At 34.3% G+C, this 57,671-nt stretch carries 59 protein-coding genes and 1 pseudogene (1 of these 60 running past the window's edge); 58 read left to right on the top strand and 2 right to left on the bottom strand.

Annotated features, from left to right (window positions below; translation table 11 throughout):
* The 26 genes from rplP to ctlX all read left to right on the top strand — a co-directional run.
* Window positions 1-35: the final stretch of a 50S ribosomal protein L16 gene (rplP, locus tag BUC11_RS02155; RefSeq protein ID WP_007803637.1), read on the top strand. The gene continues 391 nt to the left of window position 1, outside the view; only the last 35 of its 426 coding nucleotides appear in the window; its start codon lies off the left edge, out of view; its stop codon occupies window positions 33-35.
* Window positions 36-48: 13 nt separating this feature from the next.
* Window positions 49-240: a 50S ribosomal protein L29 gene (gene rpmC, locus BUC11_RS02150; RefSeq protein WP_066081030.1), complete on the top strand. Its 192-nt coding sequence runs from the start codon at window positions 49-51 to the stop codon at window positions 238-240.
* Window positions 241-257: 17 nt separating this feature from the next.
* Window positions 258-518, top strand: a complete 261-nt coding sequence (rpsQ, locus tag BUC11_RS02145; protein ID WP_066081027.1) for a 30S ribosomal protein S17 — start codon at window positions 258-260, stop codon at window positions 516-518.
* Between the two features lie 2 nt (window positions 519-520).
* Window positions 521-889, top strand: a complete 369-nt coding sequence (rplN, locus tag BUC11_RS02140) for a 50S ribosomal protein L14 (protein WP_026717863.1) — start codon at window positions 521-523, stop codon at window positions 887-889.
* An 11-nt stretch (window positions 890-900) separates the two neighbouring features.
* On the top strand, window positions 901-1,215 hold the full coding sequence (gene rplX, locus BUC11_RS02135; RefSeq protein ID WP_066081024.1) for a 50S ribosomal protein L24: 315 nt from the start codon (window positions 901-903) through the stop codon (window positions 1,213-1,215).
* A gap of 2 nt (window positions 1,216-1,217) precedes the next feature.
* Complete coding sequence (gene rplE, locus BUC11_RS02130; RefSeq protein WP_073351438.1) at window positions 1,218-1,769, top strand: 50S ribosomal protein L5; 552 nt, start codon at window positions 1,218-1,220, stop codon at window positions 1,767-1,769.
* Window positions 1,770-1,772: 3 nt separating this feature from the next.
* Entirely contained in the window at window positions 1,773-2,042 is a 270-nt protein-coding gene (gene rpsN, locus BUC11_RS02125; RefSeq protein WP_007136553.1) for a 30S ribosomal protein S14, read from the top strand.
* Between the two features lie 123 nt (window positions 2,043-2,165).
* On the top strand, window positions 2,166-2,564 hold the full coding sequence (rpsH, locus tag BUC11_RS02120) for a 30S ribosomal protein S8 (protein ID WP_026707006.1): 399 nt from the start codon (window positions 2,166-2,168) through the stop codon (window positions 2,562-2,564).
* Between the two features lie 18 nt (window positions 2,565-2,582).
* On the top strand, window positions 2,583-3,125 hold the full coding sequence (gene rplF, locus BUC11_RS02115; RefSeq protein ID WP_073351436.1) for a 50S ribosomal protein L6: 543 nt from the start codon (window positions 2,583-2,585) through the stop codon (window positions 3,123-3,125).
* Between the two features lie 11 nt (window positions 3,126-3,136).
* Window positions 3,137-3,487, top strand: a complete 351-nt coding sequence (gene rplR, locus BUC11_RS02110; RefSeq protein WP_066081012.1) for a 50S ribosomal protein L18 — start codon at window positions 3,137-3,139, stop codon at window positions 3,485-3,487.
* A gap of 6 nt (window positions 3,488-3,493) precedes the next feature.
* Window positions 3,494-4,021, top strand: a complete 528-nt coding sequence (gene rpsE / locus BUC11_RS02105; protein ID WP_035668102.1) for a 30S ribosomal protein S5 — start codon at window positions 3,494-3,496, stop codon at window positions 4,019-4,021.
* Window positions 4,022-4,033: 12 nt separating this feature from the next.
* A complete protein-coding gene (gene rpmD, locus BUC11_RS02100) occupies window positions 4,034-4,216 on the top strand; it encodes a 50S ribosomal protein L30 (protein ID WP_027310825.1) in 183 nt (60 codons plus the stop codon).
* Between the two features lie 11 nt (window positions 4,217-4,227).
* The gene (gene rplO / locus BUC11_RS02095) at window positions 4,228-4,680 is read left to right on the top strand and encodes a 50S ribosomal protein L15 (protein ID WP_066081007.1); all 453 of its coding nucleotides are present in this window, start codon (window positions 4,228-4,230) and stop codon (window positions 4,678-4,680) included.
* A gap of 13 nt (window positions 4,681-4,693) precedes the next feature.
* Complete coding sequence (gene secY, locus BUC11_RS02090) at window positions 4,694-6,040, top strand: preprotein translocase subunit SecY (RefSeq protein WP_066081004.1); 1,347 nt, start codon at window positions 4,694-4,696, stop codon at window positions 6,038-6,040.
* Between the two features lie 4 nt (window positions 6,041-6,044).
* Window positions 6,045-6,260, top strand: a complete 216-nt coding sequence (infA, locus tag BUC11_RS02085; protein WP_007136545.1) for a translation initiation factor IF-1 — start codon at window positions 6,045-6,047, stop codon at window positions 6,258-6,260.
* Window positions 6,261-6,272: 12 nt separating this feature from the next.
* Window positions 6,273-6,389 (top strand): type B 50S ribosomal protein L36, encoded by a 117-nt coding sequence (ykgO, locus tag BUC11_RS02080; protein ID WP_008992256.1) that lies wholly within the window; start codon window positions 6,273-6,275, stop codon window positions 6,387-6,389.
* Between the two features lie 2 nt (window positions 6,390-6,391).
* Window positions 6,392-6,766, top strand: a complete 375-nt coding sequence (rpsM, locus tag BUC11_RS02075; protein ID WP_066081001.1) for a 30S ribosomal protein S13 — start codon at window positions 6,392-6,394, stop codon at window positions 6,764-6,766.
* An 8-nt stretch (window positions 6,767-6,774) separates the two neighbouring features.
* Entirely contained in the window at window positions 6,775-7,158 is a 384-nt protein-coding gene (rpsK, locus tag BUC11_RS02070) for a 30S ribosomal protein S11 (protein WP_024981527.1), read from the top strand.
* A gap of 90 nt (window positions 7,159-7,248) precedes the next feature.
* Window positions 7,249-7,854 (top strand): 30S ribosomal protein S4, encoded by a 606-nt coding sequence (gene rpsD, locus BUC11_RS02065; protein WP_073351434.1) that lies wholly within the window; start codon window positions 7,249-7,251, stop codon window positions 7,852-7,854.
* A 21-nt stretch (window positions 7,855-7,875) separates the two neighbouring features.
* A complete protein-coding gene (locus tag BUC11_RS02060; RefSeq protein WP_066080995.1) occupies window positions 7,876-8,868 on the top strand; it encodes a DNA-directed RNA polymerase subunit alpha in 993 nt (330 codons plus the stop codon).
* A 63-nt stretch (window positions 8,869-8,931) separates the two neighbouring features.
* Window positions 8,932-9,447 (top strand): 50S ribosomal protein L17, encoded by a 516-nt coding sequence (rplQ, locus tag BUC11_RS02055; RefSeq protein ID WP_073351430.1) that lies wholly within the window; start codon window positions 8,932-8,934, stop codon window positions 9,445-9,447.
* Window positions 9,448-9,852: 405 nt separating this feature from the next.
* A complete protein-coding gene (carA, locus tag BUC11_RS02050) occupies window positions 9,853-10,953 on the top strand; it encodes a glutamine-hydrolyzing carbamoyl-phosphate synthase small subunit (protein WP_073351428.1) in 1,101 nt (366 codons plus the stop codon).
* Window positions 10,954-11,609: 656 nt separating this feature from the next.
* Window positions 11,610-12,902, top strand: a complete 1,293-nt coding sequence (gene eno, locus BUC11_RS02045) for a phosphopyruvate hydratase (RefSeq protein WP_073351426.1) — start codon at window positions 11,610-11,612, stop codon at window positions 12,900-12,902.
* 155 nt (window positions 12,903-13,057) lie between these two features.
* On the top strand, window positions 13,058-14,341 hold the full coding sequence (locus BUC11_RS02040; protein WP_073351424.1) for a citrate synthase: 1,284 nt from the start codon (window positions 13,058-13,060) through the stop codon (window positions 14,339-14,341).
* Between the two features lie 65 nt (window positions 14,342-14,406).
* Window positions 14,407-15,321 (top strand): dimethylarginine dimethylaminohydrolase family protein, encoded by a 915-nt coding sequence (locus BUC11_RS02035; protein WP_073351422.1) that lies wholly within the window; start codon window positions 14,407-14,409, stop codon window positions 15,319-15,321.
* 70 nt (window positions 15,322-15,391) lie between these two features.
* A complete protein-coding gene (gene ctlX / locus BUC11_RS02030; protein WP_073351420.1) occupies window positions 15,392-16,327 on the top strand; it encodes a citrulline utilization hydrolase CtlX in 936 nt (311 codons plus the stop codon).
* A gap of 45 nt (window positions 16,328-16,372) precedes the next feature.
* On the opposite strand, the gene BUC11_RS02025 is transcribed toward ctlX, so the two are convergent.
* The gene (locus BUC11_RS02025; protein WP_073351418.1) at window positions 16,373-17,002 is read right to left on the bottom strand and encodes a MarC family NAAT transporter; all 630 of its coding nucleotides are present in this window, start codon (window positions 17,000-17,002) and stop codon (window positions 16,373-16,375) included.
* A 146-nt stretch (window positions 17,003-17,148) separates the two neighbouring features.
* Here BUC11_RS02025 and BUC11_RS02020 point away from each other — a divergent pair, with 146 nt between their 5' ends.
* Window positions 17,149-17,514 (top strand): CoA-binding protein, encoded by a 366-nt coding sequence (locus tag BUC11_RS02020; protein ID WP_073351586.1) that lies wholly within the window; start codon window positions 17,149-17,151, stop codon window positions 17,512-17,514.
* Between the two features lie 369 nt (window positions 17,515-17,883).
* Here the strand turns inward: BUC11_RS02020 and BUC11_RS02015 are convergent, their stop codons facing one another.
* On the bottom strand, window positions 17,884-19,392 hold the full coding sequence (locus tag BUC11_RS02015) for a sodium:solute symporter (protein WP_073351584.1): 1,509 nt from the start codon (window positions 19,390-19,392) through the stop codon (window positions 17,884-17,886).
* Between the two features lie 282 nt (window positions 19,393-19,674).
* Between BUC11_RS02015 and recR the strand changes: the two genes are divergently transcribed.
* The 31 genes and pseudogenes from recR to BUC11_RS01845 all read left to right on the top strand — a co-directional run bounded on the left by recR (window position 19,675) and on the right by BUC11_RS01845 (window position 57,079).
* Window positions 19,675-20,295 (top strand): recombination mediator RecR, encoded by a 621-nt coding sequence (gene recR / locus BUC11_RS02010; RefSeq protein WP_073351416.1) that lies wholly within the window; start codon window positions 19,675-19,677, stop codon window positions 20,293-20,295.
* Window positions 20,296-20,368: 73 nt separating this feature from the next.
* A complete protein-coding gene (locus tag BUC11_RS02005; protein WP_073351414.1) occupies window positions 20,369-21,160 on the top strand; it encodes a polysaccharide biosynthesis/export family protein in 792 nt (263 codons plus the stop codon).
* 16 nt (window positions 21,161-21,176) lie between these two features.
* Window positions 21,177-23,645 (top strand): polysaccharide biosynthesis tyrosine autokinase, encoded by a 2,469-nt coding sequence (locus BUC11_RS02000; protein ID WP_073351412.1) that lies wholly within the window; start codon window positions 21,177-21,179, stop codon window positions 23,643-23,645.
* 24 nt (window positions 23,646-23,669) lie between these two features.
* A complete protein-coding gene (locus BUC11_RS01995; RefSeq protein ID WP_073351410.1) occupies window positions 23,670-24,653 on the top strand; it encodes an SDR family oxidoreductase in 984 nt (327 codons plus the stop codon).
* 589 nt (window positions 24,654-25,242) lie between these two features.
* A complete protein-coding gene (locus tag BUC11_RS01985) occupies window positions 25,243-25,617 on the top strand; it encodes a four helix bundle protein (RefSeq protein WP_073351405.1) in 375 nt (124 codons plus the stop codon).
* An 874-nt stretch (window positions 25,618-26,491) separates the two neighbouring features.
* Window positions 26,492-27,883, top strand: a complete 1,392-nt coding sequence (locus tag BUC11_RS01975; RefSeq protein WP_073351403.1) for a UDP-glucose 6-dehydrogenase — start codon at window positions 26,492-26,494, stop codon at window positions 27,881-27,883.
* Window positions 27,884-28,006: 123 nt separating this feature from the next.
* Entirely contained in the window at window positions 28,007-28,471 is a 465-nt protein-coding gene (locus BUC11_RS01970) for a UpxY family transcription antiterminator (protein ID WP_073351401.1), read from the top strand.
* 360 nt (window positions 28,472-28,831) lie between these two features.
* A complete protein-coding gene (gene rfbB, locus BUC11_RS01965) occupies window positions 28,832-29,878 on the top strand; it encodes a dTDP-glucose 4,6-dehydratase (RefSeq protein WP_073351399.1) in 1,047 nt (348 codons plus the stop codon).
* 303 nt (window positions 29,879-30,181) lie between these two features.
* Window positions 30,182-31,465: a nucleotide sugar dehydrogenase gene (locus BUC11_RS01960; protein ID WP_073351397.1), complete on the top strand. Its 1,284-nt coding sequence runs from the start codon at window positions 30,182-30,184 to the stop codon at window positions 31,463-31,465.
* Window positions 31,466-31,510: 45 nt separating this feature from the next.
* A complete protein-coding gene (locus tag BUC11_RS01955; protein WP_073351395.1) occupies window positions 31,511-32,518 on the top strand; it encodes a mannose-1-phosphate guanylyltransferase in 1,008 nt (335 codons plus the stop codon).
* 7 nt (window positions 32,519-32,525) lie between these two features.
* Window positions 32,526-33,476, top strand: coding sequence for a GDP-L-fucose synthase family protein (locus tag BUC11_RS01950; RefSeq protein ID WP_073351392.1), 951 nt, complete (start codon window positions 32,526-32,528; stop codon window positions 33,474-33,476).
* A gap of 119 nt (window positions 33,477-33,595) precedes the next feature.
* A complete protein-coding gene (gene gmd, locus BUC11_RS01945; protein ID WP_073351390.1) occupies window positions 33,596-34,678 on the top strand; it encodes a GDP-mannose 4,6-dehydratase in 1,083 nt (360 codons plus the stop codon).
* A 911-nt stretch (window positions 34,679-35,589) separates the two neighbouring features.
* Complete coding sequence (locus BUC11_RS01940) at window positions 35,590-37,041, top strand: lipopolysaccharide biosynthesis protein (RefSeq protein ID WP_245793702.1); 1,452 nt, start codon at window positions 35,590-35,592, stop codon at window positions 37,039-37,041.
* A gap of 40 nt (window positions 37,042-37,081) precedes the next feature.
* Window positions 37,082-37,321 carry an acyltransferase gene (locus BUC11_RS01935; protein ID WP_073351386.1) on the top strand — a complete coding sequence of 80 codons (240 nt, stop codon included), beginning with the start codon at window positions 37,082-37,084 and terminating at the stop codon, window positions 37,319-37,321.
* A gap of 110 nt (window positions 37,322-37,431) precedes the next feature.
* Window positions 37,432-38,244 carry a polysaccharide pyruvyl transferase family protein gene (locus BUC11_RS01930; protein WP_073351384.1) on the top strand — a complete coding sequence of 271 codons (813 nt, stop codon included), beginning with the start codon at window positions 37,432-37,434 and terminating at the stop codon, window positions 38,242-38,244.
* Window positions 38,241-39,056 carry a glycosyltransferase family 25 protein gene (locus tag BUC11_RS01925; RefSeq protein WP_073351381.1) on the top strand — a complete coding sequence of 272 codons (816 nt, stop codon included), beginning with the start codon at window positions 38,241-38,243 and terminating at the stop codon, window positions 39,054-39,056. The genes BUC11_RS01930 and BUC11_RS01925 overlap by 4 nt, the downstream gene beginning before the upstream one ends.
* 129 nt (window positions 39,057-39,185) lie before the next feature.
* Window positions 39,186-40,283, top strand: a pseudogene (locus tag BUC11_RS01915) (acyltransferase family protein).
* A gap of 45 nt (window positions 40,284-40,328) precedes the next feature.
* Window positions 40,329-41,489 (top strand): glycosyltransferase, encoded by a 1,161-nt coding sequence (locus BUC11_RS01910; RefSeq protein ID WP_073351375.1) that lies wholly within the window; start codon window positions 40,329-40,331, stop codon window positions 41,487-41,489.
* A 48-nt stretch (window positions 41,490-41,537) separates the two neighbouring features.
* The gene (locus tag BUC11_RS01905; protein WP_073351373.1) at window positions 41,538-42,686 is read left to right on the top strand and encodes a glycosyltransferase family 4 protein; all 1,149 of its coding nucleotides are present in this window, start codon (window positions 41,538-41,540) and stop codon (window positions 42,684-42,686) included.
* Window positions 42,687-42,702: 16 nt separating this feature from the next.
* Window positions 42,703-43,842: an O-antigen ligase family protein gene (locus BUC11_RS01900; RefSeq protein WP_175547720.1), complete on the top strand. Its 1,140-nt coding sequence runs from the start codon at window positions 42,703-42,705 to the stop codon at window positions 43,840-43,842.
* Window positions 43,839-44,939, top strand: coding sequence for a glycosyltransferase family 4 protein (locus tag BUC11_RS01895; protein ID WP_073351369.1), 1,101 nt, complete (start codon window positions 43,839-43,841; stop codon window positions 44,937-44,939). Before BUC11_RS01900 ends, BUC11_RS01895 begins: the two co-directional genes overlap by 4 nt.
* Window positions 44,940-44,981: 42 nt before the next feature.
* Complete coding sequence (locus tag BUC11_RS01890) at window positions 44,982-46,109, top strand: glycosyltransferase family 4 protein (RefSeq protein ID WP_073351366.1); 1,128 nt, start codon at window positions 44,982-44,984, stop codon at window positions 46,107-46,109.
* A gap of 16 nt (window positions 46,110-46,125) precedes the next feature.
* Window positions 46,126-46,674 carry a WcaF family extracellular polysaccharide biosynthesis acetyltransferase gene (locus tag BUC11_RS01885; RefSeq protein WP_073351361.1) on the top strand — a complete coding sequence of 183 codons (549 nt, stop codon included), beginning with the start codon at window positions 46,126-46,128 and terminating at the stop codon, window positions 46,672-46,674.
* A 2-nt stretch (window positions 46,675-46,676) separates the two neighbouring features.
* A complete protein-coding gene (locus tag BUC11_RS01880) occupies window positions 46,677-47,420 on the top strand; it encodes a glycosyltransferase family 2 protein (RefSeq protein ID WP_073351359.1) in 744 nt (247 codons plus the stop codon).
* Window positions 47,390-48,337: an NAD-dependent epimerase/dehydratase family protein gene (locus BUC11_RS01875; RefSeq protein WP_245793700.1), complete on the top strand. Its 948-nt coding sequence runs from the start codon at window positions 47,390-47,392 to the stop codon at window positions 48,335-48,337. Before BUC11_RS01880 ends, BUC11_RS01875 begins: the two co-directional genes overlap by 31 nt.
* A gap of 2 nt (window positions 48,338-48,339) precedes the next feature.
* A complete protein-coding gene (locus BUC11_RS01870) occupies window positions 48,340-49,293 on the top strand; it encodes an MraY family glycosyltransferase (protein ID WP_073351357.1) in 954 nt (317 codons plus the stop codon).
* 2 nt (window positions 49,294-49,295) lie between these two features.
* The gene (locus BUC11_RS01865) at window positions 49,296-49,727 is read left to right on the top strand and encodes a WxcM-like domain-containing protein (protein WP_073351355.1); all 432 of its coding nucleotides are present in this window, start codon (window positions 49,296-49,298) and stop codon (window positions 49,725-49,727) included.
* Window positions 49,714-50,859 (top strand): DegT/DnrJ/EryC1/StrS family aminotransferase, encoded by a 1,146-nt coding sequence (locus tag BUC11_RS01860; RefSeq protein WP_073351353.1) that lies wholly within the window; start codon window positions 49,714-49,716, stop codon window positions 50,857-50,859. Before BUC11_RS01865 ends, BUC11_RS01860 begins: the two co-directional genes overlap by 14 nt.
* Before the next feature lie 862 nt (window positions 50,860-51,721).
* Entirely contained in the window at window positions 51,722-53,620 is a 1,899-nt protein-coding gene (locus BUC11_RS01855; RefSeq protein ID WP_084129477.1) for a polysaccharide biosynthesis protein, read from the top strand.
* Between the two features lie 315 nt (window positions 53,621-53,935).
* Complete coding sequence (locus BUC11_RS01850; RefSeq protein ID WP_073351351.1) at window positions 53,936-54,709, top strand: polysaccharide biosynthesis/export family protein; 774 nt, start codon at window positions 53,936-53,938, stop codon at window positions 54,707-54,709.
* 9 nt (window positions 54,710-54,718) lie between these two features.
* Window positions 54,719-57,079, top strand: coding sequence for a GumC family protein (locus tag BUC11_RS01845; RefSeq protein ID WP_073351349.1), 2,361 nt, complete (start codon window positions 54,719-54,721; stop codon window positions 57,077-57,079).
* The last annotated feature ends 592 nt before the right edge of the window (window positions 57,080-57,671 follow it).

Here is a 57,671-nt window from a genome sequence, read left to right as displayed (position 1 = left end):
CTAAGTTCGTTGTTGCTAGAGATTTCGAAGCATAATTAATAGTATATTATGAAACAATCAGAAATAAAAGATCTTTCTGCAGCAGAGTTGCAAGAAAAGCTTAGCCAGACTAAGAAAACATATGCTGATCTAAAAATGGCTCACGCTATTTCACCAATTGAGAATCCACTTCAAATTAGAAGTGTAAGAAGAGTGGTTGCTAGATTAGCTACAGAACTTACTAAAAGAGAGTTACAATAACTGTAGTCTGCTGAAAGATGGAAGAAAAAAGAAATTTAAGAAAAGAAAGAGTTGGTGTTGTTACTTCGGACAAAATGGATAAATCTATTGTTGTTGCGGAAGTACGTAAAGTAAAACACCCATTATACGGTAAGTTCGTGTTGAAGACTAAAAAGTATCACGCACACGACGAAATGAACGACTGTAACATTGGAGATACGGTAAGGATTAGCGAAACGCGTCCTTTAAGTAAAACTAAATGTTGGAGGTTAGTTGAAATCTTAGAAAGAGCTAAATAATTATGGTACAACAAGAATCAAGACTAAAAGTAGCAGATAACACTGGAGCAAAGGAAGTTTTAACTATCCGTGTTTTAGGAGGTACCAAAAGAAGGTATGCCTCTGTTGGTGACAAGATTGTAGTTTCTATCAAAGATACAGCCCCTAACGGAAGCGTTAAAAAAGGAGCTGTTTCAACTGCAGTTGTTGTACGTACCAAAAAAGAAGTGAGAAGAGCCGATGGTTCTTATATCCGTTTCGATGACAATGCATGTGTTCTTTTGAATGCTGCAGGTGAAATGAGAGGGACTCGTGTTTTTGGACCCGTAGCAAGAGAACTTCGTGAAAAACAATTCATGAAAATTGTATCATTAGCACCAGAAGTGCTTTAATTCGTTTTAAGATGATAAAGCTAAAAATAAAATCAGGTGACATCGTAAGAGTAATTGCTGGAGACCATAAAGGTGCTGAAGGTAAAGTGTTACGCGTGTACAAAGAGAAAAATAAAGCGATTGTTGAAGGTGTTAACATGGTTTCAAAACACACGAAACCTAGTGCAAAAAGCCCTCAAGGTGGTATCGTAAAGAAAGAAGCTTCTATACAAATATCTAACATCTCTTTAATTGATCCTAAAACTAAGGAAGCAACTAGAGTTGGTATTAGAGTAGAGGGAGATAAGAAAGTAAGATTTTCAAAAAAATCTAATCAAGTACTATAGTAATGGAGTATATACCTAGACTAAAAGAAGAATATAAGAGCAGAGTAATTGCTGCTCTTAAAGAGGAATTCGGATACGTAAACGTAATGCAGGTTCCTAAATTGGAAAAAATCGTTTTAAGTAAAGGAGTTGGTGCAGCTGTATCTGATAAAAAATTAATTGACTATGCAGTTGATGAGTTAACAAAGATCACTGGACAGAAAGCAATATCTACTATCTCAAAGAAAGACGTTGCGTCTTTTAAATTGAGAAAAGGGATGCCTATTGGAGCAAAAGTTACTTTACGTGGAGAAAGAATGTATGAGTTTTTAGATAGACTTATTACCTCAGCTTTGCCACGTGTAAGAGATTTTAGTGGTATTAAAGCTACTGGTTTTGACGGAAGAGGAAATTACAACCTTGGTGTTTTAGAGCAAATCATTTTCCCAGAAATTGATATTGACAAAGTAAATAAAATATCAGGAATGGATATCTCTTTTGTAACTACTGCAAAAACAGATAAAGAAGCAAAGTCTCTATTGACAGAATTAGGATTACCTTTTAAAAAGAATTAAGACATGGCTAAAGAATCAATGAAAGCCCGCGAGGTTAAGAGAGAAAAAACAGTAGCTAAGTATGCTGAGAAAAGAAAAGCTTTGTTAGAAGCTGGAGATTTCGTAGGTTTGCAAAAGTTACCAAAAAATGCTTCGCCAGTTCGTTTGCACAATCGTTGTAAATTAACAGGTAGACCAAGAGGGTATATGCGTCAATTCGGTCTTTCACGTGTTACATTTCGTGAAATGGCAAACAATGGATTGATACCTGGTGTTAAAAAAGCATCTTGGTAAGACGTAATTTATTACGTTCTGATACAGACTTAACTTACGTTTTGTCTGTATCATAAATATTTATAAATTGGTTTAAGGTTCGGCAAATCGTTTGTTGAAAACCAAGACCGCAAATTAATACGTATGTATACAGATCCTATTGCAGATTATTTGACAAGAGTTCGTAACGCTGTGGCTGCAAACCACAAGGTTGTTGAAATTCCTGCATCTAATCTAAAAAAAGAAATAACTAAGATCTTATTTGATCAAGGTTATATCTTGAGTTACAAATTTGAAGACAACGCTGTTCAGGGTTCAATCAAAATCGCCTTAAAGTATGATAAGGATACTAAGGAGTCAGTAATTAAAGATATCCAAAGAATTAGTAAACCAGGTTTACGTAAATATTCAAGTTCTTCAAGTATTCCTAGAATCCTTAACGGATTAGGAATTGCTATTGTTTCTACTTCTAAAGGTTTAATGACTGGAAAGAAAGCTAAACAATTGAATGTTGGTGGCGAAGTAATTTGTTACGTATACTAATTTTAAAGACTATATAAGATGTCAAGAATAGGTAAAAGCCCAGTAACAATTCCTGCAGGAGTAACTGTTTCAGTTGCTAAGGGTATTATTACGGTAAAAGGAAAAAATGGTCAACTAACTCAGGAGTTTTCGGACGTAACTGTAACAGTTGAAGGGGATCTAGTTCAAGTAGATAGATCTTCTGATCACAAAGACCAAAGAGCAAAACACGGTTTGTACAGATCTTTAATCAATAACATGATTATTGGTGTAACAGATGGTTTTACTAAGTCATTAGAATTGGTAGGAGTTGGTTATAGAGCTTCAAATCAAGGACAGAAATTAGATTTAGCACTTGGTTACTCTCACAATATAGTTTTAGAAATTGCTCCTGAAGTGACTTTAGAAACTATATCTGAAAAAGGTAAAAACCCAATTGTTAAATTAACATCATTTGACAAACAACTTTTAGGTCAGGTAGCTGCGAAAATCAGAGGTTTCCGTAAGCCTGAACCGTACAAAGGAAAAGGTGTTAAATTTGTGGGTGAAGTATTAAGAAGAAAAGCAGGTAAATCAGCTTAAAAAATAAGATTATGTCATTAACAAAACCTGAAAGAAGACAACGAATTAGATTCAGAATTAGAAAGTCAATTAGTGGTACAGCTACTAATCCAAGACTATCTGTATTTAGAAGTAACAAAGAAATTTACGCTCAACTTATTGATGACGTAAACGGAGTTACTTTGTTGGCGGCTTCTTCAAGAGAAAAAGAAATAGGTAACGGTACGAATATTGAAGTTGCTACAGCAGTTGGGAAATTAGTTGCTGAGAAAGCTTTAAAAGCTGGGATAAGCGTAATAACTTTCGATAGAGGGGGTTACTTATATCACGGTCGTATTAAATCATTAGCGGAAGGCGCAAGAGCGGCTGGACTTAAATTCTAATATAGTATGTCTAATAGTAAATACAAGAATGTAGAGTTAGTAAAACCAAGTGGTCTTGAATTAAAAGATCGTTTGGTAAGTGTAAATCGTGTTACTAAGGTTACAAAGGGTGGTAGAGCTTTTGGTTTTTCTGCTATTGTAGTTGTAGGTGATGAAAACGGAGTGGTTGGGCACGGATTAGGAAAATCTAAAGATGTTTCTGAAGCAATTGCGAAAGCAGTAGAAGATGCTAAGAAAAATTTAGTAAAAATTCCTTTGAATGGTCAGTCTGTTCCTCACGAACAAAAAGGTAAATTTGGTGGTGCACGTGTGTTTTTAATTCCTGCATCTCATGGTACAGGAGTTATTGCTGGTGGAGCTGTTCGTTCAGTTCTTGAATCAGTAGGAATTCATGATGTATTATCTAAATCACAAGGGTCTTCGAATCCTCACAACGTAGTTAAAGCAACTTTTGATGCTTTGTTACAAATGAGAAGTGCTTATACTGTTGCAAAACAAAGAGGCGTTTCTTTAGAAAAAGTTTTTAAAGGTTAATTCTAGGAAATTATGGCTAAATTATTAGTAAAACAAGTTAGAAGCAAAATCAACTGTCCTCTTACTCAAAAGAGAGGATTGGAAGCTTTAGGTCTACGTAAAATGGGTCAAGTTGTAGAGCATGATTCAAACCCTACAATCCTTGGGATGATAAATAAAGTTAAACACTTAGTTTCTGTCGAAGAAGCTAAATAACAAATACTGTTATGAATTTAAGTAACTTACAACCTGCTGAAGGTTCTACACACAATCAAAATAAGAGATTAGGTAGAGGAGAAGGTTCTGGAAAAGGTGGTACTTCTGCAAGAGGTCACAAAGGAGCAAAATCTCGTTCTGGTTATTCTAAGAAGATTGGTTTTGAAGGTGGGCAAATGCCACTTCAAAGACGTGTACCAAAGTTTGGTTTTACAAACATCAATCGTAAAGATTACGAAGGTGTAAATCTTGATACACTTCAACTATTAGTTGATAATGGTGTTATTAAAGATACTGTTGATATGACAGTTTATGTTGCTAATCGTTTAGCTACTAAAAATGAAATCGTTAAGATTTTAGGTAGAGGTGAATTGACAGCAAAATTAAAAGTAACCGCTCACAAATTTACTGCTACTGCTAAAGCTGCTATTGAAGCTGCTGGAGGAGAAGCTGTAACAATGTAATTTTTCTATTAATATGAAGAAATTTATTGAATCAATAAGTAATGTTTGGAAAATAGAAGAACTGAAAAATAGAATTCTAATCACCTTAGGACTACTTTTAGTTTATCGTTTCGGGGCTCAAGTTACCCTACCAGGCATTGATGCTACACAGTTAGGTAATTTAGCTGGGCAAACCAAAGAAGGAATTGGTTCAATTCTAGACATGTTTACCGGAGGTGCATTTTCTCAAGCTTCAGTTTTTGCTTTAGGAATTATGCCTTACATTTCTGCTTCCATTGTTGTTCAGTTGATGGGAATTGCGATTCCTTATCTACAAAAACTTCAAAGTGATGGAGAAAGTGGTAGAAAGAAGATTAATCAAATTACTCGTTGGTTGACAATTGGAATTACTTTAGTTCAAGGTCCAACTTATATCTATAATTTATATAGAACATTACCTAGTAATGCATTTTTATTGGGATTCAATTCATTTGAATTCTTGTTTTCATCAGTAGTTATTTTAGTTACAGGTACAATTTTTGCCATGTGGTTAGGAGAAAAGATTACGGATAAAGGAATTGGAAATGGTATATCTTTGTTGATTATGGTTGGGATATTGGCTAGATTGCCACAAGCATTCATCCAAGAGTTTACAACTAGGGTTACCAATAATAATGGTGGTCCAATGTTGCTGGTTATTGAAATTATCATCTGGTTACTGGTTATTATTTGTTGTGTACTATTAGTAATGGCGGTTAGGAGAATTCCGGTGCAATATGCTCGTCGTACAACTTCAGGTGATTTCGAACAAGATATGTTGAATGGAAATAGACAATGGATTCCTTTAAAGCTTAATGCTTCAGGGGTTATGCCAATTATATTTGCACAAGCGATCATGTTTATTCCAGCAGCATTAGCTGGTTTGTCTAAATCAGATGCGTCACAATCAATCGTTGGTGCTTTTAGTAATATGTTTGGTTTTTGGTATAATTTAGTATTTGCAACTTTAATCATTGTATTTACATTTTTTTACACCGCGATCACAGTTCCTACTAATAAGATGTCTGATGATTTAAAGCGAAGTGGAGGTTTTATTCCTGGTATTAGACCTGGAGTGGAAACATCTGATTATCTTGATAAAGTGATGTCTTTAATAACGTTCCCGGGATCATTATTTCTGGCTTTAATTGCTGTGTTCCCTGCAATAATTGTTAGTGTGATGGATGTTCAACAATCATGGGCAATGTTTTTTGGAGGTACTTCATTAATAATTATGGTTGGTGTTGCCATAGATACAATGCAGCAAATCAATTCATATTTGTTGAATAAACATTATGATGGTTTAATGAAAAGTGGTAAAAATAGAAAAGCAGTAGCTTAACTTTATGGCAAAACAATCAGCAATAGAACAAGACGGATCGATCATTGAAGCATTATCAAATGCTATGTTCCGTGTAGAGTTAGAGAATGGACATATTGTAATCGCACATATATCTGGAAAAATGCGTATGCATTACATCAAATTATTACCTGGTGATAAAGTGAAACTAGAAATGAGCCCTTACGATTTGTCAAAAGCAAGAATTACTTATAGATATTAAAGGATATTCAAAATGAAAGTTAGAGCTTCAGTAAAAAAGAGAAGTCCCGAGTGCAAAATTGTGCGAAGAAAAGGGAGATTGTACGTAATAAACAAAAAGAATCCTAGATTTAAACAAAGACAAGGATAATTATGGCAAGAATAGCAGGGGTAGATATCCCAAAAAATAAGAGAGGTGTTATAGCACTTACCTACATCTTTGGATTAGGAAAAAGTAGAGCTGTTGAGATTTTAGAAAAAGCTCAAGTTAGCCAAGATAAAAAGGTTCAAGACTGGAATGATGATGAGATCGGAGCAATCCGTGAAGCAGTGTCAACTTTCAAAATTGAAGGAGAATTGCGTTCAGAAGTTTCTTTAAACATCAAACGTTTAATGGATATTGGATGTTATAGAGGTATCCGTCATAGATCTGGTCTTCCATTAAGAGGACAAAGAACTAAAAACAACTCTAGAACAAGAAAAGGTAAAAGAAAAACTGTTGCTAACAAGAAAAAAGCAACTAAATAATAAGTAATATGGCTAAAGCAACTGCAAAAAAACGTAAAGTTATCGTTGAATCAACGGGAGAAGCTCATATTTCTGCTACTTTTAACAATATCATCATTTCTTTGACAAACAAAAAAGGTGAAGTTATTTCTTGGTCTTCAGCTGGAAAAATGGGTTTTAGAGGTTCTAAAAAGAATACTCCATACGCAGCCCAAATGGCAGCAGAAGATTGTAGTAAAGTAGCTCTTGAAGCTGGACTTAAAAAAGTGAAAGTGTATGTAAAAGGACCAGGAAACGGACGTGAGTCTGCTATCCGTTCTTTGCATAACGGTGGAATTGAAGTGACTGAGATTATCGATGTTACTCCAATGCCTCACAACGGATGTCGTCCTCCAAAGAGACGTAGAGTTTAATTATATATTTAAGTATAACTAGGTAGAATATACGATTATCGAAGGATATGACCTGAATTCATAATCTCTACCTTAATTTAATTTTTAGAAATGGCAAGATATACTGGTCCAAAAACTAGAATTGCTCGTAAATTTGGCGAAGCAATCTTCGGAGATGACAAATCTTTCGAGAAAAGAAATTATCCACCTGGACAACACGGGATGGCTAAAAAAAGAGGTAAAAAATCTGAATATGCAATCCAGTTAATGGAAAAGCAAAAAGCTAAATATTCTTATGGAATTTTAGAAAAACAATTCAGAGGTTTATTCAAAAAAGCATCAGCTACTAAAGGTGTTACTGGTGAGGTTCTTTTACAATTGTGTGAAGCAAGATTAGATAACGTTGTTTTTAGAATGGGCATCGCTCCTTCTAGACGAGGCGCTAGACAATTAGTTTCTCACAGACACATTACCGTTAACGGTGATGTTGTAAATATTGCTTCTTACCACCTTAAACCTGGTGACAAAGTTGCTGTTCGTGAAAAATCTAAATCTTTAGATGCTATCGAACGTTCTTTATCTAATTCAAGTCATGTTTATGAATGGATTACTTGGAATAATGACGTTAAAGAAGGTACTTTCGTTTCTGTACCTGCAAGACTTCAGATCCCAGAAAACATTAAAGAACAATTAATCGTAGAGTTGTACAACAAATAATAATTGACTTAGTCGAAATTTATGGCAATATTTAATTTTCAGAAGCCCGATAAAGTTATCATGATCGATTCCACCGATTTTGAAGGTAAGTTTGAATTTAGACCTTTAGAACCTGGTTACGGATTGACTGTTGGTAATGCACTTAGAAGAGTTTTGCTTTCAGCATTAGAAGGTTATGCAATTACATCTGTTCGCATTGAAGGTGTAGATCATGAGTTTTCTACTATTTCAGGAGTTGTTGAAGACGTTACCGAAATTATTCTTAATCTAAAACAAGTACGTTTTAAACGTCAAATTGAAGATATAGATAATGAAGCAGTTACTATTTCTGTTTCAGGTAAAGATCAATTAACAGCTGGTGATTTTCAAAAATTTATTTCAGGTTTCCAAGTTTTGAATCCAGAACTAGTTATCTGTAATTTAGATAGCAAAATCAAACTAAATTTCGATTTAACGATCGAAAAAGGTAGAGGCTATGTTCCTGCTGAAGAAAACAAAAAGCAGAATGCTGCAATTGGAACTATTTTTACTGATTCAATTTTTACTCCGGTAAAAAATGTAAAATATGCGATTGAAAACTTCCGTGTTGAGCAAAAAACAGATTATGAAAAATTAGTTTTTGAAATTAAAACTGATGGATCAATTAATCCTAAAGATGCTCTTACTGAAGCTGCAAAAGTTCTAATTCACCATTTCATGTTGTTTTCTGACGAAAGAATTACACTTGAGGCTGACGAAATTGCACAAACAGAATCATATGATGAAGAATCATTACACATGAGACAATTGCTTAAAACTAAGCTTGTTGATATGGATCTTTCTGTTAGAGCATTAAATTGCTTGAAAGCGGCTGAAGTTGATACACTTGGTGATTTAGTATCGTTCAATAAAAATGACCTAATGAAATTCCGTAATTTTGGTAAAAAATCTTTAACTGAACTTGATGAACTTGTTGCAGTTAAAAATTTGAACTTCGGTATGGATTTGGCAAAATACAAACTAGATAAAGAATAAATTACTTCATATTTTGATCTCCAAAATGGATCGTATCAAGATGAAAGTATAAAAAAACACGTCATGAGACACGGAAAAAAATTCAACCACTTAAGCAGACAGACTGCACATAGAAAATCTATGTTAGCTAATATGGCTTGTTCTCTTATTGAGCACAAACGTATTAACACTACTGTTGCTAAAGCAAAAGCGCTTAAACAATTTGTTGAGCCTTTAATAACAAAATCAAAACAAGATACGACTCACAATCGTCGTATCGTTTTTGCTTACTTACGTAGCAAATATGCTGTAACTGACTTGTTCAGAGACGTAGCTGCTAAAGTAGGAGACCGTCCAGGTGGATACACTCGTATCATTAAAGTTGGAAATCGTTTGGGAGATAATGCTGATATGGCAATGATCGAACTAGTAGATTTCAATGAACTTTACAATGGTGGTAAAAAAGAAGTTAAAAAAGCAAAAAGTCGTCGTGGTGGTAAAGCTAAAAAAGCTGATGAGGCTACGGAAGCTCCAGTTGCGGATTCAAGCGCAAGCGAAGGATCTAAAAAAACTGAACCAACTACTGATGCTGCTGAGTAATTATGAAAATAATCATTCAATAAAAATCAAGGATAAGCTATTTATAGTTTATCCTTTTTTTTTGATTTTTTTTTAAATGATTCAGGAATAGTTTTTTGTAATAGAATATCTAAGTCGCTTTTTAAGGAGGCTTTTTCTAATTCTTTTGTTATCTCCAATTTGAATTTGGAAATGAGCTAAACTAGGAGTTGATGTATTTTTTTACACTTTTTCTGATGATAGTATACTAAAAGCGAGATTTCTTAATACAAGTATATCAAGCTGCTTTATACTTTAAAAAAATATTAATTTTAAAATCATTGCAACCATTGCTTTAAACAATTAAATTTGCAAAATATTTAACTACGCATGAAACCAGTTTTTCTAGTTCCATGAAACTATTAAAAAAATAATAGAAATCAACGAATGAAATATACAACACGACAAGGCGCGATACTCTTACTAAGCGACGGAACTATTTTTCACGGTAAATCCATTGGAATCAGTGGAACTACTTTTGGAGAGGTTTGTTTTAATACCGGAATGACTGGATACCAAGAGATATTTACAGACCCCTCTTATTTTGGTCAAATAATGGTGGCGACCAATGCCCATATCGGAAATTATGGCGTAAATGAAAAGGAAATTGAATCTAGTAGTATTAAAATCTCAGGTTTAGTTTGTAAAAATTTTAGCTTTAATTATTCACGCGAAGACGCATCAGGAAGTTTAGAAAATTACTTTATAGAACAAAATCTTATTTGCATTTCTGATGTGGATACAAGAGCTTTGGTGAGTTATATTCGTGAAAATGGAGCGATGAATGCAGTCATTTGCACGGATGGTTCCTCTCTTGAAGATCTAAAGGTGGCATTAGCAAAAGTTCCTGATATGAATGGCTTAGAGTTGGCCTCCAAAGTATCTACAAAGGAACCCTATTTTTACGGGGATCAGAATGCGACCTACAAAATTTCGGCTCTAGATTTAGGAATTAAAATGAACATTCTACGTAATCTGGCTAACAGAGATTGCTATATAAAAGTTTTTCCTTTTGATGCATCCTATCAGGATATGGAGTCCTTCAATCCGGATGGTTATTTCTTATCTAATGGTCCTGGAGATCCAGAGCCACTTTCAAGTGCGATTGAAGTAGCCAAAGCAATTATTAAAAATAATAAGCCCTTATTTGGAATCTGTCTTGGTCATCAAGTAATTGGTTTAGCTAATGGAGTTTCGACATATAAAATGTTTAATGGACATAGAGGTATAAACCATCCTGTGAAAAATATTATTACTGGGAAAGGCGAAATAACTTCTCAAAACCATGGTTTTGCCGTAAATAAAGAAGAATTAGACAACCATCTAGAATTAGAAATCACACATGTGCATCTCAATGATGGAACTGTAGCGGGAATGCGTATGAAAAACAAAAACTGTTTCTCAGTTCAGTACCATCCGGAAGCTAGTCCTGGTCCTCATGATTCCTCTTATTTATTTGATCAATTTATCGAAAATATTAAAGGATAACTTTTTTGTAGCAATACAGCATTAAATACATCATATTAAAATACTTTGGGATTGTCTTTTGTCAAAAAGTCAGTCCCTTTTTATTTTTAAGTTCGTATTGAATTACGATTCAAGTCGTTTATTGCTGAAATTATGCGGTAAGATTTACATCGAGGGCCGACTTTAGAGACTGATTACTGTCGCTAATTTTGCTTTTTGTATTTAAAATATGGTTCGTTTTCCGTGTTAAAATATTGTATTTCCTTTTTTGATAGTATGGCATTTAAATGGTCTCTTTTTCTTAGTCAATTTGTAATTAAATGTTCTAGTTATGGATTAAACCTAAATCGTATAAACCTTTGTTTTAATGCTTAAAAAGAAGTTGTTTAGAAGCTCAAAAAGATCATCGTTTAAATTTGAGGTTTATCAATTTATCAAGGTGCTTGGAGTGCTATATTCTTTTTGAAACTTTCAGTTTTTGAGCTTTTATTGTCTTTTACTGTTTTCGCTCTAGCTAAATGCAATTATGTAATTTTCATCTTCTTTTATAAACGAAACTGTAGGTATTGGTTTTCCACAAATAATTACAACGTTTTCGTTAATAAGATTCATTGTTTTCATAAAATGAATCAAAAAGATAGAATATATTTGTGTTTTATAATTTAAAAATTGAGTATATGAGTATAATTATCAAAATTCACGCAAGACAAATTTTCGATTCTAGAGGAAATCCTACAATAGAAGTAGATGTAATTACAGATAATGGTGTTTTAGGAAGAGCTGCTGTACCATCTGGGGCATCAACTGGAGAGCATGAAGCAATGGAGTTGCGCGATGGAGGAAAAGCTTACCTTGGAAAAGGAGTTTTGAATGCAGTGAAAAATGTGAATACCCTTATTTCTGAGGAGCTTTTAGGAGTTTCAATTTTTGAACAAAATCTGATTGATCAAATGATGATTGATTTGGATGGTACTCCTAATAAATCAAACTTGGGTGCAAACGCAATTTTAGGAGTTTCTTTGGCTGTAGCCAAAGCCGCTGCAAATGAATTGGGTTTACCATTGTATAGATATGTAGGCGGTGTTTCTGCAAACACATTGCCAGTGCCGATGATGAATATTATTAATGGAGGATCACATTCAGATGCGCCGATAGCCTTTCAAGAATTTATGATTTTTCCTGTGAAAGCAACTTCTTTCTCCCATGCAATGCAAACGGGGACAGAAATTTTTCATAGTTTGAAAAAAGTATTGCACGATAGAGGACTTTCTACTGCTGTAGGTGATGAAGGTGGTTTTGCACCAAATCTTCCTGGTGGTACTGAAGATGCTTTAGATACCATTAAAAAAGCAGTTGAAAACGCAGGGTATAGTTTTGGTGATGAAATCATGATCGCTTTGGATTGCGCTGCAGCAGAGTTTTACGTAGATGGGAAATACGATTATTCTAAATTTGAAGGTGAAACAGGTAAGATTAGATCTTCTGCGGAGCAAGTGGATTATTTAGCGGAACTAGCCTCTAAATATCCAATTATTTCTATCGAAGACGGTATGGATGAAAATGACTGGGATGGTTGGAAGTTATTAACCGATAAAATTGGAGATAAAGTGCAATTAGTTGGAGATGATTTATTCGTTACCAACGTAGAACGTTTGTCAACAGGTATTGAAAAAGGAATCGCTAATTCTATTCTTATTAAGGTAAATCAAATAGGAACTTTAACTGAAACTATTGCGGCTGTAAATATGGCTAAAAATGCAGGATATACCTCTGTGATGTCTCATCGTTCAGGAGAAACAGAAGACAATACCATTGCAGATTTAGCAGTAGCTTTAAACTGTGGTCAAATAAAAACGGGTTCTGCTTCAAGATCGGATCGTATGGCTAAATACAATCAGTTGCTTAGGATTGAAGAAGAATTGGGCGATACTGCATATTTCCCCGGTAAAAATGCATTCAAAATAAAATAAATTCCTACGATATTTTTATTTAAAGCCATTCACGTGCTGTGAGTGGCTTTTTTTGGTAATATTTAACAATTTCGTTGTGGAATTCTCTTTTTAATTAGTGTTTAATTCCCTAGATTTGATAAATTATTATTTTAAAAGTTTATTTTCAATATATTATGTCAAAAATAGCAACATTAGAAATTGATGGAAAGAAAATTGAGCTTCCTGTAGTCGTAGGGAGTGAAAACGAAGTTGCCATCGATATTAACAAATTACGTGATTTAACCGGTATTATTACGCTTGATCCGGGCTATAAAAATTCAGGTTCCTGCAAAAGTGACATCACTTTTCTTGATGGAGAATTAGGAATACTTCGTTATAGAGGCTATTCAATAGAAGATTTAGCAGCAAAAGCTGATTTTCTAGAAGTGTCTTACCTTTTGATTTTTGGAGAATTGCCAAACATGAAGCAGTTAGTGCAATTTGAAACTGATATCAGAAAATACACGTTGGTCAATGAAGAGATGAAGAGCATCATTGATGGCTTTCCTAAAACAGCGCATCCAATGGGCGTTTTAGCAGCTTTGACGAGTGCATTGACTGCATTTAACCCTAAATCGGTTAATGTTGATAATGAAAAAGAAATGTATGAGGCAGTTTGTAAAACTATGGGTAAATTCATGGTAATAGCAACTTGGACCTATAGAAAAAGCATGGGTTATCCTTTGAATTATTATGATAATACTAAAGGATACGTTGAAAATTTTATGCGATTAATGTTTGAATTGCCTACTGAACCATATGCTGCAAATCCTATAGTTATTGATGCATTGGATAAATTATTCATACTTCACGGTGATCACGAACAGAACTGTTCTACCTCTACCGTTAGAATGGTAGGATCTTCTCACGCAGGATTATTTGCTTCAATATCAGCAGGAGTTTCTGCGCTTTGGGGACCATTACATGGTGGTGCAAATCAAGCGGTGCTGGAAATGTTAGAGGAAATCCATAGAAATGGTGGTGATGCAGATAAATACATGGCTAAAGCCAAAGATAAAAATGATCCTTTCCGTTTAATGGGTTTTGGTCACAGAGTTTATAAAAATTTCGATCCAAGAGCAAAAATTATTAAGAAAGCTGCCAATGAGGTTTTAGCCACATTGGGAGTTGAGGATCCAATCCTTGCCATAGCTAAAAAACTAGAAGAAGCTGCTCTGGAAGACGAATATTTTAAATCAAGAAATTTATATCCAAATGTTGATTTCTATTCTGGGATCATCTACAGAGCATTAGGGATTCCTACAGATATGTTTACGGTGATGTTTGCCATAGGTCGTTTACCAGGTTGGATCGCACAATGGAAAGAAATGCGTGAAAATAAAGAGCCAATAGGAAGACCAAGACAAATTTATACTGGACATCCTTTGAGGGATTTTGTCCCAACAGATAAAAGATAAAATCAGTTTAAAAAGCTTCACGAATTTGTGAAGCTTTTTTTATATTTGCCAAAAGCTAAAAAGATATGTTAGAATTAAAGGTAAATAATGAAACTTCGAGACTGAGGGCAGTAGTGCTTGGTTCGGCCGTTGATAATGGACCTACTCCAAAGGCTGAAGAGGCCTACGATCCGAAATCATTAGCGCATATCTTAGCGGGAACCTACCCAAAGGAGCTGGATATGGTAAATGAAATGGAGGCATTTAATACGGTGTTGAAAAAATATGATGTAACGGTTTTTCGTCCAGAGCAGATCGAAAATTACAATCAAATATTTACCAGAGATATTGGTTTTGTTATTGATGATGTTTTTGTAAAATCTAATATTTTACCGGATCGCGAACGAGAATTAGATGCGATTCAATACGTCATCGATCAAATTAATCCTAAAAAAGTTGTTCGTCCACCCGAGGAAGTTCACATCGAAGGAGGTGATGTTATGTTGTGGAATGAGTATATTTTTATTGGTACTTATAAAGGAAGTGATTACAAAGAGTACATTACTGCACGAACAAACATGCACGGAGTTCAATACATTAAAGAATTATTTCCTAATAAAATTGTCAAAGAATTTGATTTGGTTAAATCCAAAATTGATGCCCGCGATAATGCCTTGCATTTAGATTGTTGTTTTCAACCCGTAGGGAATGACAAAGGGATTATTTACAAAAATGGTTTCCGTGAGGAAGCAGACTATTTGTTTTTAGTTCATCTTTTTGGAAAAGACAATCTATTTCATATTACTAGAGACGAAATGTACCACATGAATTCGAATGTTTTTTCTATCGATACCAATGTAGTAGTTTCTGAAAGAAATTTTACGCGACTTAATAATTGGTTGCGTGCAAACGGTTTTGTCGTAGAAGAAATTCCATACGCAGAAATTGCAAAACAAGAAGGGTTATTGCGATGTTCGACCTTACCATTAATCAGGGATTAATTTCATATTGAGGCGCAAAAGAGTAGAGACGCATTGCAATGCGTTGCAACAAAAAATAAAATAAAAAATCATGAAACAAACCACAAATTCCATAGTAATGATTCGCCCAGTTGCGTTTCGAATGAACGAACAAACCGCAGTTAACAATTATTACCAAAAAGTACTGGACGGTTTGTTACCAGCAACCGTAAATGCAAAGGCGCAACAAGAATTCGATGTTTTTGTCGAGAAATTAAGAGCAGTTGGTGTTGATGTAACCGTTGTGGATGATACCTTGAGTCCAGATACGCCAGACAGCATTTTTCCAAACAATTGGATTTCATTTCACGAGAATGGTGATGTGGCATTATATCCAATGTTTGCCGAAAATCGTCGGGAAGAACGTCGGGAAGAAATTCTAGATATGCTGGAGGACAAAGGTTTTGTTATCTCTAACATTGTAGACTACACATCGGCAGAGGAAGATGGTTTTTTCTTAGAGGGAACAGGAAGTTTACTTTTAGACAGAGAAAATAGTAAAGCTTATTGCGCTTTGTCACCAAGAGCAGATGAAGAATTGTTTATCGAATTTTGCGAAGATTTTGATTATGCTCCCGTAATTTTTGAAGCTTTTCAAACCGTCGATGGAGAACGAAAACTAATTTATCACACCAATGTAATGATGTGCTTAGGCGAAACTTTTGCTGTAATTTGTTCGGATTGTATTGATGATAAAAAAGAACGCAAAATGGTTCTTGATAATCTTAAGGAAAATGGCAAAGAAATTATTGTAATTACTGAAGCCCAAATGAACAATTTTGCAGGGAATATGCTTGAAGTTCGTGGAAGTAATGATAAAAGATATTTAGTAATGAGTGCTGCAGCGCATCAAGCGTTAACGCCAAAGCAGATCGAACAATTAGAAAAACATGCTGAAATTTTGAGTTCGAGTTTAGATACAATTGAAGCGTGCGGTGGTGGAAGCGCCAGGTGTATGATGGCAGAGATTTTCCTACCAAGGAAATAAAAGAAAACCGGATAAAATTATTATCCGGTTTTTTTTAGCTTTAATTTAGGAGAGATTCCCTTTTATAATATTGATAATGGCACTTACAATATATTGTATTCCTATCGCAATTACAATGAATCCTACGATTCTCGATATGGCAACAATACCGGACACTCCCAGTATTTTTGCTAAATAATGCGCGCTTTTAAGGATTAAAAAGATGGTAACCGCAATAGCAAGAATAGCCATTGAAGAGATTAAAATCTCCATCGTTGAATTGTGTTCCTGATAAAATGCAATAAGTAATGATATGGAACCCGGTCCAGCAAGCATAGGAATGGCAAGCGGTGTTAAGGCAATGTCATTTCTTTTTTGAGCATCGGATTCTGCTTTTTTATTGATTCCCCTCTTTTTATTAAATTCTCCCGAAAGCAACGAAAATCCCGAATTTACAATAATGATTCCTCCAGCTATTCGTAAGGCATCGATACTGATGCCAAAGAAAATCAAAACATATTGGCCTATAAAAAAGGAGACAATTAGGATAATAAATACATTTATCGCCGTCCATAAAGAAATTCTAGAACGTTCTTTTTTGGTGTCATTTTGTGTAAGTCCCACAAAGATGGGAACCGTACCAATAGGGTTTAAAACCGAAAAAAGAGCGACAAATAGATAAATAAATAAATCCATATTTTGTTTTTAAGACTGTAAAAATACTCTTTTTTTGCTTTTTAAAGTTAAGCTACTGTTTTTTATTGCTTTGAGAACTAAACCGTAAAATTGTTAAACGAACAAACCTTTTTGATTACTTTTGCCATATACAATTAAAGAAAATGATAAAGAGTAAAAAAACCTTGGTTCTTGGAGCAACAACGAAACCAGATCGATATGCGTTCAAAGCCATATCAATGTTAGTAGATAAAGGGCATTCCGTACTTGCGCTGGGTCAAAATGCTGGTGAAGTTGCGGGTGTGAAAATCCAGACTAAAGCCATTCCATTAAAAAATATCGATACCGTTACCTTATATTTAAATCCAACGCGTCAGCGTGATTATTATAATTATATCGTAGAGGCAAAACCGAAACGAGTTATTTTTAATCCCGGTACAGAAAATCCAGAATTTTATCAGCTGTTAAAATTGAACGATATCAAGGCTGAAGTGGCTTGTACGTTGGTTTTATTATCCACCAATCAGTATTAGTTTTTTTTGAAGCTATTTCCTGCTATTCATTTCAATCTTTGGATTAAAAACAGTCTTTTTCTAAATATAAAAAGGAGCTTCCGTTGGTCGCTCTTTTTTTATGAGAAAAAAGTACTGTTTTTAATCCAAAGGATTTCCATTTTTATCAGGGCTAGGAATATCTTAATTAACCTGAATTGTTGGGATGTAAACGGTTTATTTTGCATCAGTACTGCATTTCAATAGTAAAAATCTCAAGGTGAATATTTGGAATTTAAAAAGAACAAGATTGAATATCCAAAAGTATCAAGGGGTTTTCTTCTCAAGATTATAAATTAAAAAGGTGTATCATAGAATTTAGTGTTGCTTTGGGAATCTTCGTGCAGTATTTTAAAAACGTCTTTCCGCTGCGATAGGTTTGCTTATCAATAGCAATCCAATAAAAGCTATAAGTCCATTTAGGATGATGAGTTCATTGTCAAATACGTATCCAAAAAATAAGGTCTTTGAATTTTCGCTTATAAAGTAGGTTAGCGCCGGAGCCAATAGACAGATCCATGGTGCAAATTTATCTTTGACTGTTTTTGATTTGGCAAACAACCCAAAGCAATACAGTCCTAATAGTGGGCCATACGTATACGATGCTACCCTAAAAATCATTCCAACCACAGAGCTGTCATTGATTGTGTTAAAAAATACAATCACCAGAAACATTAAAAATGAAAAGGCAATATGAACAAAATGTCTGTTGCGCACTACGTTGGGTTTGTTTCGGTTCTCTTCTTTGTCCATACCCAAAAAATCGACGCAAAACGAGGTCGTCAGAGCCGTTAATGCGGAGTCTGTAGTCGCAAAGGTAGCGGCGGTCAATCCCAATAAAAAAATGACGGATGGAATTAGTGTCAAATGATGAAAAGCAATTTCTGGAAAAAGTAAATCGGTTCTAGGTTTTCCAGTTATTAAATCGGTAGGGACTGCAATTCCATTCTTATTCGCATAAATGTAAAGCAGGGCGCCCACACTTAAAAAGAAAATGTTGATCAGTACAAATATTCCCGTAAAGGTAAACATGTTTTTTTGGGCTTCGCCAATGTTCTTGCAGCTCAGGTTCTTCTGCATTAAATCCTGATCTAAGCCGACCATAGCAATAGTGACAAAAATTCCTCCCAGAATTTGTTTGACAAAATGAAACTTATTGGATACAAAATCTTCAAAGAAAAAGACTTTCGAATAATTGCTGTTTTTTACTGCTTCAAAAGCGTCAAAAACACCTAAGTTTAAACTTTTACAAATAAAGTAAATGGTCAAAAAAACAGAAGTTACTAAGAAGAAAGTTTGTAATGTATCCGTGATGATGATGGTTTTCAATCCACCGCGGTAGGTATAAGCAAATATTAAAGCCAGCGAAATCAAAACGGTAATGGCAAATGGGATTCCATAAAAGTCAAAAACATAGCGCTGTAAAACAATCACCACAAGATACAGTCGAAACGAAGAGCCTATTGTTCGGCTGATCAAGAAAATGGTGGCGGCAGTTTTATAGGAATAAATGCCCAATCGCTGTTCGATATAGCCGTAAATCGAAGTTAGATTCAAGCGGTAATATAGCGGCAAGAGTATTTTTGCAATGATGATAAAGCCAATTGCATTTCCTAAAACAAATTGAAAATACTTGAATTGCTCCCCATTTGGCGACCCTACTTCCCCGGGAACCGAAATGAATGTAACTCCAGAAAGTGCCGTTCCAATCATTCCAAAGGCGACTAAATACCATTTTGAATTTTTGTTGGCTTTAAAAAAAGCATCATTTCCACTGTCTTTTTTACTGACAAAATGGGAAATCAAAAATAAAATGCCAAAATAGACGATAATAAGGAGTAGGATAGTGCTTGGGGCCATTTGCTGAGTTTGAAGTGACCAAAATACGATTTTTTGGTTAATCGATGAATCGGGAATTTGTTTATTTGAAAACGAGTACACATTCATCTTTACGCTCTGCGAAGGAAGAAGGTCACTTTGTTGAAAAAATGCTAACTAGATTGACCTCTGAAATGATAAAAGGTATTGTTTAGATGGTGGATCTCAAACTCCGATTATTGTCAAAGTAAATTCTTTGGTGGTTTTTGCTCATTATCTCATTTTCTAATTCTTCGAATTATCTAATTGACTACTTTTGCAGTTATGGAATTTTCTTCGAAATTAATAGAGAAAGCAGTGAACGAGATGTCTCAGTTACCAGGAATTGGTAAACGAACAGCACTGCGATTGGTGTTGCATTTGTTAAAACAACCCAAAGAGCAAACCGGTTTTTTGTCACAAGCTTTGGTTGCTATGCGGGAGGATATTAAGTACTGCGAGAGTTGCCACAACATTTCGGATAGTGTGTTGTGTGAAATTTGCGCCAATAAAAACCGTAATCACCAGATAATTTGTGTTGTGGAGGATATTCGCGATGTAATGGCAATAGAAAATACGGGTCAGTTTAGAGGGATTTATCACGTACTGGGCGGTAAAATTTCGCCGATAGATGGCGTTGGCCCCAGCCAATTAAACATCACCACTTTGGTTGAAAAAGTAAAGTCGGGCGTGGTGAATGAAATTATTTTTGCCTTGAGCTCCACGATGGAAGGGGATACTACTAATTTTTATATTTACCGGCAAATAACGGACTGTGAGATAATAATTTCAACAATAGCCAGAGGGATTTCAGTAGGGGACGAACTGGAATATGCGGATGAAGTTACGCTGGGAAGAAGTATTTTACATCGAATTCCATTTGAAAAGTCTTTTAAAAACAATTAATACACGTAAAGAATAGCGATGCTTTTTAAATCGTAAATGAAAAGCTATATTTGTCGCTTAAAAAATATTAAAAATGAGCAAATCCGTATTCTATTTGTTGCTAGTTACTAGTGTGTTGCTTACCTCTTGTATTCCAACTAAGGATTTAATTTATCTTCAGAAAAAGGATAATTCGCAACCAGAAGCTACCATCGCAGCAGTAGAGGCCAAGCCTTATCGATTGCAGATCAATGATGTGTTGAGTATTACTATAAAAGCCATCGATCCTAAATTAGTGGCTATCTTTAGCACTTCCAACGAAGGTAGTGCAGCAGGTAAGTCAGAATCGGGATTGTATTTTGATGGTTTTACAGTTGATGATCATGGTATGATTAGAGTCCCTGTTTTGGGAGATTTAAACGTAATTGGTTATACGCTAGATGAAGTAAGGATTCGGATTGAAAAGCAATTATTAGCGGAATATTTCAATAAAGAGGCAAATGTTTTTGTGACTGTAAAATTAGCGGGTTTTCGTTATACCATCAATGGAGAAATAGGTGGTCCTGGCACCAAGACCTTGTTTCAAGAGCATGTGAATATTATGGAAGCTATTGCAAATGCTGGAGATATAACCATTACTGGAGATAGAAAAGCAGTTACAATCATGCGAAAAACACCAACAGGAGTTGAAATGCATGATCTGGATCTAACGGACATAAATGTAATGCGTTCCCCTTATTTTTACTTGCAGCCTAATGATTATGTTTACATCAAGCCACTCAAACAAAAAACGTGGGGCACTGGAAAAACAGGAATCGAATCATTGGGGACGATTATCACACTGTTATCATTAGCCACAACTACTTTCTTGTTGTTAAAAAATTAAAAACCAAAATTAAAAAATGTTAGATATAAAAGATTTTTCGATTTTTGAAAATCAAGTCAGTTTTGACTTTAAAGGATTCTTAATAAAAATCGGGAGTTATTGGAAGTGGTTTTTGATCAGTTTATTAATCACTTTTACGATTGCTTATCAAGTCAATATACGCAAGGAGAAAATCTATGGTATGGAGACGCTTATTGCTGTAAAAGAAGAAAGTAATCCGCTTTTTACGTCAAATACGAGTTTGGTCTTCAATTGGGGTGGTACTTCTGATCAGGTTCAAACCATTTCAACCACCTTGCAATCTCGTTCTCATAACGAGTTAGTTGTAGATAAGCTGCAATATTATATTAATTACTTGGTTCAAGGGGATTATAATTTAGTCGATGCGTACGGTGCTGTTCCGTTTTTTGTAAATATTGATAAAACTAAGGGACAACTTACGGGAATGCTCATAGCGATTAAGTTTGTAAGTGAAAATGAATATGAAATCAGAATCCCATTTGAAAACCCTAGCGTTTCCATACTCACTTATTCAAATAACACGTACAGTAATACTGCAGTGGAACCGGGCGAATTTGTCAAAAGATATAAAGTCGGACAACAAGTGGCGCTGCCTTTTTTAAATTGGAAATTGCAAATAAACGATAATCCTGGTTTCTACAAAGGAAACGAATATTTCGTGCAATTTAACGATTTTGACGGAACAGTTTCCGGTTACAAAGGCATCAGTGTACAGTCAGATGACAAAGGAGGTTCCATCATTACTTTAGGAATGCAAGGAACAAACAAAGCTAGAATGGTAGAATATTTGAATTCCACTGTTAAAATGCTTATCAAAAGACAGTTGGATAGTAAGAATCAATTTGCGACAAATACCATTGCTTTTATAGATAGCACATTAGTTACAATGGAATCCCAATTAAAGGAAACGGGAAACGAACTGAAAACCTTCAGACAGGGAAAGAATATTTATGATATTGAGGAAGGCGGAGCTAAATTCTCAGAAAAGATTTTAGAGTTTGATGTCAAGAAAGACGAGGTTAATCGTAAAATGGCCTATTATAATTCCTTAAAAGCATACCTTAAAAATAGCGTGAATTATGCAAAACTACCAGCACCATCGGTAGCAGGAATCGAAGATCCAAATATTGTGGTTAATGTTTCCAAGTTAATCGCCTTATCCACTCAAAGATCAGAAATGGCCTACGCGGTAAAAAGCGACAAGATTTTCAAAGATTTTGACAATCAGATGGAAGCCGTTAAAAATGTATTGCTGGAGAACATCGCCACCGCTAAATCCTCATTACAGTATGATTTAGCCATGGTTAGCAGTAAAATCAATGAAACAGAGAGTACCATAAAACAACTTCCCGAGGACCAACAAGAGCTCATAAAAATCAAAAGGAAATACGATTTAAGCGATAATATCTATAGTACTTTTTTGCAAAAAAGAAGCGAAGCAGATATTGTTAAAGCAGCCAATCTTTCCGATGTTCATTTTATAGATCCTGCCAAAGATGTCGGTGGAGGCTTAATTGGACCCAAAACCTCTGTGAATTATGTACTGGCTTTATTTCTGGGAATTCTTTTTCCGTTGATTTTTGTGTTCGCTGTTTTTTTTATCAATAATTCGGTTCAAAATACCGAAGACATTAGTAAAATGACAAAAATTCCTTTAATAGGCGTGGTGGGCGTAAATAGAGAACACACTAATTTAGCTGTTTATGATCGGCCTAAATCTGCTTTATCGGAATCCTTTAGAGCCATCCGTTCATCGCTTCAATTTTTGTACAAACAACAAAATGTAGATGGAGCCAAAACCTTGATGATCACTTCTTCGGTCAGTGGCGAGGGAAAAACATTTTGCTCGATAAACATCGCTACCGTATTTGCCTTGAGCGAGAAAAAAACCGTAGTTATTGGTCTTGATTTAAGAAAACCTAAATTGGCATCCGAATTTAATTTGTCCAATGACGTGGGGATAGTTAATTATTTAATCAAACAAAAAACAGTTGATGAAATTATAAACCATACTCACATTCCATATTTGGACGTTATTTTATCAGGTCCTATTCCGCCCAATCCAGCGGAGATGATTATGAGTGAAGGAATGGGAGAGTTAATTGAAGAATTAAAGAAAAAATACGATTATATTATTCTAGATACGCCGCCAGTAGGGTTGGTTTCTGATGCATTAGAATTAGCGCAATATTGTGATGTAACGCTGTATATTGTAAGACAGAACTTTACTAAAAAAGACATGATTACTTTGTTAAACAATAGGGTCAAACGTGGAGAACTGAACAATACCAGCATTATTTTAAATGGTTTAGAAAATAAAGCAAAATACGGAACGGGTTATGGGTACGGCTACGGTTATGGCTACGGGTATGGAACGTATGCCAACGGTTATTATGAAGAAGAAAAGCCAAAGAGTATTTATCAAAAAGTAGCACAAAAAATATTAAAAAAACCGAGGCAGTAAGGGTTGGATTTAAAACAAAATAAAATGAAAGTGGACATGCAAAAAGTGATTTTAATTACCGGAGGGGCAGGTTTTATAGGGTCTAATCTTTGTGATTATTTTTTATCAAAAGGAGAAAAGGTTGTTTGTTTGGATAATTTTGCAACAGGACACAGACACAACTTAAAGAACTTTATAAATCATCCTAACTTTAGCTTGATAGAAGGTGATATTCGCAACGCTACAGATTGCGCAACTGCGGTAAAAGGCGTAGATTACGTTTTACATCAAGCAGCTTTAGGGTCTGTGCCAAGGTCTTTGAAGGATCCTGTGACCACTAATGATGTGAATGTGACCGGTTTCTTGAATATGCTAGTAGCAGCAAGAGATGAAAAAGTGAAACGTTTTATATATGCGGCAAGTTCCTCTACTTATGGTGACTCAGAATCTTTGCCAAAAGTTGAAGAAGTAATTGGTAAGCCACTTTCTCCTTATGCTATAACAAAGTATGTAAATGAGTTGTATGCCGAAATTTTTAGTAAAACCTATGGTTTAGAGACGATTGGTTTGCGTTATTTTAATGTTTTTGGTAGAAAGCAGGATCCTAATGGCGCTTATGCTGCGGTTATCCCAAAATTTGTAATGCAATTGATGCAATTAGAAAGTCCAAAAATAAATGGAGATGGGAACTATTCTAGAGATTTTACATATATTGACAATGTAATTCAAATGAATGAGCTGGCTATGTTAACAGCTAACCCAGAGGCTGTCAATACGATTTATAATACGGCTTATGGCGACCGAAATACATTGAATAATTTACTAGATTATTTGAAAGAATATTTATCAGAATACGATCCGCGTATTGGTACTGTTAGCGTGGAATACGGTCCCAATAGAGCAGGAGATATTCCTCACTCCTTAGCCAGTATTGATAAAGCAAAAAATCTGCTGGGATACAATCCAAAATATTCCATGCAAGAAGGGCTAAAAGAGGCGGTTGGCTGGTATTGGAATAATTTAAGATAGAAGATTTTTGTCGTCTGTTATCTGTTATGAGTTGTCTGTTATGAGTTATCTGTTATGAGTTATCTGTTATGAGTTGTCTGTTGTGGGTTATCTGTTTTCTGTTATGAGTTATCTGTTATCTGTTGTGGTTTATGTGTTATGGGTTATGAGTTATCTGTTATGAGTTGTCTGTTATCTGTTGTGGGTTATCTGTTATGAGTTATCTGTTTTATGTTTTGAGTTATCCGATATGAATTTTCTGTTATTACACGAATAGTTGCGGATTGAGAATAGCCAGCAAATAAAAACAAAAGATACTCGTTAATAAACCGAAAACAGACAACAGAAAACGGAGAACCGAAAACCGAGTACGGACAACCGAGAACAGAAAACCGAAAACCGACAACCGAAAACAGAAAACGGAAAACGGACAACAGAAAACCGAGAACAGAAAACCGAGAACCGAAAACCGAGAACCGAGAACGGAAAACCGAAAACGGACAACGAACAACCGAAAACGGAGAACCGACAACGGACAACGAACAACCGAAAACGGAGAACCGACAACCGAAAACCGACAACCGAAAACGAGCAACCGAAAACAGTAAATATGAAAAGCTACAAGGATTTAGATATATACACTTTGGCGTTAGCATTGTTTTATAGAACACATCGGCTTTCGTTACAATTACCAAAGTATGAATTATATGAATTAGGCAGCCAAATTAGAAGGTCCTCTGATTCTGTGGCAACTAATATTGTGGAGGGCTATGGTAGAAAAAGATATAAGATGGATTTTATAAAGTTCTTAACATATTCTCATGCAAGTAATTTGGAAACAATTTGTCATCTAGAGAAGTTAGCAGTTCTCTATCCAAATGTATCAACTGAAATGATTACTTTACAAAAAGAGTACGATGTATTAGGCGCAAAATTATTTTCATTTTTACGCTATGTTGAAAGCAATTGGAATAAATTTGAGTAAAGAATTGTTTGTTATGAGTTATCTGTTAGGGGTTGTCTGTTATGAGTTATCCGTTATGAGTTATCTGTTGTGAGTTGTCTGTTATAGGTTATCTGTTGTGAGTTATCTGTTGTGAGTTATGTGTTGTGAGTTGTCTGTTATCTGTTATGAGTTGTCTGTTATGGGTTATCTGTTAGGAGTTGTCTGTTGTGAGTTATCCGTTAGGGGTTGTCTGTTATGAGTTATCCGTTATGAGTTATCTGTTGTGAGTTATCTGTTGTCTGTAATGCGTTATCTGTAATGCGTTATTTATTGTGAGTTGTCTGTTATCTGTTATGAGTTGTCTGTTATGGGTTATCTGTTAGGGGTTGTCTGTTGTGAGTTATCTGTGATGAGTTATCTGTTGTCTGTAATGCGTTATCTGTAATGCGTTATTTATTGTGAGTTGTCTGTTATCTGTTATGAGTTATCTGTTATGGGTTATCTGTTATGGGTTATCTGTTATGAGTTATCTGATATCCGATATGAGTTTTCTGTTATTACACGAATAGTTGCGGATTGAGAATAGCTAGCAAATAAAAATAGAAGATACTCGTTAATAAACCGAAAACCGAAAACCGAGAACGGACAACCGAAAACAGAAAACAGAAAACAGAAAACAGAAAACGGACAACCGAAAACTGAAAACGGAGAACAAACAACCGAAAACGGAGAACAAACAACCGAAAACAGAAAACAGAAAACGGACAACCGAAAACTGAAAACGGAGAACAAACAACCGAAAACAGACAACCGAAAACCGAAAACCGAAAACCGAAAACAGACAACCGAAAACAGACAACCGAAAACCGAAAACAGATAACCAATAACCAACAAAGAATATAAAAAGAAAGAAATGAAAATCACAAAAATTTGTTGCATAGGAGCAGGGTACGTTGGTGGTCCCACTATGGCAGTTATAGCACAAAAATGTCCGCAAATACAAGTTACCGTTGTGGATTTGAATGCAGAACGTATTGCAGCTTGGAATGATGAGAATGTAAATAATATACCAATATATGAGCCTGGCTTGGACGCGATTGTTGGGGAAGCGAGAGGAAGAAATTTATTTTTTTCTACTGATGTCGATAAGGCCATAGCCGAATCTCAAATCATCTTTATCTCGGTTAATACACCCACAAAAACGTACGGAAAAGGAAAAGGTATGGCCGCAGATTTAAAATACATAGAATTGTGCGCCAGACAAATCGCCAGAGTAGCCAAAGACAATAAAATTGTAGTGGAGAAATCGACACTTCCAGTAAGAACTGCCGAAGCGATAAAAAGTATTTTGGATAATACCGGTAATGGAGTGCAGTTTCAAATATTGTCTAACCCAGAATTTTTAGCCGAAGGAACTGCCGTTCAAGACTTGTTAAATCCAGATCGGATATTGATAGGTGGTGATGCCACAGAGGAAGGTCGCAAAGCAATCCAAGCATTAGTGGATGTGTATGCCAATTGGGTTCCGGAGGATAAAATATTGACCACAAATGTTTGGTCTTCAGAATTGTCAAAACTTACTGCTAATGCTTTCTTGGCACAACGGATTTCCTCCATTAATGCCATGTCGGAGCTTTGTGAAAAAACAGGAGCCGATGTCAATGAAGTAGCTAAAGCTATCGGGATGGACAGCAGAATTGGATCAAAGTTTCTAAAAGCGTCAGTAGGGTTTGGAGGTTCTTGCTTTCAAAAAGACATTCTGAATTTAGTGTACATCGCAAAATCGTATGGATTAAATGAAGTAGCAGATTATTGGGAACAAGTAATCATAATGAATGACCATCAGAAAAAGCGGTTCTCCAACAACATCGTTCAAACGCTTTACAATACAGTTTCCGACAAAAAAATCGCGTTTTTGGGTTGGGCATTCAAAAAAGACACCAATGATACCAGAGAATCGGCTGCTATTTATGTTGCTGATGATTTAATTAACGAGCACGCAAAAATTGCCGTTTATGACCCAAAGGTTTCCAATAAAAAAATCTTGGATGATTTAAATTATTTAGAAACCCGAACTGCAGCAAATAATGCGAGTAGCATCAGCTCATTTACAGATCCGTATGAAGCCTGCCAAAATGCACATGCTATTGCTGTGCTGACAGAGTGGGATGAATTTATAACCTATGATTGGCAAAAAATTTATGATTCCATGCAGAAACCAGCTTTTGTTTTTGATGGTCGAAATTTATTGAATGGCCCTAACTTAGAGGCGATTGGGTTTGTATATCAAGCGGTAGGCTCTTAAAAAAAGGAAGTAGCGATTTTTGTTTGATCGGATGAAATGATTTTCATTCTAAAGAAGATTTAAAAGAGTAGAAAACAGAATCAATAAAAAGAAACGCATTTTTATTGCAATACAAAACATAAGATGAATTGGTATGTAGTGTATACAAAACCCAAATGGGAGAAAAAAGTAGCAGAACAATTAAAAAATAGTGGAATAGAGTGCTATTGTCCTTTGATTACTCAAATCCGACAATGGTCCGATCGAAAGAAAAAAGTAGAAGTACCTCTTTTTAACTCCTATGTTTTTGTTCAGTTAGCGGAATCAGAGCGGAACTCCGTATTTCAATCCGTTGGAGCAGTTCGGTATTTATTTTGGCTAGGGAAGCCGGCTGTTGTTCGCGATGAAGAAATCAGTATAATAAAGAAATGGCTCGACACTTCGGATTGTATTGATGTAACCGTGGGGGGGTATCAAATTGGAGACTCCATACAGTTGGAATCCGGCCCTTTTATGGCACAAAAGGCTACAATTCAAGAGATGACGAATACCCATTATGTGTTGGTTTTGGAATCTTTGGGGTGTGTTTTGAAAATGAAAATAAAATAGGGAAACAGACTAAAATAAGGTGGCTAGTTTTAAAATAAAAGAAGTGTAAGCTATTGATTTACTTATTTCTGCAAAATAAATAAATTGTGCTCCACTTTCCACATCATGGTTGCTTAAACAAATACGCTAGCAGTCGCTTTAACAATCAAGTTAAATAAGACGGAACTACAGTGTTCCTCTGCGGCTGTTTAACTGTAGTTGGTTTTTTAATAGCTCCTGCTGAAGATTAGCGGTAGCCAAGATGTTGATGTAGTGTAGAAAGATGTGTATTGTAAAGTAGAGGGAAAGTAGTTTTTCAACGCGATCGGAAGCATGATGTCAAAAAATTAATTGGATTTTAAATATTAAGTATAAAGTTAAATGAAAAAAATAGTAATAACGGGAGGTGCTGGATTTATTGGGTCTCATGTAGTTCGTTTGTTTGTTACCAAATATCCAGAATATCATATTTATAATTTGGATGCCCTTACTTATGCAGGTAATTTAGAAAATTTGGTCGATATTGAAAACGAACCCAATTATACTTTTGTAAAAGGCGATATTACGGATGAAGCTTTCATTGCTGATTTGTTTGACAAACATCAATTCGACGGGGTAATTCATTTGGCTGCAGAATCACATGTGGATCGATCCATTGAAGATCCACTAGCCTTTGTAAAAACCAATGTTTTTGGGACGGTACATTTGCTCAATGCAGCAAAAAAGCAATGGATGAATAAACTAGAAGGCAAACGTTTTTATCACATCAGTACCGATGAGGTTTATGGGTCTTTAGGCGCAGAGGGACTTTTTACAGAAACGACTGCTTATGATCCTAATTCTCCGTATTCCGCCTCTAAAGCGAGTTCAGATCATTTTGTAAGAGCGTACGGTGAAACGTATGATTTTCCTTTTGTGATAACCAACTGTTCTAATAACTATGGTCCTAATCATTTTCCTGAAAAGCTAATTCCTTTATTTATAAATAACATAATTAACAACAAACCATTGCCCGTATATGGTGATGGGAATTACACGCGAGACTGGCTTTTTGTAGTGGATCATGCGAGTGCAATTGATTTGGTTTTTCACCGTGGAAAAAATCACGAGACCTATAATATTGGTGGCTTCAATGAGTGGAAAAATATTGATTTAGTCCGTCTTTTGTGTTCTATTATGGATGGTAAACTGGGTCGTCCTGCTGGCAAATCAGCAGAATTAATTACGTACGTAAAAGACAGACCAGGACATGATTTGCGCTACGCTATTGATGCTTCTAAAATAAATAAGGAACTAGGGTGGAAACCATCGGTGACTTTTGAACAAGGATTAGAAATCACAGTAAGCTGGTATTTAGACAATTCGGACTGGTTGCAGCACGTTACTTCTGGTGCGTACGCTTCCTATTATGAAAAACAGTATTTGTAAGTGTAGCTTCGTACAGGATAGTAAAAGAATACTATAAAGAGACACTACAATTGTTCTGATTTTGGAAGAGCACGAATAGTATTTCATTTTCGGCTTTATTAGTTATTGATTTTCAAGTAATTAGTATTTTTAGATTCAGTCAAAATAATTTTTTAACATCGATTTGTTAGTCGGTAGCCATTTTAATGACCTTTTGTAAGTATATTTGCGCCCTGAAAATAATCCAGTTCTTATTCATTTATGTGAGTTTGAACTGCGTAGCGGTGGAGTAAAAGGAACACAAGTAATCAGAATTAGTAGGAAATGAGTTCAAATAAAAAAATAGCAGTAATTGGTTTGGGTTATGTAGGCTTGCCATTAGCAAGACTATTTGCCACAAAACATGCTGTAGTAGGATTTGATATCAATCAATCTCGTGTTGCTTCCTTACAATCGGGTACGGATACGACCTTTGAGGTTGAAGATGCCGTTTTACAAAAAGTACTTTTAGACCGGCCGAGTGATTGCAATGGTTTGTACTGTACCACTGATATAGCCCATCTGGCAACGTGTAATTATTACATTGTAACGGTTCCCACTCCAGTAGATAAAAACAATCGTCCTGACTTAAATCCGCTGTATAAATCCAGTGCAACAGTAGGAAAGGTCTTGAAAAAAGGGGATATCGTTATTTATGAATCTACCGTATATCCTGGCGCAACAGAGGAAGAGTGTGTACCCGTTTTAGAAAAATTTTCCGGATTGCAGTTTAATGTTGATTTTTTTGTAGGCTATTCGCCCGAACGCATTAACCCAGGAGACAAAGAACACACGGTAGAGAAAATTTTAAAAATCACTTCGGGATCTACGCCAGAAACGGGGGTAGAAGTCAATGAATTATACCAATCTGTTATTACGGCAGGAACTCATTTGGCACCGACCATAAAAGTAGCAGAAGCAGCCAAAGTCATTGAGAACTCCCAGCGGGATATCAATATTGCTTTTGTCAACGAATTAGCTAAGATCTTTAACTTGATGAATATTGATACCCATGCAGTATTAGCCGCAGCAGGAACGAAGTGGAATTTTCTTCCTTTCAAACCAGGTTTAGTGGGCGGACACTGCATCGGCGTTGATCCGTATTACTTAGCACAACGGGCACAGGAATTTGGTTATCATCCGGAAATTATCTTGGCAGGACGTCGCTTGAATGATAGTATGGGGGATTACGTTGCGTCGCAGATTGTGAAATTAATGATTAAAAAAGGGATTTCAGTGAATGGCGCTACGTTATTAATGCTGGGAATTACTTTTAAAGAGAACTGCCCTGATGTGCGCAATACAAAAATTGTTGATGTGATCACTGCCTTGGCAGATTATGGAATTACGATCACCATTTTTGATCCTATGGCAAATCCAGCCGAAGTGCAACATGAATATTCACTAGTAACGACTGCTGAATTGCCTACTCAAAAATTTGATGCCGTAGTTTTAGGCGTTGCACACCGAGAATTCCTAGCTATTGATTTTTCTAAATTGCAAAATACCAACAGTTTGTTGTATGATGTAAAAGGAATTCTAGGGAATGTGGCTGACGGAAGACTATAGATCAGACACTCCCAAAAAGAATTAAAATATAAAGACTAGAGAAATATGGAAAATAAGCATTCAATTACACATGTAATTCTTACCGGTGGTGTTGGTAGCCGTTTGTGGCCCTTATCCCGTAAAAGCCAGCCCAAGCAATATTTAGCATTGTTTGAAGGAAAGTCTTTGTTTGAAATGACTGTAGAGCGCAATCGCAATGTTGCTGATACCATTATGGTCGTCGGAAATAGCGATAATTGTCATCTAAGTAAAAAAGTATTGGAAAAATCAAACACTTCCTATATTGATATTGTAGAGTCCACTCCCAGAAATACAGCAGCAGCCATCGCTTTTGCCGCTTTTGCATCTGATCCAGAAGCCATATTGATTGTCACTCCCTCCGATCATATCATTGATAAGATGGAAGAGTACGAAGCCGCTATAAGTGATGCTATTGAAAAGGCTTCAAAAGGATATATAGTAACTTTTGGAATTATCCCTACTAAACCAGAAACAGGCTATGGTTACATCGAAAGAAAAGGGGATGATGTCCTTTCTTTTAGAGAAAAACCAAATCAGGTTACAGCAAGAGATTTTATTTCGCGCGGTAACTTTTTATGGAATAGTGGTATGTTTTGCTTTAAAGCAGGCGTATTTTTAGAAGAGTTAAAAACATTTACCCCCGAAGTTTATGAAAAATCCAAAATTGCATGGGAAGCCAATCAAAATGGAAAATTAGATTTAAACTTATCCCTTGATATACCATCCATCAGTATTGATTATGCTGTTATGGAGCGAAGTAAGAAAATTAAGGTGGTTTCTTCTACCTTTGTTTGGTCGGATCTAGGCTCTTTTGAATCGGTTTATGATTACTTGATTACGATAGGTCATCCGGTGGATGAAAATGGCAATATGGCTATAGGTACTACTAATTATACTGCTTTTATTGGGGTCAAGGACACTATTTTTGTTTATACCGATACTGCCAATTTAATATTGAAAAAAGAATTTTCTCAGGATGTCAAAAGCGTATATAGTAAATTGGAACGAGACAAATCAGATCTCTTGAATTGATATAACTATGAAAATAAATACTAAAATATACATAGCAGGGCATAATGGTATGGTTGGCAGCGCTATTTGGAGAATCCTTTCTGCAAAAGGATACACAAACTTAATTGGAGTTTCTAGTAAAGATTTGGATTTAAGAAATCAACAAGCAGTTCGCGATTTCATATCAAAAGAAAAACCAGAAGTAATTATTGATGCTGCGGCAAAAGTAGGCGGTATTTTGGCAAACAATAATTTTCCATATCAATTCCTTATGGAAAATATGCAAATTCAAAATAATCTAATTGATACGGCGGTGCAATCCGGTGTTGAGAAGTTTATTTTCTTGGGGAGTTCTTGTATTTATCCAAAACTTGCACCACAACCCCTGAAAGAAGAGTATTTGCTGACAAATTCTTTAGAGCCTACGAATGAATGGTATGCGATTGCAAAAATTACGGGGGTCAAAGCCTGTCAAGCAATCCGAAATCAATTTGATAAAGATTATGTAAGCTTGATGCCTACCAATTTATATGGTACTCATGATAATTTCGACCTAAATTCTTCACATGTCTTACCTGCCATGATGCGTAAGTTTCATGAGGCGAAAGAAAACAATAATGCTGCCGTTACCCTTTGGGGAAGTGGAACCCCGATGAGGGAGTTTCTTTTTGTAGATGATATGGCAGCTTCTGTTGTATTTGCCTTAGAAAATAAATTACCAGAATATTTATACAACGTAGGAACAGGCGAAGATTTAACGATAAAACAGTTAGCAGAAACCATCCAAAAAATCACCGGACATCAAGGTGCCATTATTTGGGATAAAACAAAACCAGATGGTACACCAAGGAAACTGATGGATGTTGCCAAGATGCACGCATTAGGGTGGAAACACAAGGTCCAATTACAAGAAGGGATCCAAAAAACTTATACATGGTTTTTGGAGAATATTGAAAATTATAAAGAAGTAAAATTGTAAATTGATTGCATTCTTCCTTCCATTGCAAAGCGTTTTTCGCTCAGCAATTAATGAATTTTGAATAAAGAATCTTAATCAATTAGCTTTTATCAACAAAAGACAAAAACAAATTAATAATCATGGCAGCACAGAAAATAGCCCTTGTAACAGGAATCACGGGACAAGACGGATCTTATTTAGCAGAATTATTATTAGAGAAAGGATATATCGTTCATGGGGTGAAACGCCGTGCATCGTCTTTTAATACACAACGCATCGACCATATCTATCAAGATCAACATGAAGCGCATGTGAATTTTAAATTGCATTATGGTGATTTAACGGATTCTACCAATATTATAAGAATCATTCAAGAAGTACAACCGGATGAAATTTACAATTTAGGAGCAATGTCACATGTGAAGGTATCTTTTGACTCTCCTGAATATGTTGCTAATGTCGATGGAATTGGGACTTTAAGAATTCTAGAGGCGGTAAGAATATTGGGTTTAGGAAAAAAAACTAGAATTTATCAAGCGTCGACTTCTGAATTGTATGGAGGTTTAGCTGAAAATAAAAATGAAAAAGGGTTTTATGATGAAAACTCTCCATTTTATCCTCGTTCTCCTTACGGTGTAGCTAAGATTTATGGTTTTTGGATCACTAAAAACTATCGTGAGGCGTATGATATGTATGCGTGTAACGGAATCCTTTTTAATCATGAGTCTCCTAGACGTGGGGAAACTTTTGTCACCCGTAAAATTACGATGGCAACTGCGGCAATTGCCAAAGGAAAACAAGATTGCCTTTATCTAGGGAATCTAAACTCACAAAGAGATTGGGGACATGCCAAGGATTATGTAGACGCCATGTGGAGAATTTTGCAACAAGAGGTCGCGGAAGATTATGTGATTGCAACAGGTGTTACCACGTATATAAGAGATTTCGTCATTATGGCTTTTGCTGAGGTAGGTATTGCATTAAATTTTGATGGTGAAAATGAAAATGAAATCGCCACAGTTGCCTCTTGCAATAATCCATTGTATCAAGTAGAGCAAGGTAAAGTGGTGTTGCGCGTAGATCCGGAGTACTATCGTCCTACCGAAGTAGATCTTTTGATTGGTGATCCTACAAAGTCTAAAACACAATTGGGATGGGAGCCTCAGTATGATTTAGCGGCCATGGTGAAAGAAATGGTGATTAGTGATTTGAAATTATATTAAATAGAGAGTGAAATTTATAAAACGGAATTATTAATTTCAAATTATTTTGAATGGCAAATGTTCTAATTGTTTTGCCCCAGATAGGTTGTATTGTTAAAGAGATAATTTTAAAAAGTTGTCTTTGCAATTAGTCGTTTATATTTTAAAGTGAGTAAACCTTTTAAGTAATTTGCTACCTCTTTACCATACATTATTCAATTTGATCTAATGATTAATTTTTTTTGTAATGTAGAATAAAAAATAGATTGTATTAGTTGAATTCTAGGTATTAATTAATTTGTAATTCATTTTTGTAGTGTAATCTAACGAATTTCCGGGGTTTAATCTAAAAAACAAAAAATTCTGGAAAGTATTCCAATTTAAAGATAGTATTTTGCCGTTCAAATTTATTGTTCGCTATTGATTGACCTTAATTCCATTTTCTGTGAAGCCATGGAAGAGTATAATTTTTTTACTTTTTACATATAAATTTACGCTAGATCAGTAAAAGAAATAGTATGGGCTAGGATGAAATAGATATAGAAAAACCACTAAACATCACATTGAATTATTTATATTAAAATATTTAAATTTTGAATATTTAATAATTGTAAGTTTTTAAACTATTTTAAAAAGTAAAATCGGTTAGCATAAATTACAAGGAAATAGTAAGATTAACCACTATAGCTCTTAAGGTCGATAGGAAGTCTTTTATATTTCAATTTTTAAAAAACAGGCAGCTTTTAGGTTGTTAAATTTAAGTGATAGCAATGTATATTATTACCATACACTCAACCATCTTTCATGAGCATTTGTAAATCTTAGTAGTAGGTTTTAAAAGTAAATAATCTAAAAATTTAATAACACACTTGTTAAGTTCAAAAACCATAGCCAAAAATTCTTTATTTCTATATTTTAGAATGTTTCTAAGTATGGGAGTAGGATTGTATACATCAAGAGTTGTTTTAAACACTTTAGGAATTGAAGATTTCGGAGTATACAATATCGTAGGAGGGATAGTTGTTCTCTTTGGTTTTTTTAATAGTGCTATGTCTTCAGCAACACAGCGGTTTTTGTCTTTTGATATTGGCAAAAACGATATAATTCAGTTGAATAAGACATTTAATGCTACTTTAAATATCCACTTTTTAATTGCTATAATTGTCCTTTTATTAGCTGAAACTGTAGGGCTTTGGTTTGTTAATTATAAATTAAATCTACCAGAAGATAGAATGATTGCAGTCAATTGGGTTTATCAATTTTCTGTTCTCACTTTTTTATTTGGGATTATTCAAGTGCCTTACAATGCACTGATTATTGCTAGAGAGCGTATGAATGTATACGCTTACATTAGTATTTTTGAAGTTGTCTTTAAATTACTGATAGTTTATATACTAGTTGTTGTAGATTACGACAAACTAAAGCTTTATGCCGTATTATTATTTTTAATAGCTTTCTGTATTCAATTAATTGAAAAGCAGTATTGTAAAAAACATTTTGAAGAGAGTAAGTACAGTTTTTATTATGATAAAGAGTACACAAAAATACTATTGTCTTTTTCGGGATGGAGCTTGTTCGGTAATATAGCATCTGTCGCTCGATCTCAAGGTAATAATATTCTGCTAAATTTATTTTTTGGAACGGTTTTAAACGCTTCATATGGTGTAGCAATGCAAGTACAAGGAGTTGTCACAACTTTTGTTTCTAACTTTCAGATGGCTGTAAATCCTCAAATTATAAAGCAGTATGCTGCAGGAAATAAGGAGCAATCTTTAAAATTGATTTATCAAAGTTCAAAACTATCTTTTTTCATTATGTTTCTAATTACTTGTCCCATTATTTTTAATGTGGATTATGTTTTAGAATTATGGTTAAAAAACCCTCCCAGTTACACGTCTATGTTTGTGATATTGAGTTTAATTAATATCTTAATTGATACAATTTCTGGACCTCTTATGATAGGAGCGCAAGCACACGGTAATATAAAATGGTATCAAGTTGTAATAGGGACATTAATTTTCTTGTGTTTACCTTTATCTTATCTCTTATTAAAATTATATAATGATCCTAAATTAGTGTTTTACGCCATTATTGGGGTGAATTTTATTTCTTTATTTTTAAGGATAGCTTTTCTTAAACATATGATAAAGCTTAATATTATTGATTTTATCAAGAATGTACTATTAAAAATTATATTTGTTGTTTCACTATTCTTAATGTTGTTTTATTTATTTATTAATAATATTGAATATGGCTCTGATTTTATGTTATTTGTTTTAAAATCAGTTGCTATAATTAGCTCTAATTTAATATTAATTTATTTTATTGGAATAAATCAAATGGAAAGAAGTTTTATTTTGTCATTTATAAAAAGAAAAATATGAATCTATTGAAAAAGAAAATAATGTTTGTATTGGGGGTAATATGTCTATTGCACTAGGATCTCATATTGGTGAGGGGAGTATCGTAGCAATGGGTTGTGTAGTCTCAGGTAAAATTCCAGCATTATCTATAATCGCAGGTAATCCTTGCAAAGTTATTTCACAAAGAGATAAAAACAATTATGAAGAAAACAAGAAAAAGGGAGCTATATACTTGAAAGCAAAAAAGCAAGGCTTAATTTCTCCTGAATATCACCACGGTTTTAGTGATAAAAATACTTAAAAAAATATTCTGCTTAACTTTTTGCATGCATTTAAATTCTTAATTTGAATGATCAAAAGATTTGAAACAGAAATACTAAATTTTCCAATTTTTTTTTAAATAATTCTATAATGCAAACAATTCTAAATTATCTCAAATGGTTTTTTTATTATGTAACTGGTAGCAAGCCAATTAAAGTATATTATTGGAAACAAGTTGTCAATTTTGGTGATCTCATAACTCGTGATTTATTAAGAAATTATGGATTTACTCCTGTGTGGTTTAATGAAAAAAGAGCTGATTTAATTTCTACAGGTAGTTTAATTGAACATCTTTCCCCCGCTTATGACGGCACTATTTTAGGAACAGGGGCAATCGATTCCAATACAAAAATACAATTCTTAAATGCCAAGATAATTGGTTTACGGGGCAAGTACACCAAAAGAAACTTGGGGATTGTTGATACAATTGTTTTGGGAGATCCAGGTCTATTAGCTGATAGATTGATTCAAAAAGATCGCTCTTTTAAAAAATTCGAATTGGGAATAATTCCTCACTATTCGGATGCAAATAATGCCGCAATCCAAAAATTAAAATTGAAATATGGCTCTGCTATTTCCATTATAAATGTGAGACAACAACCAATAACGGTGTTAAAAGAAATGGATGCCTGTAAGCACATCATTTCCTCCTCATTACATGGATTAATTTGTGCTGATTCACTAGGGATTCCTAATCGATGGATTAAACTTTCGGAATTACTTGGTAATGACTTTAAATTTAATGATTACTATTCTGTTTTTGATATAACACCAGAGTTTAAAGTATTGACAGGTTCCGAAAGTATAGAGGAGCTAATTCTAATGACTGAATCAATAGCAGAGGAAAAGGTAACAAAAATTAAAATTGATTTAGAAACCCAGTTTTTAAATTTAAAATTATGAAAATAAAAACTTTTGTAGTCAATCTAAAAGAGTCTGTCGATAGAAAATTATTTATGAATGCACAAATACAATTTTTCCCTGAATTGGATGTTGTTTTTCATGAAGCATTTGATGCCCGTAATATGCGTAAAGAGGATTTGATACATATATATGATGATGAAAAAGCGATTGCAACGGTAAATCGTTGTATGGTTCCTTCTGAAATTGGCGTTGCCAAAAGTCAATTAGGAGTAATGAAGCAAATTGCTAATGAATTTGATTTTGGACTTATTATGGAAGATGATCTTCTCATTAGTCCTTATTTTTCGGAATCTTTAGCAGAAGCAAGCACTTTTATTAATAATCCAAAGCCAAGAATTGTATTGTTTACACCTGTTCCTCATTACTCATTAATTGATTCGATGTGCATTAATAAAAGTCAAAACAGAGGATTATATAAAATTTGGGATGATGCAAGTTATGCAGCCTGCTATTTAATTAACAAAGCAGCTTGTGAAGTCATTCTTAATAAATACAAAACAATTTTTAATGTCATTGATAATTGGGGATATTTATTAAGGGAAACTGATATTGAAATTAGGGCAATTGTTCCTCACGTGGTTTCTTTTTCAAAATTTGGTTTGGCTGCGAGCACCATAAATTTTGACAATAAACGCGATTTAGAAATACAAAATAATGTAATCAAGACCTCACTAATTATTCGCTTGAATGACAAAATTACAAAGATATATCAGCATAATAAATATAAGGTAGTTAAAAACAAAAGAAATGTGTGGTATAATAAATTGGATATTATTCAATCAAGTTTTTAATAGTTGAATCCACCATTAAAAAAAAATACTTTATTATCAATATTATAAAATTTAAAAATCTCAAACAATATCTATTCATTTATAATTTGAAAATATTATTTCAGAAGAAGCAACAATATATTAGTGGCAATGGTAAAAAAGCATATTAAGGGATTAGATGGTCTGAGAGGATTAGCGGCAATTTTGGTAATATTGGGGCATGTTGAATTGATTAAGAAATCGTTAGGTTTAAAAAATTTAAATGATGGTGGAGGTCCGTTTATATTATATCTAGGAAATCATGCTGTAACATTCTTCTTTGTATTATCCGGATTTTTAATTACTTATTTGTTATTGAATGAAAAAGAATTTTATAGCAAAATCGAGATAAAAAATTTTTATTTGAGAAGATTACTAAGAATTTAGCCTCTTTATTATTTGTTGTTTATAGTTGGATATTTTATTTTACCATTAATAAGTAGTTGGCACGTAATAGTACCAAAATTAATTAGTGCGGAAAATTTTAATTCAAGTTTTATTTTGAATTTATTATTATTGCCAAATTTCGCATCAGAATTTAATCCTATTTGTTTCCAGAGTTGGTCTATAGGGGTGGAAGAGCAGTTTTACATTTTTTGGCCATTATTAGTTAATAGAATTTTTTCCGTGAAAAAGTTGACTGTTGTAATGGTCTTATTAGTAGTCTGTATTTACTTAATTAGGTCTTTGGTTATTATAAATCAATTTTCTGACTTTGAATTTTTTAATAGACTAAACTTGTTTTTTGGAGCATCACGTTTCGATAATATGGCAATAGGTGGCCTTCTAGCTATCTATTATAAAAAGAGCAATGAATTTAAGTTTAATTTTATCTCAAAAATTATTCTTTTAGTGAGTTTATTAATAATATTATTATCCATTTTTTCTATTGGATTTGGACTAGACAACATAATTGCCTCAATTGTATTTGCTTTTCTCATTCTTTATGTTATTGGACTTGATAACCAAATATTTCTTGAAAATAATACTCTTAAATATTTAGGAAAAGTTTCATATGGTATATATATGTATCATGTTTTAGGAATATATTTAGCAATAAATATACTTTTAAAAATTAACAAAAATTTTAATGGATTTGGAGTGTTAAATAATCTCTTTTTGTATTTTTTTTCAGTAGCCTTTACAATTATTATTTCACAAATAAGTTATAGATATTATGAATCTTATTTTTTAAAATTTAAAAAATAAATTCGTAATATTTAAAGAATTTTTAAGATTATAAACGAAAATAATATGAAAGAATTTAGGGCTAATATTGTAGTAGGTCATCCTTATTGGGGACGGGGAGGAGCTGAAATTGCTACAATGTACTTAATTTTAGCATTAAAAGATAAATATAATGTACATATTTTCACACGAGGTGGTTGGGATTTATCAGAATTAAATACTTGTGCGGGAACATCCATAAAAAAGTCTGAAATTGGGATTATTTATCCTCCGTTTTCAACCATATTGGGGCATACAACCGGTGGTGCCCTATGGGATGGGTTGTATCGGCGGTATTGCAGGATTATTGCTCCAAAATATGATTTATGTATTACCGCCTCGAGAGTTATTGATTGGGGAGTTCCTGCAATACATTTTCTTTCTGATGTAACCTGGAATAAAGAACTTAAAGAGAAGTTTAATTCAACTGAGTTAATTGTTAATAAGAGCTCGATTCGGTATGTTTTATTTCATTTTGGAAATTGGTTAGCAGGATCATCAAATCGCTCGACCACAATTCATGACACATTTGTAGCAAACTCAAAATGGACAGCATCTGTCTCTTCTAAATATTGCAAACGACCAATTAAAATTGTTTCACCGGTAATTCCTGGTGAATTTTTTATAAATGAATGGAAAAAGCGTGAAATTGCATTTGTACTTCTGGGCAGAATTTCACCCGAAAAAAAAATTGAAGAAGCTATAGCGATTTTGAAAAGTGTTAGAGAACGAGGGTATAATATATCATTGCATATTCTTGGCCAATTTGGTATAACTACATATGATAATTCGATTCAATTAATATGTAAGGAAGAAATGGAGTGGGTTAAATGTCTTGGTGCTGTATATGGTGAAAGTAAATCACGATTGTTAAGCACTTTTCGATTTGGAATCAGTTGCTGCGATTGTGAAGCGTTTGGAATTGCAACAGGAGAGATGGTTAAAGCCGGGGTACTGCCGTTCATTCCGTTCTATGGAGCCCAAAAAGAAATAGTCATGCGAGAAGAGCTAATTTATTATAATAAAGAAGAGGCGATAAATAAAATCACAAAGGTTTTAAATTGTGAAATATTACAGATAGAACTGCATCAGGATTTACTGCTGCAATCTAAGCAATTTTCAACTGAAAATTTTTCTCAGTCTGTTTTAGATATCGTTAAACACGAGATCATCGGGATTAAGGCCTAAAAAAAATAGTGTTATAATGTTATAGTGCGTTAGGAATCATTTTTTTATATGAAAAGAATATATTTAATAATAACTCCTTTTTTTCCATCTCAAGAATCATTTCGGGGGCCATATATTTACGATCAGGTAGTAGCTATTCAAAAAGAAGGGAATTATGATGTAGTTGTATTAAAACCAAAACAATTTTACAGTAATAAAAAAGATTATAAGTACGAAGGTGTAAACGTGTTCTTTTTCAACGTTTATGATTTGCCATCTGCAATGTTCCCGGGACTGTTTAATATTTTGGCGATTTCTTCGCTAAAAAGAAAATTGAGAAGTTTAAATATTGACTTAACACAAATCGCAGTAGTGCATTCACATGTAACTGTTGCAGGTATTTATGCTATTTATTTAAAGAAACGAGTTTCTACAATTAAGACAATAGTACAACACCACGGTTTCGATGTGCTAAGTTTATCAAATGGTATTTTCTCAAAATTTAAGTGGCATCGCAATTGGGTTAAAAATTATGGGATAGATATTTGTAATCAAATTGATTTACATGTAGGAGTAAGTGCTAAAACATTGGAATTTGTATCAGAAATCCCTGAAATCATAATTAAATCTCAATATGCACTTTACAATGGTGTGGATGAAAGTAAATTCCATCCTGTAATAGGAATAAAAGACCCTAACTATTTCACCATTGGATGCATTGCTAATTTTTGGCCCCTTAAAGATCAACTGACTTTAATAAAGGCAGTGGAGCTTTTAGTAAACAAAGGCTTTCAAAATCTAAGAATTACATTTATAGGTTCTGGATCAACTCTTCAGTCGTGTAAAGATTATGTTAAAGATAATGGTCTAAATAATTATATTGAATTTCTTGCAGAGATTAATCATGTGAAATTAAAAAATTATTATAATAAACTGGACTTATTTGTGTTGCCTTCATACTATGAAGCGTTTGGATGTGTTTACACTGAAGCATACGCTTGCGGAGTACCTTTTATCGCAGTCAAAGGGCAAGGAATTGGAGAATTGATTCCATCTGAAGAAACTAATCGCTGGTTAATTGATAAAGGGGATTATAAAAATCTGGGAAGCCTAATTCAAAAATATATGGAGAATAGATACATCCAGAATTTATCGCATTCCATTAATATTAATTTTTTAATTCATAAATTTTTAATTCACATAAATGAAATTGATTAAAATTTTATCGTTTATAATGGCTTTGGCCGCAGTTAATTCAATTATAAGTTTCACACCTGCAACACCTCAGTTTATTTACTACGGTTTTATGTTGATTCTATTATTTTTGGGAATATCAAAGAGTAATAATCGCATAAGTTTTTTAATTATTTGGTTATTAATAGCCAGTGGTATTAGTTTAGCTTTAAATGACATAGCTGAGTATTATAATCCTCTGGGCAGATTTCTGGTATTTTTACTCGGAATTTTAGTCTTATCGCCCATGCTCAGAGGAACTTATATTAACCAGATTAAAATCCATCTGTTTAAGTACACAAATATATTTTTATTATTAATTACTTTTTTATCGTTTTTAGGAAAAATAACAGCAGCATATTCTGTCTATGATTATGCTTCTCTTTTTTCTGGAATAACAACAGGATCAATGATAATGGCGCCCATTGCAGGGGTGTCGTTGCTTATTTGTTGCTGGAAAATATATGAGGACAATATTCACAAGAGGACAAAATATTATTTTATAATCTTGGCGACGACGTCATTGTTCTGTTTAATATTAGCGGGATCACGAGCAGCCTTAATGGGGGCTCTTTTGGCTGTTTTATTTTTATTTATGAAGTTATTTAGAGGTAGATTGACTAAAATGGTACAGGTGTTAGTTTTCATTCTATTTGTTCTGGCGGTAACTTCACCAATTTGGCTTAGTTATACAGAAACATTAACCACTAAGATGGAGTTTGCTGAAAGTCAAGGTGATCAGTTCAGTTCAAGAGCAGATCTTTGGGATTATAGAATACAGGAATTTACAGAAAGTCCAGTGTTTGGAATCGGTTTTGCGAATTCGCATTATGGTTTAATAGATACTGCCACAGGAAATGTTGAACCTGGTACTAGTTGGGGGGCTATTTTGGCAATGGTTGGACTATTAGGCGCCATGCCATTTTTAATATTAATTTTTAGATTTCTGTTTCATCTTTATTTTGATAAAATCAATAAATTAAATAGTGCTTTTCTTCTAGGAATATTAATTTTCTTTATTGTGCATTGGTTTGCTGAGGGATATATGCTTGCAGCTGGAAGCTTTCTGTTTTTCTATGCATGGCTGTCTTTAGGAGTCATGCAAGTTTATAAGGATACAAAAAAAATAGTAGTATTATGAAATTCATCTTCTGGCAAAATATTGTAAGTATGCATCAATCCAGTTTTTTACGCAATCTGGGGGAAAATCATCAAGTTGATCTTATAGTTTCTGATCAACTTGATGATTCAAGAAGAAAACAAGGATGGTCCATACCTAATTTAGGCAAGGTGAATATAAGTATTATTTCGAATGAAATTGATTTAAGAACAATTATAGATTCAGAGTGTATCCATATTTTCTCAGGAATATCTGCCTTCCCTTTTGTATATAGTGCTTTTAAAAAATCCATTAAAAAGGGTGTTACTATTGGTGTTATGTTAGAGCCTTTTGACGATATAGGAATTTTAGGATTAATTAGAAAATTTAAATACACTCTTTTAAGAATTCGTTACGCATCATCTATAGACTTTATACTTACTACGGGGGAAAAGGGCAGAATTTGCTATGAAGCAATAGGTTTTAAAAAGGAGACTATTTTTGATTGGGGATACTTTGTTGAAAATAATATTGTTTTAGATAAAAATTATTTAAAGCAAAAAGTGAGGTTTAAAGCTAATATATTATTTGTTGGAGAAATCAATAAAAATAAAAATATACTCAGTTTAATTGATAAGTGTATAGAGATCTTGACTGAGGAAGATCAATTGTGTATTGTAGGCAGCGGACCACTTTCAGTCCAATTATCAAATAAAATTGATAATTGTAGCACAATAAGATATTTGGGGAATATTCCGAATGAAAAAGTTATTCAATTAATGCAATCTTATGATTTATTAGTGCTTCCTAGTATATATGACGGTTGGGGTGCGGTAATCAACGAAGCATTACAAGCAGGGATGCAAGTGATTGCAAGTGAGAATTGTGGAGCAAGTATTTTATTAGATGGTTGTCATCGTGGAGAAGTTTTTTCTTTTTCTGGAAAAAATGATTTTGATCAGGTTCTTGCTAAATGGTTAAAAAAGGAGCCTTTGACTAAAGAGAAAAGAATTGAGATAGCCAAATGGAGTGCTAATCATATCTCTGGTGAAGTAGCGGCATCTTACTTTGAATCGGTAATTCGCTTTACTTTAGGGAATGAAGTCACAAGGCCTATTGCACCATGGCTAAAGAAGTAAGTAGAAAAGTTTATCGTAAAGATTTTTGAATTTTTATATTGTATGAAGAAAGTATTAGCATTTATTGATTGGTATAAACCGGGTTATAAGGCTGGGGGCACAATTACGGCTTTTAGTAATTTTGTTGATTATTTGGAAGATGATTTTGAGTTCAATATAATTACGCGTGATACGGACTATTGTGATAAAGAATCTTATGCTTCTGTAGTTAGTGATGAATGGAATTCGATTTCTAAATCAAATGTTTATTATATTTCAAGACCAAAATTAAATTTCAAGAGAATTAAAAAAATAATATCAATTGAAAGTTACGACTACGTTTATGTTAATGGAATTTTTTCATTTTATTTTTCTGTATTACCACTTTTGATTATTAGAAATACTCAGGTTATCGTCAATCCTCATGGAATGCTCTCTAAACAAGCATTTAGTATTAAAAATAATAAGAAAATAATTTTTTTAAAAATAATTAATTTTTTAAACCTTTATAATAAAACCGTATTTCACGTCGCTAATGAAGAGGAAGCCCAGGCGGTTAAGGAGCGAATCAAAGTCTTTCAAGAAATTAAAATAGCAAATCAATTACCTAGAAAGCTAAAACATGAGAATTTTAAAAAAAAAATTAAAAAGAATGAAATTCTTTGTTTAATATCAGTTGCTCGAATTTCACCAGAGAAGGGTACTAAATATATTTTCGAATTCTTAAGTAAAATTCAAAATACTAAAATTGTTTTAGATTTATATGGACCTATATATAATAAGGAATACTGGAAAGAATGTCAGTCAGTAATTACGAAGTTACCAGAAAACATTACAGTTAACTACAAAGGGAGTGTTGATGGAAGTACAATGAATGATGTATTACAAAATTATCATTTTTTTATATTGCCTTCAGAAGGAGAGAATTTTGGTCATGCAATATTGGAAGCTTTGTCCGCGGGTTGTCCGGTAATTATTTCGGATAAGACTCCGTGGAAATCATTAGAATCAAAAAAAATTGGATGGGATTTACCATTAGATAATCCACAGAAATTTGTAGATGCTATTGAAAAAGCTTCAGGAATGAACCAGAGTATTTATAACGAGTGGTCGAACAATGCGGTTACTTTCGCAAAAAAATTCTGTAACAATCCCGAAATTTTAGAGGAAAACAGAAAATTGTTTTTTTAATCTAACTACAAAACACATGAAAATTGATTTGTCTAAGTATAATAATTCTTGGTACAACCCGGGACCCAAATGGAAGCAAATTTTGTGGTATTTTGTAAGCGTGTTGTTTTTCGTTATACCTTTAAATCCAATTTCAGGGCTTAAAATTCTATTATTAAGGTTATTTGGTGCAAAGGTTGGAAATGAAGTGCATATAAAGCCTGGAGTTACTATAAAATATCCATGGTTACTGGAAATAGGTAATCACGTTTGGATTGGTGAAAACGTTTGGATAGATAATTTAGCAAAAGTCACTATAGAAAGTAATGTATGTATTTCACAAGGTGCGATGTTATTGTGTGGGAATCACAATTATAAAAAAGTAACTTTTGATTTAATCATTGGAGAAATACATTTAAAGGAGGGCTCTTGGATAGGTGCAAAGTCTATAGTTTGCCCCGGAGTTACGTTATATTCTCATGCTATTTTAGCCGTAGGTTCCATAGCTACGAGCAATCTAGATTCTTTAGGAATCTATCAAGGTAATCCTGCCGTAAAAATAAGACAGAGAAAAATAGAAGAATAAAAATGAAAATTTCCATAATAACAGTCTGTTACAATAGTGACGCGACTCTTGAAAAGACTATACTTTCCGTTGGCGGTCAAACCTACAAAAATATTGAACACATTATTGTTGATGGTCTGTCTTCCGACAATACGGTTAAAATTATTCAGAAACACCAAGATAAAATTGCGCATTGGATTTCTGAACCTGACAAAGGTCTATATGATGCAATGAATAAAGGAATTGAGATGGCAACAGGGGATATAGTAGGGATTTTGAATTCTGATGATACTTTCTTTTCCAAGGCTGTTCTTTCTGAAATTGCACTTTTTCATACTAAGAATACCATAGATGCTTCTGTCGGCAATATTATACAGCACAAGGCCGATGGCAAAGTAGTTCGAGCGTATTCTTCGAAATATTGGAAGCCTGAAAAATTAAAAATTGGATTTATGCCGCCGCATCCTTCGATTTTTTTTAGAAGAACTTTATTTAACACATTGGGCTTCTATGAGCTTGGATTTATTATTGGTGCCGATTATGAATTGATTACCCGCTTTTTTCTTAAAGCAAATATAAGTTGGAAGTATTCAGGAATAACAACAACAGCCATGTTAGTGGGTGGTTTGAGTAGTTCTGGTAGTAGTTCTTATCAACTCATTACAACAGAAATTCAAAAAGCACTTACAATGAATGGATTGTATTTTTCACCGTTTAAAATTAAGATGCGATTTGCATGGAAAATAATAGGATTTTTAAAGAAATGAACAGTAAAAAAAAAATTTACATTACTGGAATAACCGGTTTTGTAGGACAAAATCTTAGTCTGTATTTGGCTAACGAATTTGATCTTCATGGTATTTCCCGAAATAAAAAGCAGGGTATATTGACGTATGAAATGTTTCTGCAAGATGATTTGCCATACGATGCTGTCGTCCATTTAGCAGGCAAAGCGCATGACCTTAAAAATACCTCCCATAACAGCGAATATTATGAGGTGAATTTTGAATTGACAAAGCGCTTGTACGATCAATTTTTACAGTCGGATGCTAAGAAATTCATTTATATCAGTTCTGTAAAAGCTTCTGCAGATATAGTTGTTTCGCCTTTGACAGAAGAAGCAATACCCAATCCCATTACTGCCTATGGAAAATCAAAACTAATGGCGGAAGAGTATATTCTATCCAATTTATCTGCTACTAAAACAGTATATATTTTGCGTCCCTGTATGATCCATGGACCAGGAAATAAGGGAAATTTGAATTTGTTGTTTGCTCTAGTAAGCAAAGGTTTTCCTTGGCCTTTGGGCGCTTTTGTAAATCAACGTTCTTTTTGTAGTATTGAAAATTTATGTTTCATTATAAAGAATTTATTAGCTCAGGAATCTATTCCCACAGGTGTATATAATGTAGCTGATGATGAATCCCTTTCCACTAACCAACTAATCGAATTAATTGCTGCTACACAAAATAAGCGTGCTAAGATACTGACCATTTCAAAAAAATTGATTGTCGTTGCAGCAAAAATTGGAGATTATTTCTCTTTGCCACTCAATGCAGAACGCTTGCAAAAACTAACCGAAAGTTATGTGGTGAGTAATCGAAAAATTGTTAAAGCTTTACATAAGCCACTTCCTGTCAATGCAAAAGACGGCTTGGTAAAAACATTTCAATCCTTTAAATAATAATGCACTATACATTAATTACATTTATTCTGTTTCTCGCGGCATTAGTTTATTTTAAAATAGCTGATGTATACAATATCATTGACAAACCAAATCACAGAAGTGCGCATACTGAAATTACAATTCGGGGAGGAGGCGTACTATTCTGGTTTGCGGCACTATTTTATTTTGCGCAACATAGTGATGCTTATTATCTTTTTTTTACAGGGATTACAATAGTGAGCATGGTCAGTTTTTGGGATGATATTCAGAGTTTGCCCAATAAAATTCGAATACTGGCACATTTCAGTGCAATTAGTTTATTGTTTTATAATCTCAATGTTTTTGAGATCCTACCTTGGTGGGGGATTCTACTTACTTACATTGCCGCAATTGGTATCATTAACGCCTATAATTTTATGGACGGTATCAATGGAATGACAGGGCTTTACACGATTGTAGTATTGGGTTCGCTTTGGTACGTTAACCATTATGTTTTTGAATTTATTGATGGTACATTCATTATATATCCGATTTTAGCCAGTATAGTTTTCCTTTTTTTTAATTATAGAAAAAGAGCCAAATGTTTTGCTGGGGACGTAGGTAGTATTTCTATAGCTTTTTGGATTATTTATCTTATTTTAAAATTGATATTGAATACTGAATCTTTAGTTTGGTTGCTATTTTTAGGTGTTTATGGAGTTGAAACAGTAGCAACAATTCTACATAGAATTTATTTGAAAGAGAATATATTTGAAGCGCACCGTTGGCATTTGTATCAAGTTTTAAGCAATGGCTACAAAATGCAACATCGACTAGTCTCTTTTTTATATGCTTTTCTGCAAATGGTAATATCCACAATTGTTATTACGATGCATACTATTTTAAATGATTTTATTTTATTTGCTATTGTACTAGTGCCTTTGTTGCTACTGTATTGTGTTAAGTTTTATCTCTTGAAGAAAATTTTATATTAGGAATGAAAATACAAATTTTTGAAGGTGACGTTCTTAAAGATGAAAGAGGTTCTGTTTCTTTTGTAAATGATTTTAAATTTAAAGATATTGAAAGATTTTATATCATAACTAATGCTCCTGAAAATCCTATAAGAGCCTGGCAAGGTCATAAATTTGATACGAAAAATTTTTATTGCATTCAGGGAGCTTTTAAGATATCTTTTGTGAAAATTGATAATTGGGAGTCTCCATCAGCTAATTTAACAGTAGAAAGTGTCATACTACAAGAAAATTCAAATATAGTTTTGAGTATTCCTGCTGGTTTTGCAAATGCTATTCAATCCTTGGAAGTTAACTCACGATTAATGTCCTTTTCAACTCTCGCTCTGGATAAAGTCAAAGAAGATGATGTTCGTTTTCATTCAAATACTTGGAATCCAGATGGCGTCAAGTAGAATATATTTATCTGTGCCACATATGGGTGGAACCGAACAAAAGTTTGTTCAAGAAGCTTTTGTTACTAACTATATTTCGACAGCCGGTTTTAATATTGGCGAATTAGAAAGGAATCTCAGAAATTATCTCGGAAATGAAGCGCATGTAGGAGCACTCACTTCTGGAACAGCAGCCATTCATTTGGGTTTGGTTCTGCTAGGCGTTCAAGCTGGAGATACTGTGCTTTGTCAAAGCATGACTTTTTCGGCTTCAGCCAATCCTATTTTGTATCAAGGCGCTATTCCCATTTTTATAGACAGCGAAGAGGACACATGGAATTTATGTCCTGTAGCGCTAGAGGAAGCGATCCGTAGTGAAATTGAAAAAGGCAAAAAGCCAAAAGCCATTATAGCGGTTCATCTTTATGGAGTACCGTATAAAATTGAAGCAGTACGAGCGGTTGCTGATGTGTATGGAATTCCTATTCTGGAAGACAGTGCTGAAGCCTTAGGAAGCAGTTTCAAAGGTCAAAAATGCGGTACTTTTGGGGATATTGGAGTCTTGTCATTCAATGGTAATAAAATCATTACAACCTCTGGTGGTGGAGCTATTGTAACACCAACGGTTGCGCTCAAAGAAAAAGCCATTTTTTTTGCTACGCAATCCAGAGATGCAGCACCTCATTATCAGCACAGCGAAATAGGATACAATTACCGCATGAGTAATATTTGTGCAGGTATAGGTCGAGGCCAAATGGAAGTGTTGGATGCACACGTACAATTGCGTAGGGATATGCATGATTTTTATGTTGATGTATTCAAAGATATAGCGGCGGTAAGTGTTTTCACTGTTCCTAACTCGGACTACTTTGCTAATTATTGGCTAACCGCTATTTTAGTTGCCCCCGATGCCGCGAAAGGGATTGACCGAGAAGCACTGAGACTGGCTTTGGATCAGGCAAATATTGAATCGCGTCCCTTGTGGAAACCAATGCACTTACAACCTATTTTCGAGCACTATCCGTATTACGGCAACAAAGTAGCGGAAACTCTGTTTGAAAACGGTCTGTGTCTGCCATCTGGGTCTAATTTAACAGATAACGAAAGAATAAGAATAAAGGAAGCTGTATTGGCTTTCTTCTCGAAAGAGTAGGGGTATACTTTTAAAAATACGGTACAGCCGTCAATTGTTTCGGTGTACGGTTCTCGATACACCCCGCTAAAAAGCGGTCCACTCGAACTGACGCGTTCTCGTTTTTCAGACATTCTCGCTCACCAGAACGTCACATCGAGTGTTTTTGGCTTGAAAGTTTAGATTTAAAAAACAAATCGCAATCAGACAAAAAAGTATCGAGAAGTTTGTGTTTGCAACGGTTCTCGATACACCCCGCTAAAAAGCGGGCCACTCGAACTGACGGATTGATTATACAAATTTCACTATTCTAATCCTTAACGTCACTTCGAGTGTTTTTGGCTAGAAAGTTTAGGTTTATAAAACAAATCGCAATCAGCCAAAAAAGTATCGAGAAGTTTTGTGTTTGCAACGGTTCTCGATACACCCCGCTAAAAAGCGGGCCACTCGAACTGACGCGTTCTCGTTTTTTAGACATTCTCGCTCACCAGAACGTCACTTCGAGTGTTTTTGGCTATGAAAGTTTAGAATTAAAAACAAATCGCCATTAGCCAAAAAAGTATCGAGAAGTTTGTCTTTGTAACGGTTCTCGATACATCCCGCTAAAAAGCGGGCCACTCGAACTGACGCGTTCCCAATACACGCCGCTAAAACGTATTATATTTCGTAAAAGAAGTTTTAAAATATACGCTACAAGTATTTTATTCGTTTAGATATAAAAAAAGGCAGTTGCGTAGCAGCAACTATTTTATTTCCTATATTTGATTTGCATTTTTCAATCAAAAAAACATCACTTAAAATAAGACCAATTAAATTGAGTATTCCTATCAATAAAAAAGTATCCCAGTTCATTTCTGAACTTACGACAGCGTTAAATCGTAGAATGAACTTGCATAATTTAGGCTATTTACCCCGGTGGATTATCGTCAGCATTGATATGCTGATTTTAATGTTTTGTTTTTTCTCTACTTACATGATATTTAGAGGAATCGGCATGAATTATATTGCAACATCTCATAATATTACATTCATTAGTTCTTTTTTTGGGCTCAATTTGTTTTTCTTTTGGTTATTCAGGACCTATTCTGGTATCATCCGCCATTCCTCCAATATTGATGCAGTGAAATTGCTCTTCTCGCAACTGTCGGTTTTGGTTTTGTTTCTTCTATTTAATTTTATCAGTCAGATTTTTTTTAAAGAAAAGCCCTTCCTCAACACCGCACTTTTTATCAATATCGTGCTTTCTTTTTGTGCTTTGTTTTTGTATCGTGTAGTAGTGAAACAAACTTTTGAACTGTACTTCTCCGAAAAAAGTAATGCTAAATTAATTCGTACGGTAATCTATGGTACGGATGCCAATGCGATATCAGTTGCTAACGCTTTAAAGTTCGAAACTCCTACACGTTTTAAAATTGTTGGGTTCGTAGACAAGAACAATCAAAACGCTTCCAAGAGAATGTTGGATTTGCCTATTTTAGTGCAAAAGAAAAAGTTGCCTGCATTAATGCGTTCCGTTGGTGCGGGAAGTGTCATTATTGCGGACAAAGGATTGTCACGAGAGGAGCAAATTGTTATTGTGGATCAATGCTTGGAATACAATTTCAAAGTTTTTACAGTGCCTTTAATTTCGGATTGGGAGAATCAAAAAGAGATTTCCCAGAAAGTGAAGACCATTCAAATTGAAGATCTTCTTGAACGCAAACCAATTGTGCTGGACAGTAAAGCGATTTCTAAACAATTGAAGGATAAGGTAATTTTGATTACTGGTGCAGCTGGTTCCATAGGAAGTGAAATCGTTCGTCAAGTTTTGGTTTTTAATCCAAAAAAAATTATTATGCTGGATCAGGCAGAGACACCGCTCCATCACTTGCAATTAGAAACAGAAAGCATTAGCACTACGGCAAAAATACGAACCGTCATCGCCGATATTAGAAATGTGGAGGCGATGGATATGGTCTTTAAAACATACCATCCCCAAGTAGTCTTTCATGCTGCGGCGTACAAGCACGTGCCGTTAATGGAAGAAAATCCATGTCAAGCCATTTTTACCAATATAAAGGGAACCAAAAATCTTGCTGATTTAGCTTGTTTGTATAATGTGAAAAAATTCGTCATGGTCTCAACAGACAAAGCGGTAAATCCCAGCAATGTTATGGGGGCCAGTAAAAGAATTGCCGAAAAATATGTACAGTCGCTGCAGCTCAGAGATCAAAAAGAGAAGGGAACAGGGGCTACTAAATTCATTACTACCCGTTTTGGGAACGTATTAGGCTCCAATGGTTCGGTTGTCCCTTTGTTTACCAAACAAATTGCCGAAGGCGGACCACTAACGATTACCCATAAAGACATCATTCGTTATTTTATGACCATTCCAGAGGCCTGCCAATTAGTGCTGGAAGCCGGAGCAATGGGAAATGGAGGTGAAATATACATTTTTGACATGGGGAAACCAGTCAAAATTATTGACTTGGCGCGAAAGATGATTAAGTTAGCAGGATTTATTCCAGAGCGAGACATTAAGATTGAGATTGTAGGATTGCGTCCGGGAGAAAAACTTTATGAAGAACTGCTCAATGATACATCCAAGTCCATCCCAACGCACCATGCTAAAATCATGATTGCACAAGAACTTCAAGAAGAGTTTGAAGCCCTGCATACAGATATCAATGAATTGATTAATCTTTCTAATTTGTTTGCAAACGACGCTATAGTGGCTCAAATGAAAAAGATTGTGCCGGAGTTTAAAAGTATGAATTCGACGTATGAACTTTTAGATAAATAATTGGACAACCCTGTTGCAGACGTAGGGAAAAGATAGAACTCATTATTTTTTTAATTTTTGTTTGATTTCTATCTTTAATGAAACACTTGAGTGTTAGTATAATTATTTTTTGCAAGTAATCGCATTTCGTTTTGTTTGAAGAATTAAAAGTAAAAGTATTTTGTGATCCCTTGTTTTAAGTAGTTTTAGTTTCATTGTAGGCTGACTTCAATGCCACTTGACAATAAAAACGAAGTCCTAGTAAATGGTACTGCTGAATGTCTAAAAATAATATAATAATAATCCCTATATTTGCGCCCTTTTAAAATTTACTCTATGAAATACTTTTTCTTATTAAAAAAATCGATCCTATTTTTGTTTTTAGTGTTGTTGGGCTCTTGTGCATCTAAAAAAGACATGATTTATTACCAGGATATTGATGCTGTGGCAGGAGAAGAGAAATTAAATTCGTATGAAATTAAAATACAGCCCGATGATTTGCTGCAGATTTCGGTTTATGCCGAGGATCCTGAAATTGCAAAATCTTTTAGTTTGAATGTTTCTAGCGAAACGGTTGCTGGTGCTACTGCTGGTTCTGTTTATTTAGTAGATGCTTATGGATTTATTGATTTTCCTACTTTGGGAAAGCTGAAAGTGAGTGGTTTGTCCAGAACCAATGTACTTGAGATATTAGATGCTAAAATTTCACGATACATCAAAAAACCGATAATTAGTCTTCGCATTACAAATTTTAAAGTGTCTGTTCAGGGAGAGGTTAATGCTCCAGGATCTTATCCTATTGCTTCGGAACGAATTACATTAATTGAAGCTTTGAGTATGGCTAAAGATTTAACGGTGTATGGAAAAAGAAACAATATTTTAATCATTCGAGAAATTGACGGTGTGAAATCCTATAATAGAGTAGACATCAGTAAAGCGGGTTTTATGAATACGCCCTTTTATTACTTGGCGCAAAATGATGTCGTCTATGTGGAGCCTAATCAAAATAAAATCAACGGATCAGCAGTGGGTCCGAGTACGGGGTTGATATTCTCAGTTATGTCCATCTTGATTGCTTTAACCACATTAATTATTACTTCTTCAAAATAAAACAGTTTCATGGAAAATAATATGTTAAATGAAAATTCAGAACAGGATTTTCAAATAAGGGCTGTTGTAGATCAGTACGCATCCCATTGGAGATGGTTTGTATTAGGGGTTTTTGTCAGTTTGTTTGGCGCCTACCTCTATTTAAGGTATAACGTTCCACAGTACCGCGCGGCGACGACTATTTTAGTAAAAGATGAAAAGAAGGGTGGACTGTCCTCAGAATTATCTGCTTTTGCTGATATGGGAATTGGTGGTGGAAAAAGCAACCTCGATAATGAAATAGAAATACTCAAATCCAGAACTTTGGTGGAGAGTACCGTTCGCAAAATGAATTTGAATATCGCCTTTGTAGTGGAGGGTAAAGTAATCAATACTAATTTGTACAAAAATGCTCCAATTTTAATCAATTATTTAGAACAAAAGCCTGATTTTTACAGTACAAGCCGGTCTTATCAATTTTTGGCGCTGTCGGAATCTACTTTTCAGTTTGAAGACCTGTTGGGTCAAGGGAATGTGTTGGAAGGAAATAAAAAAGTTTTTCGCTATGGAGAACCGGTGAAGACGAAATATGGTACGTTAGTGCTAAATAAATCGCTTGTTAACCCAAGGCCTTATAATGAAGATGTAAATCCAATCAATATTGTAATTAGTCCGCTTGAAAATGTAGCCGCGAGTTACAGAGCCCGTTTGAATGTAGCTCCATTAAGCAAAACAAGTAGTATTGTCGAGCTTTCTCTCGTAGATCCTGTACGGCAAAAAGCGGAAGATTTTTTGGATAATTTAGTTCAAAATTACAATGAGGATGCTGCCGCTGATAAAAATTTTATTTCTGAAAACACCTCTAAGTTTATAGCTAATAGATTGGCCTTGATCACCGACGAATTGGACGGTGTAGAGCAAAATGTTCAGAATTTTAAAAATGCGAATCAGGTAACAGACATCGAAACAGAGGCAGGACTTTTTATTACGGGGTCTAATGAATACGATAAAAAAGGCATAGAGACTGATATACAATTGAATGTTATTTCGTCGATGGTCGATTTTATAAAAAAAAGCAAGCCGTCTGATTTATTGCCTACAAATATTGTAAGCGGGGAAGCTACTGAATTAATAGGATCTTACAATCAGTTGGTTTTAGACCGGAACAGAATCTTGAAATCGGCTACCGATGTTAATCCTACTGTGATTAAACTGAATGAGCAATTGGCGTCCTTAAAGTCAAATGTTGCATCAAGTTTGAGTCGCATGCAATCCAATCTAAGGATTCAAAAAAGAGATCTCAACAATCAGGAGGGGCTTTTGAATCAAAAAATAGGTAAAATTCCGGTTCAGGAACGGCAGTTTAGGGTGATAGCCAGACAACAAAAAGTAAAAGAAGAGCTGTACTTGTATTTGTTGCAAAAAAGAGAGGAAACAGCTATTTCTTTAGCAGCAACAGAGTCTAGTGCCAGAGTAGTCGATTCTGCTAAAGGTTCGGATGTTCCTGTTTCTCCTAAAAAAAATATTATTTATTTGGGTGCACTACTGTTGGGTATTTTAGTTCCATTTGGAGTGATTTACGTAATGGATTTGTTAGACACTAAAATAAAGAGCCGCTTGGATTTAGATGGAAAAACGTTAATTCCTTTTATAGGAGATGTACCAACCTCAGATACGCCGTCGGAAATCATCAAATCAGAAAGCAGAACAAGTTCAGCCGAGGCTTTGCGAATTATAAGAACAAACCTGGAGTTTATGCTTAGCAAGGTTCCAGACGGTCAGGCTAAAACTATTTTTTTAACCTCCACTTTTCCTAAAGAGGGGAAAACGTTTGTCTCTGCTAATCTAGCTGCTACTTTTGCACTTTCAGGGAAAAAGGTTTTATTGATTGGAATGGATATCAGGAATCCTAGATTAGATGAGTACTTAACTTTGCCGGATCGCGGTGTTACTAATTATTTGTCTTCTAAAAATTTAGTTCTAGAGGATCTTATTGTAAAATACGAGGGGTTTGAAGATTTCCATGTACTGCCTGCTGGTGTAATTCCGCCTAATCCTGCTGAGTTATTGATGAATAAGAAAGTAGACACCCTTTTTGAAACGCTAAAAAATCAATACGATTATATCATTGTAGATACAGCTCCAGTAAGTCTAGTTACAGATACAATATTAATTGCAAAGCATGCAGATTGTTTTATTTATGTGGCTCGTGCCAATTTCTTAGAGAAGAGAATGCTGAATATTGCCAACACCTTATACAAAGAGCAAAAGTTGCCTAATATGTGTTTGCTACTTAATGATACCGATTCAACAAAAGGGTATGGATATGGTTATGGCTATGGTGTCAAGGTTGAAAAAGCACCTTGGTATAAAAAAATATTTAAAATGTAATTTTTCTACCGCACCACTTTTAAAAAGGTTTATAAAGAATTAATTTCTTTGTAAACCTTTTTTTTATTTAAAGTGTTTTGTCTTCTATAGTTTGATTTGAGCTATAGCAGTATTTCAAATAAATAAAATAAATGATTCCTGCTAAAGTGGGATACCGTATTCGGTGTTCAGTCAGCCACTTTTAAAAGATCACGTTTAATAATTTGTCAAAAAGTAAGCTTGTTTGTGTTGTGAATTAATAGTACAGTTCGCTTTGATCACTTACTTTTTTTGTAGCCACTGATTCAAAGGATTCTCAGGGATTGATTCAGTTAATCTAATTCACTTTTTCTTTCATCTTGTGAAACATTGAAATTGGTAGTAAAAAAATGTTTTGCTGCAGTTTCTACTAAATACTAAAAAGTTATATCACTTATAGGTTTCAAAATAGTAAGAAAATAAGAAAAAGGTTAGTTCTTATTTTACAGCGACCTTAAGTAGCCCAATTTTTTAAAACTCTTGAATTCAATTAATAAATGCGAAAGTTAGGAATCTCAAAGAAAGATGAAATATTTTTTCAGAACAAAGAAAAGAAAATTAATTCTTTTCCCTG

This window comes from Flavobacterium xanthum, assembly GCF_900142695.1.
Lineage (GTDB): Bacteria > Bacteroidota > Bacteroidia > Flavobacteriales > Flavobacteriaceae > Flavobacterium > Flavobacterium xanthum.
The sequence above is the reverse complement of the archived record's forward strand: the minus strand, read 5'-3'. Positions and strand labels throughout refer to the sequence as shown.

Bases quoted from the DNA above. Each gene is read 5' to 3' on its own strand.
- rplN (WP_026717863.1), top strand. From the start codon at position 521: ATGGTACAACAAGAATCAAGACTAAAAGTAGCAGATAACACTGGAGCA.
- BUC11_RS01925 (WP_073351381.1), top strand. From the start codon at position 38,241: ATGAAAATAAAAACTTTTGTAGTCAATCTAAAAGAGTCTGTCGATAGA.
- BUC11_RS01850 (WP_073351351.1), top strand. From the start codon at position 53,936: ATGAAATACTTTTTCTTATTAAAAAAATCGATCCTATTTTTGTTTTTA.
- BUC11_RS01950 (WP_073351392.1), top strand. From the start codon at position 32,526: ATGAAAATAAATACTAAAATATACATAGCAGGGCATAATGGTATGGTT.
- BUC11_RS01880 (WP_073351359.1), top strand. From the start codon at position 46,677: ATGAAAATTTCCATAATAACAGTCTGTTACAATAGTGACGCGACTCTT.
- rpsE (WP_035668102.1), top strand. From the start codon at position 3,494: ATGTCTAATAGTAAATACAAGAATGTAGAGTTAGTAAAACCAAGTGGT.
- rpsN (WP_007136553.1), top strand. From the start codon at position 1,773: ATGGCTAAAGAATCAATGAAAGCCCGCGAGGTTAAGAGAGAAAAAACA.
- BUC11_RS01970 (WP_073351401.1), top strand. From the start codon at position 28,007: ATGAATTGGTATGTAGTGTATACAAAACCCAAATGGGAGAAAAAAGTA.
- BUC11_RS01870 (WP_073351357.1), top strand. From the start codon at position 48,340: ATGCACTATACATTAATTACATTTATTCTGTTTCTCGCGGCATTAGTT.
- rpmC (WP_066081030.1), top strand. From the start codon at position 49: ATGAAACAATCAGAAATAAAAGATCTTTCTGCAGCAGAGTTGCAAGAA.
- rpmD (WP_027310825.1), top strand. From the start codon at position 4,034: ATGGCTAAATTATTAGTAAAACAAGTTAGAAGCAAAATCAACTGTCCT.
- secY (WP_066081004.1), top strand. From the start codon at position 4,694: ATGAAGAAATTTATTGAATCAATAAGTAATGTTTGGAAAATAGAAGAA.
- eno (WP_073351426.1), top strand. From the start codon at position 11,610: ATGAGTATAATTATCAAAATTCACGCAAGACAAATTTTCGATTCTAGA.
- carA (WP_073351428.1), top strand. From the start codon at position 9,853: ATGAAATATACAACACGACAAGGCGCGATACTCTTACTAAGCGACGGA.
- rplQ (WP_073351430.1), top strand. From the start codon at position 8,932: ATGAGACACGGAAAAAAATTCAACCACTTAAGCAGACAGACTGCACAT.
- BUC11_RS01845 (WP_073351349.1), top strand. From the start codon at position 54,719: ATGGAAAATAATATGTTAAATGAAAATTCAGAACAGGATTTTCAAATA.
- rpsK (WP_024981527.1), top strand. From the start codon at position 6,775: ATGGCTAAAGCAACTGCAAAAAAACGTAAAGTTATCGTTGAATCAACG.
- BUC11_RS01875 (WP_245793700.1), top strand. From the start codon at position 47,390: ATGGAAAATAATAGGATTTTTAAAGAAATGAACAGTAAAAAAAAAATT.
- recR (WP_073351416.1), top strand. From the start codon at position 19,675: ATGGAATTTTCTTCGAAATTAATAGAGAAAGCAGTGAACGAGATGTCT.
- BUC11_RS01960 (WP_073351397.1), top strand. From the start codon at position 30,182: ATGAGTTCAAATAAAAAAATAGCAGTAATTGGTTTGGGTTATGTAGGC.
- BUC11_RS01995 (WP_073351410.1), top strand. From the start codon at position 23,670: ATGAAAGTGGACATGCAAAAAGTGATTTTAATTACCGGAGGGGCAGGT.
- BUC11_RS01955 (WP_073351395.1), top strand. From the start codon at position 31,511: ATGGAAAATAAGCATTCAATTACACATGTAATTCTTACCGGTGGTGTT.
- BUC11_RS02000 (WP_073351412.1), top strand. From the start codon at position 21,177: ATGTTAGATATAAAAGATTTTTCGATTTTTGAAAATCAAGTCAGTTTT.
- gmd (WP_073351390.1), top strand. From the start codon at position 33,596: ATGGCAGCACAGAAAATAGCCCTTGTAACAGGAATCACGGGACAAGAC.
- rplR (WP_066081012.1), top strand. From the start codon at position 3,137: ATGTCATTAACAAAACCTGAAAGAAGACAACGAATTAGATTCAGAATT.
- BUC11_RS01930 (WP_073351384.1), top strand. From the start codon at position 37,432: ATGCAAACAATTCTAAATTATCTCAAATGGTTTTTTTATTATGTAACT.
- rpsD (WP_073351434.1), top strand. From the start codon at position 7,249: ATGGCAAGATATACTGGTCCAAAAACTAGAATTGCTCGTAAATTTGGC.
- BUC11_RS01865 (WP_073351355.1), top strand. From the start codon at position 49,296: ATGAAAATACAAATTTTTGAAGGTGACGTTCTTAAAGATGAAAGAGGT.
- BUC11_RS01940 (WP_245793702.1), top strand. From the start codon at position 35,590: ATGGGAGTAGGATTGTATACATCAAGAGTTGTTTTAAACACTTTAGGA.
- BUC11_RS01905 (WP_073351373.1), top strand. From the start codon at position 41,538: ATGAAAAGAATATATTTAATAATAACTCCTTTTTTTCCATCTCAAGAA.
- BUC11_RS01860 (WP_073351353.1), top strand. From the start codon at position 49,714: ATGGCGTCAAGTAGAATATATTTATCTGTGCCACATATGGGTGGAACC.
- rpsM (WP_066081001.1), top strand. From the start codon at position 6,392: ATGGCAAGAATAGCAGGGGTAGATATCCCAAAAAATAAGAGAGGTGTT.
- BUC11_RS01975 (WP_073351403.1), top strand. From the start codon at position 26,492: ATGAAAATCACAAAAATTTGTTGCATAGGAGCAGGGTACGTTGGTGGT.
- BUC11_RS01900 (WP_175547720.1), top strand. From the start codon at position 42,703: ATGGCTTTGGCCGCAGTTAATTCAATTATAAGTTTCACACCTGCAACA.
- ykgO (WP_008992256.1), top strand. From the start codon at position 6,273: ATGAAAGTTAGAGCTTCAGTAAAAAAGAGAAGTCCCGAGTGCAAAATT.
- rplF (WP_073351436.1), top strand. From the start codon at position 2,583: ATGTCAAGAATAGGTAAAAGCCCAGTAACAATTCCTGCAGGAGTAACT.
- infA (WP_007136545.1), top strand. From the start codon at position 6,045: ATGGCAAAACAATCAGCAATAGAACAAGACGGATCGATCATTGAAGCA.
- rpsQ (WP_066081027.1), top strand. From the start codon at position 258: ATGGAAGAAAAAAGAAATTTAAGAAAAGAAAGAGTTGGTGTTGTTACT.
- BUC11_RS01985 (WP_073351405.1), top strand. From the start codon at position 25,243: ATGAAAAGCTACAAGGATTTAGATATATACACTTTGGCGTTAGCATTG.
- rplE (WP_073351438.1), top strand. From the start codon at position 1,218: ATGGAGTATATACCTAGACTAAAAGAAGAATATAAGAGCAGAGTAATT.
- BUC11_RS01890 (WP_073351366.1), top strand. From the start codon at position 44,982: ATGAAGAAAGTATTAGCATTTATTGATTGGTATAAACCGGGTTATAAG.
- BUC11_RS02005 (WP_073351414.1), top strand. From the start codon at position 20,369: ATGAGCAAATCCGTATTCTATTTGTTGCTAGTTACTAGTGTGTTGCTT.
- rpsH (WP_026707006.1), top strand. From the start codon at position 2,166: ATGTATACAGATCCTATTGCAGATTATTTGACAAGAGTTCGTAACGCT.
- ctlX (WP_073351420.1), top strand. From the start codon at position 15,392: ATGAAACAAACCACAAATTCCATAGTAATGATTCGCCCAGTTGCGTTT.
- BUC11_RS02015 (WP_073351584.1), bottom strand. From the start codon at position 19,392: ATGGCCCCAAGCACTATCCTACTCCTTATTATCGTCTATTTTGGCATT.
- BUC11_RS02025 (WP_073351418.1), bottom strand. From the start codon at position 17,002: ATGGATTTATTTATTTATCTATTTGTCGCTCTTTTTTCGGTTTTAAAC.
- BUC11_RS01885 (WP_073351361.1), top strand. From the start codon at position 46,126: ATGAAAATTGATTTGTCTAAGTATAATAATTCTTGGTACAACCCGGGA.
- BUC11_RS02035 (WP_073351422.1), top strand. From the start codon at position 14,407: ATGTTAGAATTAAAGGTAAATAATGAAACTTCGAGACTGAGGGCAGTA.
- rplO (WP_066081007.1), top strand. From the start codon at position 4,228: ATGAATTTAAGTAACTTACAACCTGCTGAAGGTTCTACACACAATCAA.
- rplX (WP_066081024.1), top strand. From the start codon at position 901: ATGATAAAGCTAAAAATAAAATCAGGTGACATCGTAAGAGTAATTGCT.
- BUC11_RS01855 (WP_084129477.1), top strand. From the start codon at position 51,722: ATGAACTTGCATAATTTAGGCTATTTACCCCGGTGGATTATCGTCAGC.
- BUC11_RS02060 (WP_066080995.1), top strand. From the start codon at position 7,876: ATGGCAATATTTAATTTTCAGAAGCCCGATAAAGTTATCATGATCGAT.
- BUC11_RS01910 (WP_073351375.1), top strand. From the start codon at position 40,329: ATGAAAGAATTTAGGGCTAATATTGTAGTAGGTCATCCTTATTGGGGA.
- BUC11_RS01935 (WP_073351386.1), top strand. From the start codon at position 37,082: ATGTCTATTGCACTAGGATCTCATATTGGTGAGGGGAGTATCGTAGCA.
- rfbB (WP_073351399.1), top strand. From the start codon at position 28,832: ATGAAAAAAATAGTAATAACGGGAGGTGCTGGATTTATTGGGTCTCAT.
- BUC11_RS02040 (WP_073351424.1), top strand. From the start codon at position 13,058: ATGTCAAAAATAGCAACATTAGAAATTGATGGAAAGAAAATTGAGCTT.
- BUC11_RS01895 (WP_073351369.1), top strand. From the start codon at position 43,839: ATGAAATTCATCTTCTGGCAAAATATTGTAAGTATGCATCAATCCAGT.